We start from the raw sequence: 53,312 nt of genomic DNA on the forward strand, positions 1-53,312 counted from the left end.
CGGCGTGAGCTGGAACCGTTCTATTACTTTACCGGTTTTTTGATCCTTGCGTTCGTAGTTCACTTTATAGTAAACGTTCGGCATAGCAATGCTATCGCCCACATAAGTGATTGTATATCCTCCCATTTCTATCGGTTGATCGATATACAGAAAGAGATTCTCGCCCGGCTTCTCGCGCTCTTCAAATCCCGCAATTGGAATCGAGCCGCCCGCATTTAGAGAAACCACCTTGTTTGTTGCAGCAGCAACCAAGGCGCCGATAATCAACAAAGCGAATCCTATATGAGCGACTGAAGAGCCGGCCAATTTCCATTTTCCTTTAAAAGCATCACCCAGAATTCTCGCATTCGCTACTAAGGCAAATACCGCCCCGAAAGACAATAGCACATACATGAAATTGGTATAAACTTTTGTGAAATACAGCAAAACACCGGTAACTACAATAGAAACCACAAAAGACACCAACAAGTTGAAATAAAACACCTTAGGGGTAGTTTTCTTGTATTTCAGAAATTGCGCAATAGCCGATAGAATAAGCACTAGGACGGCAAATGCGGCTTGCCATTTATTGTAATGAGCAATTGCATCAACAGGCGGAGCCACTTTGGTTCCAAATAAGGCATTAAACACCGGAATCGACGTCGTAGCAATGATCTGCACACAGGCCACCACAAGAATAAGGGCACCTATAAACAACCAGAATTCCCTCGAATAAGTTTCTTCGTCCTTTTTAGTAATAGGCAATTCTTTCCATCTGCTAACAAGAAAATAAACCATAATACCGAAAAAGGTTATATTAAAGGCCACGAGCTGCCAATACATACCTAAGTCGGTAAAAGAGTGGACCGATGTTTCACCCAACACCCCACTGCGGGTTAAGAAAGAGGCATAGATAACCAACACAAAACTTATCAACACTAAAAAGGTGGCAGTAAAATAAGAGTGACCGGAGTTTTTATACGCCACCATCACGTGCACGGCAGCAATTAACGTAAACCAAGGAATAATGGAGGCGTTCTCTACGGGGTCCCAAGCCCAAAAACCCCCAAAATTAAGCGCTTCATAAGCCCAGAAGGAACCCATAATAATACCTGCGCCCAATACCATCACAGCAAAAAGAGACCAAGGAAGAGCTGGCTGTAACCATTCCTTATATTTCCGCTGCCATAATCCTGCAATACCATAAGCAAAAGGAACCACCATTGAAGCAAAACCCAAAAACAGGGTCGGCGGATGGATTACCATCCAATAATTCTGCAACAATGGATTTAAGCCATTGCCATCAGTAATCATACTGAGGTAGTTAGGATTGGTGAAAATAGGCGCCTCTAAGGCCTGTCTTAGCAAAATAAAGGGGGAACTCCCAACACGCTCGCCAAAAACTTCAATGCCTGTCAGCATGGAAGCCAAAATGGTTTGGCAGAGCATAACGGAAGTCATAACCGGATTTTCCCAGCTTTTACCCCTGACAATTACAACAAGCGCCAAAATAGATTGCCAAAACATCCAGAGCCAAAAACTACCTTCTTGTCCCTCCCAAAAACTGGAAATTATATAATGTACCGGCAAGGTGCGGGAAGAGTGCGACCAAGCGTAATGATACTCAAACAAATGGTTATATATAATATAAAAAAGACAGCTACCAATACCGATTACCGATACCACGTTGATAAAGAAGGCAATACGAGCAATTTTGTGCCATGAAGCATCCTCTTTATATTTTGTGGCAAAGAAATAGCTAATACACGATAAGAGCGCCGCACCAAAAGAAAGAACGATAAAAAATTGACCAAGTTGGCCTGGAAGAAGGCTTTCACCTTGATAGTGGATATCCATTAATATTCAATAAATTTGTGATTAGGTTCGGAAATACAACGATTATATCCTAAACGTTAGTAGAAGCAGATTCCGTTACCTCTACTTGATCTTTGTTATACTTAGAAGGGCATTTCATCAAGATTTTTGAAGCATGGAATTCTCCCCCCACCATTTTGCCTGTCAAAACAATCTGTTCCGAGCGTTCAAAATCTTGCGGTTTTGAACCGTTGAAAACGACTTTACATTCTGTACCCTCATTGTCTAGCATATAAAATGCAAAATAATTGGCATCCTCAGTTGGTTTGTAGTATAATGCCTTCGTTTTATTTAACTCGCCCACCACATGGATCTCTGACTCCGTCTTTTGAGCATCAGTAAATGTCGCATATGTGCTAGAATCCGTGTAAATACTAATGATCATCGCGATCGCTACTGCGATGATTATAATGCCTAAAATAGCTCCCTTCTTCATATATGCTTTTGTTTCTTGTTAACTGCGCGCAAGGTTACCTAGTAACTTTTGAGCAATCATCCAACTCTCCTAAAATGTTTCCGTTTTGAGGTGGGTACATACAGGCTAGCAGGATAATTTGGCGCAAAAATACTAAATACTAAATATATAACCTGCAATATCACAAGGCTTACCCGTTATTAAGAATTGTTCTAATTAATCAAAATATTTACTTCTACTAATCTTTTGAAGCGCGCGGTACCGCTTATCTTCCAACCGCTTTTCGACAGATTCCTTGCTGCGTTTAGTAGGCTTACGCTGTTTGGGTACTGTAGAGGCCTGAGTAAGCATCTTCAAAAGCTTCTGTTGGGTCAGTTCCTTATTCTTGAATTGCGATCTGTGCTCTTGACTGATTATCTGCAGCTTTCCCTCTGAAGAAAGTCGCCCGCCCAACTTTTGTCTAATACGGTCCTTATCCGCTTTGTTCCAAATATTACAACTTTCAAAATCGAATAACAATTCGACTTTTGAAGCCACTTTATTCACATGTTGCCCACCACTTCCACCGCTGCGTGAAGCTTTATAGTGAATATATGGTTCTAGTTCATCTATATCGTACATAACAAATCATTAAGTCACAAATATAGAAACTCGCACTATTCAGATCATATTAAATCATGTCGATAATAAATCAAGCACTTCGCAAGGCAACAATTTATAACCAATTTTGTACTAAATTCGGGCAAACTCCAACCATTCGTCAGGTCTTTACCAGATTTTGGTCAGATAAACCTGATCAAAATCTGGTAAGACCTGAAAAAAACCTGACGAGCGCACAAATAAGATATACAGTTAGTACGAAAAAATTTCCGTATTTAAACTGATGATGGAGATAGTTTATGATCTGTTTAACCCCACTTTTCCATAAGTGTTCGCGAATGCCAAGCATTTTCTATAGTTTTGTGCACCCATGACGAAGAAAAATATCATTATAGCGATTGATGGCTATTCCTCCTGCGGAAAAAGTACAGTCGCAAAAGCTTTAGCAAACAAACTTCATTACGTCTATGTAGACAGCGGCGCCATGTACAGGGCTGTGACGCTCTATTTTTTGCGGAACAACATTGATTTCAACAGTGAAAAGCAGATACGACAAGCACTTGAAAATATTCATATCGATTTCCACAAGGAACAGGGAGCAACACGGGTCCTTTTAAATGATGAGGATGTCTCGGATGAAATCAGACAAATGCCCGTTTCGGAAAATGTAAGCGCAGTGAGCGCCATCAAAGAAGTTAGATCAGCCATGGTAAAGCAGCAGCAAAAAATGGGTGCGCGAAAAAATGTGGTAATGGACGGCCGGGATATTGGAACAGCTGTTTTTCCTCATGCCCAAATTAAGATTTTTATGACTGCCGACCCAAAGATAAGAGCAGAACGCCGCTATCTGGAGCTAAAGAATAAAGGTGAAAACATCACCTTAGAAGAGGTTTTCGAAAACATTGCACATCGCGATTACCAAGACACCACACGCAAGGAAAGCCCCTTAGTAAGAGCTGACGACGCTATTATTTTAGACAATACAGATATGACCGAGGAAGAACAACTGCGCTTCGTATTGGAAAAAGTAGAGGAAGCCAACAGTTAGTTATAAGCTATACGTTCTATGTTGCAAGCAGCTAAACACTTGAGTCCTTTAGGTTGTCATAGGTATTAGTTTTATCATATCCGCAACGCAATAACTGACAACCGCAGCTAGCTAAGCGACCTGAAAATCACGATGTTTTGCTAATAAAACTCACATTTATTGCTTTATTTAAAAATAATTTTTGCACCTTTGCAGTCCTGATGAATTTCAGGAAAAAGGAGATAAATTAATTAATGGCAAAAAAACAAGAAGCAGAAAAAGAATTAAAAGCTAAACAAGCTGAAATCCAAGACGCTGACTTAAAAGCAGTTAAGGAAAAAGAAAACATTGAATCAGAAGCTGATTCAACGTTTATCGACGAAATCAAATCCAATACTTGGATCACTCCAGAAGGTGACTTCGATTGGGATCAAGATGAGAAAGGTTTCGGAAATTACAGCGTAGACGAGCGTGCGAAACTGGAAGAGCAGTACGCTGGTACTTTTAACTCCGTTAACAAAGGAGAAATTGTTGAAGGAAGCGTGGTTTCCATTAACAACAAAGACGTGGTACTTAACATCGGTTTTAAATCAGATGGCTTGGTATCTCTTTCTGAATTCCGCGATTTACCTGACCTTAAAGTAGGCGATAAGGTAGACGTGTTTGTTGAATCACGTGAAGACGAGAACGGACAGTTGGTTCTTTCCCGTAAACGTGCTAAAACACAGAAATCTTGGGAAGCAATCAACGAAGCTTTAGAAAACGATACAATCATCAACGGTTACGTAAAGAGCCGTACTAAAGGTGGTTTGATCGTAGATATCAAAGGTGTCGAAGCTTTCTTGCCTGGATCTCAAATTGATATTAAACCTATCCGCGATTACGATATCTACGTGGGTAAAACAATGGAATTCAAAGTTGTTAAAATCAACCACGAATTCAAAAACGTTGTTGTTTCGCACAAAGTGCTGATTGAGGACGATTTAGAAAACCAAAAATCAGAAATCGTTGCAAAACTGGAAAAAGGACAGGTATTGGAAGGTACTGTTAAAAATATCACAGATTTCGGTGTATTCATCGACTTAGGTGGTGTTGACGGTTTATTACATATCACCGATATTTCTTGGGGCCGCATCGAACATCCGAAAGAAGTATTGTCATTAGATGAAAAGATCAACGTTGTTGTTCTTGACTTTGATGATGAGAAAAAACGTATCGCATTAGGCTTGAAACAACTTACACCTCATCCTTGGGAATCTTTGGATCCAGCGTTAGCTGTAGGATCTAAAGTAAAGGGTAAAATTGTAACTGTTGCCGATTACGGTGCTTTCTTAGAAATCACACCAGGCGTTGAAGGCTTAATTCACGTTTCTGAAATGTCTTGGTCTCAAAATTTACGTAGCCCACAGGAATTCCTTAAAGTAGGCGATGAAGTAGAAGCTGAAGTACTTACTTTGGATCGTGAAGAGCGTAAAATGAGCTTGGGTATCAAACAATTGACTCCAGATCCTTGGAAAAACATTGCTGAGCGCTATCCTATAGGAAGTAAGCACAAGGCAGTTGTTAAGAACATGACCAACTTTGGTGTGTTTGTCGAAATTGAAGAGGGCATTGACGGTTTAATTCACATCTCTGATTTATCATGGTCTAAGAAAATTAACCATCCAAATGAATTTACGAAAGTAGGTGAAGAATTGGATGTAGTTGTACTAGAACTTGACGAAGACAACCGCAAACTAAGTTTAGGACATAAACAACTGGAAGAGAACCCTTGGGATACTTTTGAAACTATCTTCACACTAGATTCAATTCATGAAGGTACCGTACTGAAAGTAACTGACAAGGGTGATATCGTAGCACTTCCTTACGGAGTTGAAGGCTTCTGCCCTAGCAAGCATAGCATCAAAGAAGATGGCAAAGCTTTAAAAGCAGAAGAGTCAGCTCAATTTAAGATCATTGAATTCAATAAAGAAGCTAAACGTATTGTGATTTCACATTCTCGCATTTGGGAAGATGAAAGAGCAGAAGCGCGTATTGAGGACTTCAATAATCGCAAGAAAGAGGCTAAAGCGGCTTCCAATGCTGTTAAGAAGGTGAAAGATTCAGTTGAAAAATCCACCTTAGGAGATTTAGATGTATTAGCTCAATTGAAAGAGCAAATGGAAGACGAAGAAGGTTCAAAAAAATCTAAATAAAGCTTCCGCATATAAATTTTCAATGCCGCTCCTTTAAGGGGCGGCATTTTTTTTATATTCTTTTACCGATTAGCCAAACACTTTTGATTCTTTTAGTAAATTAGATAAAAATTATCAGCGCATACTTTATGATAAAAAGACAGATCAATTTAATTTTAATAGCCTTCCTTCTTTATCCCTTATTCTCTTTTAAAGACCTTAACTCCCAGCCGATCTATAAAGACCCCAAACGGCCCATAAACGAGCGGGTAAAGGATTTGCTTGATCGAATGACCATAGAAGAAAAAGTAGGACAACTTTCTACCCTCCTTGGTTGGGAGATGTATTCAAAAAGTGATAAAAGCATTACGGTAAGCAACAAGTTCAAAGAAGCCATAAAAAAGGAGCATATTGGTATGCTTTGGGCTACTTTACGGGCGGATCCATGGACAAAAAAGACACTGGAAACGGGGTTATCGCCGGAAGAAGCAGCGATGGCCACGAATGCTTTGCAACGTTATATGGCAGACAGCACACGTTTAGGAATTCCGCTTTTACTCTCCGAAGAATGCCCCCATGGTCACATGGCTATCGGCACCACCGTATTTCCTACTGCAATTGGACAGGCCAGCACCTGGAACCCGGCCCTGATACAGGAAATGGCACAAGCAATAGCGGCTGAAACCCGTGCGGTTGGCGGGCACGCCGGTTACGGTCCTATACTCGATCTAGCGAGAGAACCTCGGTGGTCGCGTTTAGAAGAAACCTACGGGGAGGATCCTGTTTTAAATGGAAAAATGGGTGAAGCCATGGTAAGTGGCTTTCAGGGAACTGATCTAAAGAGCGGAAAAAATATAATCTCCACGCTAAAGCATTTTACTTCTTACGGAGTACCGGAAGGCGGCCATAACGGAGGCAGTGTAAGCTTGGGACAAAGGGAGCTTCATCAATTTTATCTTCCCCCTTTCGAAAAGGCGGTAAAAGCCGGTGCGCTGTCCGTCATGACCGCTTACAATTCAATAGACGGCATTCCCTGTTCGGCAAATCCTTGGTTATTAAAAGATCTGCTTCGAGCAGAATGGGGTTTTAAAGGTTTCGTCGTATCGGACTTAGGTAGTATATCGGGTCTTGTAGGCAGTCACCACGTAGCATCCAGCGCATCGGAAGCGGCGGGTCAGGCTTTGAATGCGGGGCTCGATGCCGACCTTAGCGGTTACGGTTATGGTCCGGCCTTATTGGATGCCATAAAAGAAGGAAAAGTAAAACCGGAAGCCTTAGACACGGCAGTTAGTCGGGTTTTATATCAAAAATTCGCTTTGGGTCTATTTGAAAATCCTTACGTAGACATAAAACAAGTAAGGAAGACCGTACATACAGCCGCTCATATCGATTTAGCACGTAAAGTAGCACAGCAGTCTATTATTCTCCTTAAAAACAGCAACAACATTTTACCTTTAAGCAAATCAACAAAAAAGATTGCGCTCATTGGTCCGAATGCCAACAATATTTACAATCAATTAGGCGATTATACCGCACCCCAAACAGAAGAAAATATAGTCACTGTATTAGACGGCATACGGTCTAAACTAGGCGCCGACGCTAAAATAGATTATGTGAAAGGATGCGATATCAGAGATACCTCCGAATTCGACATCGACGCCGCAGTTAAAGCCGCTCAAACGGCAGACGTTGCCATTGTCGTTCTAGGAGGATCGAGTGCACGCGACTTCAAGACATCCTATCAGGAGACTGGCGCTGCCCAAGTAACTGCTGCAGAAGGCAAGATAAGCGATATGGAAAGCGGCGAAGGTTTTGATCGTGCAACATTGGATTTGTTGGGAAAACAGCTAGCACTATTAAAAGCGGTTAAAGCAGTTGGCAAGCCGGTTGTATTGGTTACTATTAAAGGGCGCCCACTAAATTTAAACTGGCCGCAACAGCACATTGATGCCATCGTAGACGCTTGGTATCCAGGGCAAGAAGGAGGACATGCTATCGCGGATGTGCTATTTGGCGATTATAACCCCGCGGGTCGTTTAAGCGTGTCCGTCCCTAAATCTGTTGGCCAATTGCCTGTCTATTATAACTATAAAAAGCCTACCAAACATGATTATGTTGAATTAGACGCTAAGCCGCTTTATCCATTCGGCTATGGACTAAGCTATACCACTTTTGCTTATACAGATATTAAACAACAACTAACGGAAACTGCCGACGATTTTAATCTACAGGTTTCTTTCAAACTGAAAAACACCGGTAAATACGATGGGGATGAGGTTGTCCAGCTCTATATTCGGGATGAAGTCTCTAGTGTGGTAACGCCTGTTATTCAGTTAAAAGATTTTCAACGCGTGCACCTCAAAGCTGGAGAAGAAAAAACGATCGATTTCACCCTCCATGCGGATGATTTAAAGCTAATAGATGCACAAATGAGATGGGTTACAGAAAAAGGTCGGTTTAAATTGATGATCGGGTCTTCGTCCGAACAGATACAGTTGACAGCAGATGTTAACTTGGAAAGGGATTACAACCTATAGCCGAGCCCATTCTACATGCCATAAAAGAGAGGAAGGCGGTTTCAAAAAGATCCCGCCTTCTTTTTTTAATCGTTTGAATCGGAGGATGGAATAAAGCGAACAGAGAGATCCGGATCTTTCATGCTTTTATCAAACGGAAACATCGGCCGTTGAATTCTTTTATAGTTTAATCTATACAAGTCCTGATCAACACCGCCAGGCGTTAAAGCCATAATCCAATCAGCCTGCATAGCATACAACTCGGGTTCTAAATAACCTATTTTAACCACTACGATATCAGCTTTCCGAGGTTCTAGCCCCAATCTGGTGAAATCCACTTCTTTGTGATAAGGCTTTCTTTTCTGTGTAACGATAACGTAAGCAGTCCCTGTCTTGATCACCACTTCGACTTCGGCATTTCGATCTCCTTGAACGATACTTTCCACCGTACCCTTTATTTTCAGCGGAGGAGCATAGCGAGCATCTACTGCGGCGCCGACTTCACCTTCCACTGTTGCGCCCTTTCCGGCCTCAATTGCTTTCTTGATAAGTGCCGGCCCCGGAATGGATGCATAGATTAATGTCGGCCCGTCTTCCCGCTTAAACTCGGGCCTAGCTAACAATTCCGTCAATGTCCAGGTTACATCTCCTGCCCCACCGGCTGTTGGATTGTCGCCCGTATCGCTGATAAAAAACGGGCGTTTCTTACTAGCAAAAGCCTTCGTCAGACATTCGTCTAACGAGCCGGTGGGCGCTACGAAATCAAACTGCGACCGGACCGCCCAAAAACTTTGCGCAAGGTATTCCGCAGCCTTGGCTACTTTTTCTTTATCATCTCCCGTAACCATGACTACGGCATGGTTACGGGGCTCATCTGCCCAAGCGTAACCGATCCAAATAGCCGCATCAATAATTCCCGTCTCCTTGGTTACCGGATCTACTTTGCTGTAAAGACTCTTTCCCGGTTCAATTCGGGTACTCGTTTGTTCGCCAGGTAATAAAACGGGAATAGGAATCCAAGCCTTATAAGCAGGTTTGCCTTTTCCGCTTTTTATACGATCCAGCAGGTTACGTACCGCCCGTTCTTTTGATTGCATTGCATCTTCGTGCGGGGCCATGCGGTAGCAGGTAATGAGGTCGGTATGCTTCGCCAGACGCTGCGAAACGTTTCCATGTAAATCCATACTCGTGGAGACGATGGTTTCCGGACCGATCACTTTGCGAATACGCTGAATAAGATCACCTTCGGGATCGTCTAATCCGACTACGCTCATGGCCCCATGGATATCAAAAAATAGTCCGTCATAAGGCTTATTCTTTTCCAACGAATCCAATGTCTTTTTTACCAAGGATTCGTAGGCTTCGCGGCTCACCGCGCCGCCGGGCAGCGACTTTCCCACTAAAGTCGGCACCCATACTGCTTCCGCACGCATGGACTCGCCCTGGGATAAAAAAGGATATCCATTAAAAACGTCTCCACCTAAGCGGGCATGAAACGCCTCCTCTTCCGTAATTGCCGGAGAAAAGGTACTGGATTCAATCCCCAAACCAGCAATGGCGATACGTGGCAAGTTTTGCGCGGCGCTAAAGGTTGTCATGGTTGCTAACAAGATAAAAATCAAATAGCTTGTTAAATGCGTCTTCTTGTATTTCATACTTTTCGTTTTAACGTTTTTTCTTTACCTACTAATAATCATTTTAATGAGGCTTAGTTCGTCAGTTAATTGGACGGCGAAACTACCCAGTGGTTCGTATAGAAGCCCGCGTCAACTATGTCTTCCGCACCGTTTTTCAACATCCCCAGCTTAAAGAACATATAATCCGGAAAACCACTTGCACCGGCGAAGTACTGATTTGCGGTCGCGGCTTGCATGCCTTTAATGCCAGTACCTGTAATCACACCTACCGTATGTAGATCGCTCCCCGGCTTCTTCCAAATGAAATATCCGCCGAGATCATTGCCTTTATATTGCTTATCCCCAAGCTGAACGTAAGCAGGTTCTACTTGTATGGGACAATCCGCCAATAAGATTTTCCAAGCTGAGTTCGTCTTCGCATTACCGATCAGAATGATATTTCGGTCAGTATAATCGGCGGGATTAAAATCCTTATCCGCGACAATATCAAAGGCACCGTTTCCGCGGTAGTACCAAGTTTCCGCATCATAGCGCGCCTTTTCCATAGCCCACTGTTTTTCTTCAGCAGAGCCGCCCGTGCCATAAACGTAGACCATCCGATAGTTGAATGCCTCCTTGAAGGTACCATTACGGTGTGGGCCCTTTTCCGCTTGGGCTGGTTGGTCTGTCAACTGCCAAGCTTTAGCCGTTTTTTGTAAATATACGTGGCTCTTGCCTTCTTGTTTCGTATAATTAAGTTCGTTTAAACTATCCAACGATATTCGGATAGGGCTGCCCGATGAGAAGCTGCTCACGTCCAATTGTAAAAGAAAAACATTTATGGTTTTGCCCTCTATAGTTCCATTGTTGATATCACGTGACAGCTGCACATTGGAATAAGCCAGTGGCTGCTCTTGCTGATAAATGCTGGCCCAATAATAAGAATCTGAAATACCGGGGTTAGCCGTCGTGAAATCGATTCGGTTTACGGCGGTATCGACCAGTCTTCTATGCCACTGAAAATAGTCGAAAAGCGGTTTCCAATCTACACTTTCGTTACTATACCAATGCGAACCGTTAGGGTACTCATAATAACTAAAATCAGGATGGAAGGTACTTAATACTCCTCTCATTTGCCTTGCATATTCTACCGGAACCGTCCGGTCTGCATCTCCATGTAAAATATAGATTCCTAAGGGCTTATAGTTAGTTGCGTAAGCAATCACATCACTTTGATTACTGGCTCGCAGCAAGGTACTTTCGTAGGCATTACGTCCCTTTTCAGGAATAAGCCCGTCCGCTGAGCCGTAGCCTTTCAGTGTTGGATATCCGGCACATGGTGCGATAGCCGCCCACTTATCGGGATAGGTAGCGCCCAAAAACCAAGTCCCGTGTCCGCCCATGGAATGTCCCGTCAGATAAACACGTTGTGAATCTGGCTGCAGAGACCGTTTAGCTATAGACAACACTTCCAGCGCATCGAGGCGTCCCCAATCTTCCCAATTAAATCCTCTCGGACGACGATTAGTAGGTGCAACCAATGTCCCCCAGTCTTTCGCTTGGTAGGCCTGCGCCTGGCCGATCGCTTCCACACCCGCGCCATGTACCGAGAAAAACAATGCATCCCCTGCTTTTTCGCCTCCCTTTGCCGGATTAACCGCAAAATATTGCACGCTACCGTCTATTTCGCTGACAAAAGTAACACGGTACGGACTGTTTGCACTGACACATTGCAGCCCGATCTGCTGTTGGTCAATCGTCTTTTGTCCAGCTTTTAAAATAATTTGACTTGACACTTCACCGATTTCCTTCACGCTCGAAGCATCGACCGGTACGGCCACTTTGCGCGTGCTGTAAGGTCGTATGGCCGGCACAGAGACAAATCGCTCCAAGCCCTTTGTCACGCTGCCTATGTTTAGGTCACGAACCGTTTTTGATGAGTGATTGGTGACGACCAAGCCCAACCATAAACTACTATTATCTTTTCCCTGTACAATATCAGGCACGGTAAGATCTGCGGTATGTAAATAAATCGGCTTAGTAGGGAAACGCAACTCGGCAGCCACGAACAAACCCCTAACATAGAATTCATTCAGACCTTTCTCCAATTTTACCGGGATATCCATCCAGCCCATCCGATAGGGGTCGCCGGTATGTAGGGAGCCATTTACCAATACGGCGCTATTTCCGCGAACATGCAATATCGCATCCTTCACTTCGTTTGCTTCGTATTGAAAATAAAGGTAACTAGGACCCCGTGGACGGCGTGGCTGAGAGTTTGGACTGCTCGTTTGCCGATCAATTCGGCCCGGTCCGGGAGGATGGTTCGGACTTCCCAAATTTCCACCAACGGCACGTTGTGGACGAAAGAACCCAGAGGTGTCGGCGGTGACAGGCAACCAAGTATGCTGGTTATCATTCACCGTCTTTCCGTCCAACGTGTGTCCTGCTTTAGGTTTCGTTAAAGAACCTTGATAGTAATTCCAAAGTAATTCGTCCGTATAGATTGCTTCGCGACCGTAGTTAGCCGGTACTTGGATGTAAAGTCCTTCTGTGAAAGGAATTGTTGTTTGAGCGTTAGCTTTTATAAAAGCAATAACGCATAATACAAAGCTTAAGAAATAAGGGTTATTTAATAGCCATTTTGTATGTCGCGGCGGTTGTAATACGTCCATTATAGTATAAAGTTATTGTTTTTTCGGGCAAATGCGATTTAAAGATTACAATTCGACATTTGATAAGTTTGATTTCGTGCAGCACATAAAATCCTCAACGTTGAAGAGATCTTGTAAAAAGAAGAAAAAGAAAATAAATAAAAAGGGGTGGTCAACGAAGCCCACCCCTCAAACATTTATTGACCAATCTTTTCTATGCTTATTTATCGCTAGTTTACGTCCCAGAATATTTTGGTGTTGACGTTATCTTGGGCTTGTACAGCTTGATAATTATTGGCATTATAAGTAGGTTCTGATGGAGGCAGATTCCATTTGACAGGAACTGTTTTTTGCATATCGGAATTCTGTATGCGGAATTCGAATTGGGGAAAATCTAACCTTCTTACTTCAGCCCAATTCTCCACCGGCTGCATCATATTAAAATGCAGCCATTTTTGATATGCTATCAACTCTATTTTATTTGTACTTCCGTCCCAATCAATGTTATCAATGTAGGTAGTTATTTGCGTAGCGGTCGGCGCTGTAGCCGCAGGAACAAGAACGTCATTACTTACAGCTCTGATCGCTTGAAAAAGGGAAATCGACTCCTTAATTCCGTTTTCGAAATACATTTTTGCAGAAGCGCTGTTTCCTGCTTTAAAGAAATACTCTGCTAGAAGGAAGTTCACTTCCGATGCTGAAATCAGTATACCTGGGAAGTAATCATTCCTTGAAAATGTAGACCTGTTATAAATGGCAATCGTTCCTCCGCCACTGTTTGCGGGACCTGAAATTAAGTTCGATTGAACAGATCCTGTTAACGACTGGTCGAGCCCTATATAGTTTCCATCCGCCTGTGCTCCAGGCTCGAAAATAAAAGGTAGCCGCGGATCGGCATTATTAAGCATATGATCAATCATTACCTTTCCTGCGATATTGCCATTCCAACTTTCTAAAGCGTCCTGAAAGCCAGTTGCATTGATTCCAGTTGATGCGTCAAAAACATCAAGCTGTGCATTCTCCGAATTCGTTAAAATTAGCGATGAAGGATCATTTGCAATCTCAGCTAATTCCGTCTGCGATCTCGCACTAAACTCCGAAGAACCTGACACTCGCGTCAACATCCGCAAACGCAAAGAATTACAGTATTTTTTCCATAACTCTAAATTTCCGTTGTTAATAATATCTTGGGATGAAAAGTTTGATGTGCTGGGAACGGAAAGACCCTCCAGTTCTTCCTTAATGGTTGCCAAGTCGTCTAGCATGACTGTATAAATATCGGCAGCTTTATCATATGTCGCATAAGAGACTGTGTAATCGCCTCCATTGGAACTGAGCTTGCCGGCTTGACTCCAAGGAATGTCACCGTGTAAATCGACGGCTTGTTGCGTTTGATCATAGAACAAAATCTTTGCTGCTAAGTAGAAGATCCTCGTCTCTTGCTGTATTAAAGGGTCCGAATTGTTATAGGTCGTCTCCAACTCTCTAAATTGCGCGAGACCTTCATAATACCTTGACCAACGATCGTCAATAGCTGCCGCCCCAGGAGTTAGTTGATTCGCCTCATTTGCCCAGCCATTAATCTGGATATAACGGGCTATAGTGGGCAGAACAGTCACAAAATAATTACGATAATCTGGAACGATTAGCTGTCTATATCCATAGATCATTCCAGAGAACTGTTTATCTACGGTAGTTTCTGTCACCTTCGATGGGTCTCGATAAAATTCATCAAATGAACTCTTCTTACAAGAGGTAGTATATATTAATGAAGCAACACATAGCCCCATCCCTAAAAAATATTTTTTCATAACTTTTTATTTTTAAAAGCTCGCACGTAACATTAAACCATAAGTTCTGGTAGCTGGGCTCGTTCCAGCATTACTCACTTGATCCATCCAAAAAGAGCCTCCTGTCATTTGTTCAGGATCTAGGTCTTTAATAGACCGATAGATGAAAAACAAATTCCTTCCGAATACAGAAAGTTGCAGATTCTTAGCTTTTAATTTGGAAGCAATGGAAGCTGGGAGTCTGTAACCAAGAGACAATTCACGCATTTTGATGTAATTGTTTTTCTTCACATATAATTCATATCGAGAATACGAATACTGTGGTCCACCCCAATTATAAGTATTCGCGTAGTAAGTCACTTGTGAGATTACATTATCATTTGGTGTGCCATCAGCAAGAACTCCTTCCATCAGCATCCCGTCATGATAAATTTTCTGTCCGTTAGGACCTACCGATCCATCATACGCAACACCTCTTTCTCCATCTATATAATAACTCAAACCGCCGTGTTCAGCGTCCATATAATTTAAACTTTCTTCAAGCAGCCCTCTACTGATCATCCAGTTAATACCTGTAGGCATAACATTCCCTCCCCATCTAAAGTCAATTAGTGCATCTAAAGTGAAGTTTTTATATGTAAACGTGTTAGTCAAGCCACCCACTACTTTTGGCATCGCATTACCAGCTTTGATCCAAGAATTTCCATCTACTTGGTAAAGCCCGTTATCCAGAACGATTTTATTTCCGTTATCGTCAGTCGCTATTGGATGAACCATAATGTCGCCTATAGGTTGTCCAACTCTTGCTACCAGCTGAGCCGCTTGTCCGTCATAATCTCGAAGTAACAATTCGTCGGCACCGCCAGGTAATGCTTCTACACGATTTTTGTTCATCGAGAAGTTCAATACTGTATTCCAACGGAAATTAGTTGCTTGTACTGGTGTACCGGTTATAGCAAATTCCCAGCCCGAATTACGTAGCGTACCTACATTAGCCAGAATGGAAGAAGCCCCCGAACTTATAGGTAGGGTATAGTTTAAGATCTGATCGCGAACTTGGCCATTGTAGTACGTAATATCAAATCCTAGCCTGCTGTTAAGTAAACGGGCTTCCAATCCAAATTCAAATTCATATTTGGTTTCTGGTTTTATCCCTTCATTACCGAATGCTGAGGTTGGAATCAATGTGTATGTGACAGGACGTGCACCTTCAGCTTGAAGCCCTAAACTTGTTTGTGTTAAGCTGAGAGCACTCTGATAGATATCAGGATAATTACCTACGATACCCCATGATCCCCTCAGTTTGGCGTAGTCAACAACTTCCGGCAAGTTAAATGCTTCATTCAGAATTAGACTTGAATTCACCGAAGGGTAGTACAACACGTTATTGTCTGGGTGCATGGTAGAAATACGTTCCCTGCGCAATGTCCCTTCTACGAACCAGTAGTCCTTCAGATTGAAGTTTAAGGTTCCAAATAAGGCATCGCGTAACATATTTCTTCTGTAATTATAGCGATCGTCCCATCGAGCCAAATTTACCGAAGCATTCAAATCAAACCAGTCTCTTACACTTAAGCCCCCATCTGTTCTTCTTTGCACATAGGTATCTTCCGTTTTAGATGCTGTATATCCCACCATACCGCCTAACTTAACATTCGTCGTTATCTGTTTACTATAATTGGCTAAAAGATCCGTATAATATACATTTGCATTTTGATTGCCTAATGAATACGCACCAGTATTAGGATCTATCGAAATTGGTCTTTCAGTAGGATTTTTATCTTCTCGTTTCATCGCTGTCATATCTGCAGAAATCCGCGCTCTGAAGGACAAATCAGGCGTTACTTGCCATGTGTTTGTAAAAGACCCTATCAACCTATTGGAATACTCGTCCGATTGATTAGCCAAGGTGTTCCACATATAATCTAATACATCGGTTTTATAGCCATTGTAAGTAAGATTTTCTTCAGGTGTTAGACTTTGGTTAGTGCCCGTGACATATTTATAACCCTGACTAGTTTTATATCTGTTGATATACCATTCTGGATTATCAAAAGTGGAAATCATACCAGTGAAATTGTTAATCAAACGATCCGTCAAAAAGGGACGATTATGTGTGTGCTGATTCACATAATTAACAACAACATCGGTTGTAAGCTTATCCCAAAGCTTGAATGAAGTGTTAAGACTGGCTACGTTCTTTTTGTTATAGGATTCCAATGAAGTCATCTGGTTATCCTGCCGAGTTAACGAAAATCGAGTGTTAGAATTTTTCCCCGTATGCCCTAAAGCAAGGTTTAAGATCGTATTGTTCGGATTATTAAAAAATTTACCGTAGGCGTTTTGGTCACTATAGGGTCTTATTTCCCCATCCCAAGAACGGATAGGCTGGCCGTCAAACTTAGGCCCAAAGTTCAAACCTGTATTGGCAACGCCCCGCACACCGTCATCATAGTAAAAAAACATGTCTTCCGCTTGACCTATATCTGCATAAGACACATCATACCCAGGCCCCCTGACGTGTTGGAATCTTGGTAAATAGGCGATTCTGTCTGCGGTGTATGTCGCGTTAAAATCTGCTGTAAAACCCTCGACACCTTTTCCTGATTTTGTAGTGACAAGCACCACACCATTCATCGCCTCTGATCCATATAATGCGGCAGCGGAAGCACCTTTTAAGATTGTTATCGATTCGATATCCTCTGGGTTTAGATCTTCTAAGCCATTTCCTCTCGCACGCTGATCACCCCAATAGTCGGAGTTATTGAAAGCGGTTTGGCGCATAGGAACTCCATTAATGATTACTAAGGGCTGTGAACTTTTTGTAATGGAGTTAATACCCCGGATATTAATATTAATACCCGACGTCGCCCCTCCCGGAGCCGCAGAAATCCGTACGCCCGGAGCCTTTCCATATAGTGCACCTGCAAAATTAGGGGATCCCGTTTTAGTTAATTCTTGGGCTCCCACAGTGCTCGTTGCGTACCCCAACGATTTGGCTTCCTTCTTGATACCTAAAGAAGTTACTACCACCTCGTCCAAGGCATTCTCATCATTCTGCATGGATACGGTTAAACTACTTTGATTGGTTATTGCCATCTCTTGCGTAATATAACCGATCATCGAAAAGGTAAGGGTTTCCCCGGTAGATGCCTGAATACTAAAATTTCCTCTTGTGTCTGTTGACGCGGCCCTGGTAGTTCCTTTTACGCGCACAGTGACCCCAGGTAAAGGCCCCTGGTTGTCTGAAACAGTTCCTGACACTGTTCCCTGTGCATAGCTGCTGATTGTTATCATACAAAACAGCAAAGCAGCTAATGCTCTTGAATAGATTTCTCTCATGATTTGTTGGTTTGTTAAAATTCGACTTAGTTGATTGATTTTTAATAAATTCGTGATTTAGATTTGGTTTCGACTTTATACCATAGGCAGCAATTTAAATTAACACTTCATTAAAAAATTTATCTGTTCGTTCCATTACCAAAGTGGCGGCTCCTAACAACTCGGCCTCTTTATTCAACGGTGATGGCAAAATGGTGCATTGCTCTGCTAACATGGGAATGCTGAACTCGTTTACCGCCTGTTGTATAGGGGCCATCAGAATTCTTGAGGCAATTGCCCCCCTCCCACTCACGACTACTCCTTGCGGATTCATAATATGAATCAAGGTTGCAATCCCTTTCCCAATTAAAAAACCGGCTTTGGAAAGAAGATTAACAGCCAACTGGTCGCCTGCGTTGGCGGCATTTAACACGATATCTAAATTGGAAGCACCGTTACTGGAAAACATCCCCTCCATTTTCGACGCATATCCATTTTTCATTTCCTTCTGCGCCCTTTTGGTCAGCACCAAAAGTGATGCATCCACTTCCAAACAACCTCTTTTTCCACAAACACAAAGATTATTACTATCTGCCAGCGGAATATGACTAAACTCACCTGCAAAACCGCTATGTCCGCGGAAAAGCTTTCCATTTACGATCATCCCTAATCCGATCCCCCAACCCACATTCACTACCATAACGTCTTGCATGCCGCGCGCAGCACCGAAGTTCAGCTCGGCCAGCGCGATAGCACTGGAATCGTTATCTATAAAGACTTCACAGCCCACTTCTTTCGCTATGTAATCTGCTAAACTCCTTTCTCCCAAACCGAAATGTGTATTGTTGATACCCTTTTCAGCGTTTACAAAACCGGGCATCGCTATGCCAATGCCCAACATGTCGGATATCGACAATGGAAGTTCTTTTATATAACCTTTGATAAAATTCACTAAATCACTTAGCGATTCTTCAGCCTTTTCTAAGTTGATCGCTTTTTCTTTGGGTTCATCAACTTGCTCGTTATGCAGATTAAATGCAGCTATTCTGGTGACAAGCTGATCTACCGATACTGCTATGATATACCTGCCCGATTCCTTATTAAGCTGATATTCATGGGCCCTTCTCCCACCCGTAGACTGTGCATACTGATTATTGATGATCAATCCCTGTTCTTTAAGCGAATGAATATGTGTGGTAATGAGCGGCAAGCTCTTACCGGTGAGCTTACTGAGTTCGTTGATAGCCATCGGTCCTCGGTAATAGAGATACCTTAAAATATCGAACTTTAACGCATGTTGCTTTTTAGGCCTTTCTTCCACGACAATTTAGATTGATAAAGCAAACATAGGTAAGTAAATATCAAAAAGCAATAGACTTATTAATTTTTTTGTTAAAGTATTTTACACTTTTTTTACGTATCTATAAAAAACGGCCTTTATTGTAACAAAAGCGAAGATATTTTTAAAAGCTTTTTATTTCCTATCTTTGCGGCAACTATAACAAAAAAGAAAAAGCACTTATCAAATGGCACTTCAATGTGGTATTGTTGGTTTACCCAACGTAGGAAAATCTACTTTATTTAATTGTTTATCCAACGCCAAGGCACAGGCAGCTAACTTTCCGTTCTGCACCATCGAGCCAAACGTGGGCGTAATCTCTGTGCCGGATGAACGTTTAAATAAGTTGGCCGAGTTGGTTAAACCGCAACGTATAGTACCCAACACAATCGAAATCGTCGATATCGCGGGCTTAGTAAAGGGAGCGAGTAAAGGAGAAGGGTTAGGCAATCAATTTTTAGGTAATATCCGAACAACGAATGCAATTATCCATGTTCTTCGCTGTTTTGATAATGGCAACGTCATTCATGTGGACGGATCTGTTGATCCGATTCGCGACAAGGAGATCATCGATACGGAATTGCAGCTAAAGGATTTGGAAACCGTATTGAAACGGATCCAAAAGGTTGAAAAAATGGCCAAAACAGGCGGTGATAAAGAGGCGAAGAAAACCTTTGACATTTTGTCTATCGTAAAAACTCACCTCGAATCAGGCAAATCAGCCCGAACCGCCTCTATTTCAGAGGAAGACTTCGAGTATATCAGCGATCTAAGCCTTTTGACAGTAAAGCCAGTATTATATGTGTGTAATGTGGATGAAGCATCGGTAGTTAATGGCAATGCGTACGTAGATCGTGTAAAGGAAGCCGTGAAAGATGAAAAAGCAGAGGTTTTGGTGATATCCGCACAAATCGAATCTGAAATCAGCCAACTTGAAAGTTACGAAGAAAGACAACTATTTTTGGAAGATTTGGGACTGACTGAATCGGGTGTCCACAAACTTATCCGTGCTGCCTATAAATTACTCAATCTCGCTACTTATTTTACAGCCGGTGTTCAGGAGGTTCGCGCTTGGACAATCAATAAAGGCTTTACCGCCCCTCAAGCGGCTGGCGTCATCCATACTGATTTTGAAAAAGGCTTTATCCGTGCCGAGGTGATCAAGTACGATGATTTTGTCACGTACGGATCGGAAAATGCCTGTAAAGAAGCCGGAAAACTTAGTGTCGAGGGCAAAACATATATCGTTGAAGACGGAGATATCATGCACTTCAGGTTTAATGTATAGATTAAAGGATTTAGAATATTTCGCAAACAAAAAGCATAATATTAAAGGATTAACAGTCAATCGACTATTTTAATATTTACAATAGAAGTGGTTTTGTGATTGCATATCAGAACAATTTTATCTATGTTTGCGCAATATTTTTCACCCGTAGTTCAATGGATAGAATGTCAGATTCCGGTTCTGATGATGGGGGTTCGAATCCCTTCGGGTGAACAAAAAAAAAGTCTTTCGTTTGAAAGGCTTTTTTTATTTACGAAGGATTCCAACGAAGGATAGGCTGGGGTTTGAACACTTTCTTGGCAGCAGTGAGTGCGGGGAAGCTCGAAGGTCAACAATCCTTTCGAGCGTAAAAAATTGTCGTTTGAAAGCTATGTGACTAAAACAGCGTATTAGGTCTTATCACTTTCTTCCCGGACGTAAAAGATATAATCCGTATTAGGCAAAGTAAGTCCAATCGCTTTTAATTGTTGCCCGATCTGAGCCCGGTGATGCGTGCCGTGGTTAATTAAATGGGTAAGAACGTCTTCTAAACTATTAGTAAAAGATAGGCCTTTAGAATTTTGATACGTAACAGGCTTCATGAAATCCGACTCTTCCACAGAACTCAAAAACAACATCCAGGCTTCGTAATTCATTAAAACTGTATTGTGAAGGTCTGGCAATCGCCACCTTGGCCATAGAGAGCCGCCAACCGTAGGCTCTCCTTTACACCTTTTCAACCAGATCTGCTGGGCTACGAGTAGGTGCGACATTAAACCAATCGACTCATCAAATCTTTCTTCTGGTTTTAAAAGTTCAATGAGCTTTAAATTGCTGAATTTATCGTAGCCTAAAAGGCCGACAAAATGCTTCGTCATCTCAGTCATATACTGCTGTTCTAATATAAACTAAATTAACAACTTCAAGTCAGTCTGCCAATTATCTTGATAAGTTCGGTTATTGCAAGTTTATATTGCTGTTATACAAAATGATTTCCGCCTTTCTTTGTTTCTATCGCAAAGAAGGGCTAACTTTATGGGATAAAGCACATTTCAGGACATGATCGTAAGCACCGGTACATCTTGTTTTAAACCGATTCAACCGGATAGGTTATTTAAAGGAAAGGAAATTTCGTATCAAGAGCATACGCCATCTACGAATTTGAGAGCACATATACATTGTTATTGGGAATTGAAAAGTCTCCAAAGGCTCTTGGAACCGTTTGTCTATTATGTCGTGTCGGATGGCTGCATCGACATTTTTTTTGATGTAAACAACCCTTGCGCTATTGATATTATGGGGCTTTCCAACTCTTATCATACCTTTACCCTTCCTCACCATTTTCACTATATGGGCATTCGCTTTTTACCCGGGACCTTTGCTTCTCTATTCAAACTCGATGTGAGCGAACTGACGGGCGCCTGTTTACCATTAAACGAAGTAAACCGGAAACTGTATCAACAGCTAAACGAAACAATCTTGCGGAGCTCATATGTTTCCGGTACAAGATTTAACCGACTTATACATCCGTTTGTTATGGCACTTGATGCCCTTTTTACGCGAATCATAACAGACCATCCGCCTCAAACCGACTTCCGATTTAGCCTCGCCCTCGACCAAATGTTGTCTGACAAAGGTTCCACCGCTATTGAGCAATTACAGGTGCCCGTCAGTCCCCGGCATTTACGTCGATTATTCAAGTTTTACGTGGGTGAATCGCCTAAAGCTTTCAGTAAAATAGTGCGTTTCCAAAATTTATTAAACCTCCAACCGACCAAGGAAACGCTAAAACGAGAGAAGTTTTTTTATGACCTCGGCTATTACGATCAGGCTCATTTTATCAAAGAATTCAAAACCATATACGGACTCACCCCAAATATAGCATTCAAATAATCTGTCCGTTTTTTACAATTGCGAAACGCGCCTGAATCCGACCTTTGCTATATGAAATCCATTATGTTACTCATCCTGATAAGCCTAAATGGTTTATGTAGTGTGAATAGTCAAACAATACAAACTAAAGAAAAAGCAATGAAACTAAACGCAGGTATTATTACGGACAAACTCGAGGAAAGTAAAGAGTTCTACATGCAAACACTGCATTTTGGAGTCACTTTTGAAAATGACTTTTATCTTTTGCTGCATACACCAAATCGTTCTGCAGAACTTAGTTTTTTGAAGCCTCATCATAGTAGTCAACAGCCACTATTTCAGGATCCTTTTAATGGCAAGGGTGTTTATCTCACAATAGAGGTAGACGACGTTGAGGAGATGTATCAACAATTAAAAAGTGAGGGCGTCGATATTAAAATTGAATTACGCGAAGAACCTTGGGGAGATAAGCATTTCGCTATCCAAGACCCGAATGGTATAGGAATCGATGTGGTCCAATATACTAAACCGGATAATTAGTCTGCACACAAACGCTTTGTTCTTCGGATCATTACCGTATATCGCTTTTTTTGCATCCGTTCCAGAGTAAGTTTAGATTGACACATTAATTTTATATTTTAGATGCGCATAAACAAACTCAACGCTTACAAAGAGAATTATTGCTTTTTGCGAGTGCCATTTGTTTTATTGTATATCAACGTTTTAAATGAGCTTTTTTGGTTCGGCCTGTATCACGGAAAACATACAATAGGTCAACAGGTATGGGGCGTCCGTTCAATAATACGCGCATGGATAACAAGTCACTTATACTAAATAATATAGGCAAATGGATTAACCTGACTGAGGCGGAAGCCGATCATTTCACTTCGCTTTTAAAACCCGTTACTGCTAAACGTAAAGAGTTGATATTGGAAGCAGGCGAAATTTGTCGATATTCTTATTTTGTTACGAGCGGCTGTTTAAGAGGTTACACGATAGACGCTAATGGTTTCGAGCATGTACTAAATTTTGCTGCCCCAAACTGGTGGATAGCTGATATGTACAGTTTGCTTAGTCAGAGACCAGGGAACACTTATATTCAAGCCCTTGAACCAACCAGCACATTGGCGCTTTCCAAGGATGCTCAAGAAAGACTATATCGAGAAATTCCAGCGTTTGAACGCTTTTTTAGAATTATAACAGAAAATTCACTTGTATCATTTCAGCAACGCTTATTAGATAATTTAAGTCTTACGGCCGAAGAACGTTACCAGAACTTTTGCAAAAGATATGCTGGGTTGACCGACAGCATTCCGGCCAAGCAAGTAGCCTCTTATATTGGCGTAACACCCGAGTTCTTAAGCAAAATGAAGCACAAGCTTCTGTATAAAAAGTAGCGCGCCGGATCTTCCTATTCGATTTCTTAATCTACATTAAGCTCGGAAAACTCTTTCGTGATTACCTTTGTTATCAATAAATTACAAAAACGATGAACACAGAAAGGCAAAAAAGTCCGACTTACATACTTTATAAAAACGACAGCCGCGGCACGGCTAATCATGGCTGGCTTAAGAGCTTTCACACGTTCAGTTTCGGGAGCTATTATAATCCCGAGCGCATCCGATTTGGTGCATTGAGGGTTTTTAATGACGACTTTGTTGAAGGGGGAATGGGATTTGGAGAACATCCGCACGACAATATGGAAATCATATCGGTGCCCCTAGAGGGCCTGTTGGAGCACAAAGACAGCTTAGGAAACACCACACTTATCAAACCCGGCGAAATACAAGTAATGAGCGCGGGAACGGGCGTTTATCATACCGAGTATAACAAAAACCGCAGAGAACCCGTAAAATTCTTACAGATTTGGATTTTTCCGAAAACACGTAACGTTCATCCACGGTACGATCAGCTCGATTTCTCCTCCAAGCTTCAACAAAATAAGCTATTGCAAATTCTATCCCACAATAAAGATGATGAAGGCGTTTGGATTCATCAGGATGCTTGGATGAATATAGGCGCATTCGACCGTGATCATCTAATAGAATATACCTTAAAAAAAGAACAAAACGGCTTATTTATTTTTGTTATTGAAGGAGCTATTCAGATTGAGAATTATACGCTTAGCACGCGTGACGCAATTGGTGTTTTTGGACTGTCACAGGTTAAAGCGACCGCTATTGACAATTGCAAAGTGCTATTAATTGAGGTGCCTCCTTTTTTGAATTGACATAAGTGATATGAAAGAGAAAGAAATTATGGTTGTTTGTACGCATCCCGATGTGTTGTCGACCATCTTACGCTTAGTTAATAGTCGTTTACAATGGAATGCTACCGGTGCGAGTGATTTTAAGGAAGCATACGAATTAGGCAGAAAGCAGTTATTCGATCTGGTTCTTATCGGTGCTGGGCTGAGCGACGAGGAAGAAGCAGCACTGATAAGCGAACTGGGTGAAGCCAAATGCATTAGACACTATGGGGGTGGCAGCGGCCTGCTATATGCCGAAATAGAAGGGGCATTATCGCACGCTTAATGGTCGATCAAAAAGTCCCTGTCATTTGCCAGTACAGCGCTATTATACGATAAAGGGAAAATGTGCGTTCAAAAAAGATAATATTTCACAGAATGTACTAACTTTGGCGTACCATGTATATTATAAAGGTAAAAGGCGTAGCAAAAATTCCAGATTATGTACAGTTGCGTGATGAAAACTTTACGTTATTAGCATACTTCCGTGTCGACAGACCCGATAAGTCGTTAGAAAAAATCGGCTTAGCAGATAAAGCATCGTATATAATGAAAATAGTAGACGAATTGCCTTTTGGAAAAATAAAAGAAATACAACTATAACATGATCCCAAGTACCGTTATCAAGCTTAAAAATATAGACATCTATCAACAAAAGCATCTGGTGCTTTCAAATGTCAATTTACAGATAGATTCAGGGGAGTTCGTTTTTATGATTGGACAAACCGGCTCTGGAAAAAGTAGCTTACTGAAAGTTATCTATGGCGATCTTCCTATATCAACAGGAGACGGGCTGGTTGCGGGCTTTGACCTTGGCAGACTGCACGATAGAGATATCCCATTTTTACGAAGAAAACTCGGAATTGTTTTCCAGGATTTCCATTTGCTTACCGACCGAACAGTGGAGAAGAACCTGGAATTTGTAATGCGTGCGACCGGTTGGAAAGACAAAGGCTTAATAAGAGAACGTATGTTCGACGTATTAGACAAAGTGGGGCTGCGATCGAAATTGAAAAAAATGCCCCATGAATTATCAGGAGGCGAACAACAGCGGGTTGTAATTGCCCGTGCCTTATTGAACGACCCCGAGGTAATTTTAGCAGATGAACCGACCGGCAATCTGGACCCGAATACTTCGGAAGAAATTGTTTTGCTATTAAAAGAAATCAGTCGTGCCGGCACGGCGGTTTTAATGGCTACGCACGACTACCAAATTATCCGAAACATGCCTTCCCGTATTGTTAGAACAGAGTCCGGCGTATTACACGACAACGTGACAATCTCCTAATTGTACATTTGGCTATCAAGAATCAAAAGCTGACATCTCTTGACAGGATGCGTCATTTTGTTGCAAGCAAAAGAGAAAGACTGACAGAGTGTCCGCCCCCTAGGCCTTGGCAAAAAATTTGTGCAAACAAAGATATTTTGAACTGCTTTTTAGAATTATGGAAGAACAACGTAAAAAGGAACATATTGAGGAAAATCAAAACCTCGAAAACAAAGATATCGCAGAAGAATTGGAATCTGTAAACGAAGCACGCCAACATAACAAAGTGGGCCTCGATGACCAGGCCGAGGAAGCGGAAACGCCTATAGAGGCTGGACAAGACGACAAACTTCAGCAGGAATTGACAGAAGCCAATAACAAGTATCTTCGTTTATATGCAGAGTTCGATAATTATAAGCGCCGTACTTCCAAAGAACGTGTAGAACTGTTGCAGACTGCCGGAAAAGAAGTGATTGGAGATCTATTAACGGTTCTCGATGATTTTGAACGTGCGCGGAAGGCCATGGAAAATGCGGAAGATGTAAGCGCTGTAAAAGAAGGTATCGAACTTGTTTACCATAAGCTTAAGTCTATCCTTAATAAAAAAGGTCTAAAAGAAATGGAATCGGTAGGACAAGAGTTTAACGCTGATCTTCATGAAGCAATAACACGGATTCCTGCCCCAACACCTGACTTGGTTGGAAAGATAATCGACGAGGTAGAGAAAGGTTATTTCCTTAACGATAAAGTTTTGCGCTACGCCAAAGTAGTGGTTGGTAGCGAATCAGTATAAAGATGGCAAAGAGAGATTATTACGACGTATTAGGTGTATCGAAAAATGCGGAACAAGCTGAGATTAAATCGGCTTATAGAAAACTTGCAATAAAATATCACCCGGATAAAAATCCCAACAATAAAGAAGCAGAAGAAAAGTTCAAGGAAGCTGCCGAAGCTTATGAAGTACTAAGCAATCCGGAAAAACGCCAACGCTATGATCGCTTCGGCCATGCGGGAAACAGCGCAAGCGGCGGCTACGGAGGAGGAGGCATGAACATGGAGGATATCTTCAGTAATTTCGGAGATATCTTTGGTGGAGGCAATCCTTTTGAGAGCTTCTTTGGTGGAGGACAATCGCGAGGTGGAAGGCGAGTTGTAAAAGGCACAAACCTTCGTATTAAGGTTAAACTTACCTTAGAGGAAATCGCTAAAGGCGTTGAGAAGAAAATCAAGGTAAATAAACAGGTGGTTTGTAAAACCTGTGATGGCAGCGGAGCTAAAGACAGATCCTCGACATCGACGTGCCGAACTTGCGGTGGTACCGGTAGTGTTAGAAGGGTTACCAATACCATTTTAGGGCAAATGCAAACCACAAGTACTTGTCCTACATGTAATGGTGAAGGAGTCGAGATCACGGCGAAGTGTACGACTTGCCATGGCGAAGGCTTAGTACGTGGAGAAGAGACTATCAGTATAAACATCCCCGCAGGTGTGAGCGAAGGGATGCAGCTATCCATGAGTGGAAAGGGAAATGCTGCTCCTCGCGGAGGCGTTCCCGGAGATCTTATTATATTAATTGAAGAAATCCCACATGAAATTCTGAAGCGTGACGGAAACAACGTTATCTACGATTTATATATAAGCTTTGTTGATGCTGCACTAGGTGCCAGTATAGAAATCCCAACCATTGACGGTAAAGCAAAAATAAAGATAGACCCCGGCACACAAGGGGGAAAAATCCTTCGTTTAAAAGGGAAAGGTGTTCCTGAAGTGAATTCTTATCACAAAGGGGATCAACTAATCTATGTAAATGTATGGACACCAAAAGCGCTTTCACAAATAGAAAGAGAACAGTTGGAAAAATTGAGGGAGTCTCCCAATTTCAAGCCCCAACCTGGGAAAAATGAAAAAAGCTTTTTCGAACGCGTAAAAGAATTTTTCGAATAATCCCCTATAAAACAATAAAAAAGCGCCGATCGTTCCGTTTGGCGCTTTTTTATTTTCCTCCTATTTTATTCAAAATAAGCCATTCGAATCTGTACATTTCCGTGTCAACTGACAGCAGCCCGCTGACCATTTGTCAATAATTGACAAAAATAGACAAGTAGTCAGTTTTTAACAAAGTGCCAATTTTGTCATTTTAAAAACATACCATCTATAGATTAATAAGTTATATAATTGTTTAAAAAATCAAATTAATTTTCATTTTTCAACTATTGTCATAGAAGTTTAAGATTGGCGCATAAACAACTTCATAGGCACAAAAAGCTCCTACTTGGCATATATATTGACTAATACGTGCCAAAGGTCAGTAATAATACCGACCAACACGTTAACAAATTTATATTAAACATGAAAAAATTATTTTTAACTCTAACTGCCGCTGTAGCATTAACTTTTGCAGCAAAAGCACAAACAGAACAAGGAAAGCTTTTCTTAGGTGGATCTGTGGGCTACAATTACAATAAAGTCAACGGCACGGATCATTCAAATCAAGATTTTAATATTGTTCCTAATATTGGCTATTTCATCAACGATAATTTTGCAATTGGTACAGGTATCGGTTATAGCTATGGGCAGTATTATAATGGCCAAGATTTAAAAGTTAAGCAAGGAGCTTTTGTAGTAGCGCCATTCGCACGCGCCTATAAAGGAAATGAAATGTTCAAATTCTTTGGTCAACTTTCCGTTCCGATGGCATGGGGAAACACTAAAGTTGATGGAACCAAAGTGTCAACTACCGCCAGTTACGGTGTACAGGTTTCACCTGGTTTAGCATTCTTTCCTCATAAAAATGTCGGTATTGAATTAAGTGTGCGTGGTCTTTACTATGGTAATGACAGAATTAAAAATGAAGGAACCGGCGCCAAAACAATCACTAACTCTTTTGGCTTAGCAAGTGATTTCTTTGCCCCTCAGTTAGGAGTACAGTTTTATTTCTAAACTTTTTACCTGATTGAATCAAAAGGGATGTGCTTTGGCATATCCCTTTTTTTATGCTTAAGTCTTGGCTCGTCCGCATCACAAGCCTATTATGTTTAATATGTTGTAACAAATAAGCGCTTACTCTATCTAATCTTCACAAAGAAGAATGTTCATGCTATCCATCAACAACATCGTAAAGCAATACGCAGCGCATCGAGCTCTAGACGACGTCTCCATGCATATTGAAAGAGGCACTATCTTCGGTTTGCTCGGGCCTAACGGCGCAGGAAAGACTTCCCTTATTCGGATTGTTACACAAATCACAGCTCCAGATAGTGGACATATATTATTCAACGGCGTAGCACTTCAGCCAGAACACATCACTAAAATAGGCTATCTGCCCGAAGAACGGGGTCTATATAAAAAAATGCAGATTGGTGAGCAGCTGCTCTATTTGGCACAACTGAAAGGCCTGTCAAAAGAGGAAGCAAAAAAGAGAATCAAACATTGGTTCGAAAAGATGGAAATGCAGTCGTGGTGGAATAAAAAAGTGGAAGACCTAAGTAAAGGAATGCAACAAAAGGTACAATTTGTAGCAACAGTACTCCATCAACCTGAACTGCTGATTTTAGACGAACCCTTTTCTGGCTTTGATCCGGTTAATGCCGAAATAATAAAAAAGGAAATCCTCGAGTTACACAGTAACGGTACAACTATTATTTTTTCCACCCATCGGATGGAATCTGTAGAAGAACTGTGTGATAACATTGTGCTGATTAATAAATCAAGGAAAATATTAGATGGTGCGGTTGCCGATATAAAAAACAGTTATCGGGAGAACAAGTATAAAATCACCTATGCCGGTTCTACGCTGATCGATCAAAACGAAGCCCTATTCTCCGTAGAAAAACGGCATAACGGAGCCTATAACACAACACTTCACATAAAAGTGATGGAAGGAAAAACCATCAATCATGTACTCTCCTATCTACTTCCACGGGTGGAGATCCAACATGTAGAAGAAGTCGTTCCCACCATTCATGAAATTTTCATAAAAGAAGTCACTTCTATCAACGCCAACTAATAGCCTCATGAATAAAATATTACTTATTATACAACGTGAATACCTGAGCCGCGTAAAAAAGAAGTCTTTTTTGGTTACCACCTTCCTTGTTCCCTTCTTATTTATAGCGATGTATGCGCTCATTTTCTATGTTGCATTAAACAATCAAGAACCCATTACCACGGTATACGTGGTTGACCAGTCGGGATTTATTTCCGATGAGCTCAAGGACACGGAGCATTTACTGTTTCTACAAACGAATGAATCAGTCGAGGCGCTGAAAACCAAGATGGAACGCGGCGAAACCAGCTCCCTGCTGCTCGTTATCCCGAAGAATGTCGCCACTTCTCAAACGGTTGAGCTATATGATACGGAAAAAAAGGGGATTGGCACAATTAATACGCTAAAGACAAAACTGAACGATATTCTCAAAGCCAAAGCCTTAACCGATGCAGGAATCGATGTAACTCTTTTAAATGGGATTAAAGCCGATGTATCGATTAAGTCGAAAGAGCTCACGGTAGACGGTGAGAAGGACAGCAATGTAGGTACCGCCATTGGCATCAGTTTTGGTCTTTCAATTCTCATTTATATATCGCTATTTCTATATGGAAATCAGGTAATGCGTGGCATCATAGAAGAGAAGAGCAACCGCATCATTGAAGTGATCATTTCCTCCGTGAAGCCTTTTCAGCTTATGATGGGGAAAATTATTGGCGTCGGTTTGGTGGGCGTCACGCAATTTGTTTTATGGATTATTCTTTCCGTAAGTTTAATGGCAGCAACTTCTGCCGTTATAGCCGGATCAAATCCTCAAATGCAATCCATAGCCGCTTATCAAGAACAATCTACGGCTGATGCCGTCGGAGAAAATACGGAGGAAAGACAATCAAAAATTGATAGCATTGTAGAACAAATAAAAGCAATCGATTATCCTTATGTACTAAGTTGCTTTTTAATTTACTTTATTGGTGGATATCTTCTATATAGCGCCTTGTTTGCCATGGTAGGCTCGGCAGTCGACAGTGAAACAGAAACGCAGCAGTTTATGCTGCCTATTATAATGCCTCTGTTATTTACCTATATGCTGTCTTTCTCGGTACTGATCAATAACCCACACGGCTCCTTGGCTTTCTGGCTGAGTATGGTGCCTTTCACATCGCCCATCGGCATGCTGGTGAGAATCCCTTTCGGCGTACCCCTTTGGCAGCTTTTACTCTCTATTTTTTTATTGGTTGTTGGTTTCTTATTAACAACTTATGTAGCGGCAAGAGTGTATCGGGTAGGTATTCTGATGTACGGTAAAAAGGCAAGTTACAAAGAGCTGTTCAAGTGGTTCAAATATAAAGGTTAGTTGAGTGGAACCAGTTTTTTATAATTTTTGCAATTCTATTAGGAAAGGAAACAAATAAAGGGCAATTTTGTGCTATTTATTTCGAATACTTATTATAGATGAATCAAGAAACGCGCGACAAACTGAACATCCTCAATGAAAAGACAAAGGGAAAGTACAAAGCCCTTCTTTACGACTGCGACGGCACATTAGCCGATAATATGCTAGCCCACAAATTATCCTATAAAGAAGCAGCGGCCAAATACGGCATCGATCTCGATACCGCTATCATCGACGAGCTTGCCGGTTGGCCCACACGACTTGTTGCTGATGAAATCAGCAGACGATATAATGTGATGTTGCCCGACACGTTTTCAAAAGAAAAAACCGCCGTATTTTTTGAAAAGTACATTGACACAACTGAGCCTATTGCCTATGTAACGGAGCACCTGAAAGCCAATGCAGGCGACGTACATATCGGCGTAGTATCTGGTGGCACACGTACCACCGTGCAAAGAACCTTGTCGGTATTAGGTCTGACAGACTATATAGAAGTACTCGTCTGCGCCGGTGAAACGCCTAATGGCAAACCCTTTCCTGACCCTTTTCTCGCTGCCGCCGAAAAACTGGGCGTAGCGCCGAAAGACTGTATCGTCTTTGAAGACGGCGATCCAGGGGTGGCTGCTGCAGAAGCGGCAGGAATGGATTGGATACGGATTGATCAAATTTAGCGCAATTAAGGATCGCGTCAGATCAACGACGATCGCTTTACTAAAAAAACAAATTCACCTCACTAAAATCTGGTTTTTTTTATGGAGATTTGCTGTGCTTGATAGAGCTATGTAAAGACGTTGGCAGACTAACCAGCAAGCTATTTAACACTTTTTTACATTTATATTAGCCATTCATTTTAGATATTTACCGCATGTTTAGAAGAATTAAGAGTAAGCTTCTTCGTTACTTTCTGATTTTCATTTATTTCGTCATAATCTTCTTATGTGCGATCGAACTAAATTTTCTAGGTCTCTTCGGCTATTCCCCAACATCAAAAGACATCAAAGCACCTACCCTCAATATCGCATCTGAACTGTATACGGCTGATGGTAAACTAATTGGTCGCTATTTCAGGGAAAATCGCTCGCCTGTGGTTTATGATAGTATATCAAAAAGCATAACACAGGCCCTTATTGCCACGGAAGACATACGTTTTTTTAAACACCGTGGTGTTGATTTTATCGCAGTAATATCAAGCGCGCTGTCTACCGCACAAGGCGAGAAGCGAGGCGGCAGTACGATCACGCAGCAACTTGCAAAAAACCTTTTCCGAACCCGGTACAGCCAGTCTGCGGGATTACTGGGACACATCCCCGGGGTCCGGATGTTAATTATTAAAATAAAAGAGTGGTTCACTGCAATCAAATTAGAACGCCGATATAGTAAAGAAGACATCTTAACGATGTATTTAAATACGGTCTCGTTCGGTAACAACACCTATGGCATCAAAACGGCCGCAAAGCGCTATTTTGACCGAAACACCAACGACGTCACGGTTCCTCAAGCAGCGCTGTTAATAGGGATGTTGAAGGCGACTACCCTCTATAATCCGGTGCGAAATCCGGAACGCTCCCTAGAACGACGCAACGTCGTTCTTTCACAAATGCACAAGGCGGGCTTTATTTCTTCGCCACAACTCAAACAGTACAAACAATCGCCTATCGATCTCAGCTTAGGCACCGTGGGTGAAGCAGGGAAAGAAGATTCTTATTTGAGAGGCGCCGCAGAACGATTTATTGAAAAATGGTGTACCGAAAACGGTTATGATCTCTACGAAGACGGCCTTAAAATCTATACAACCATTGATTCCAAATTACAGGGCTATGCGGAGGAAGCCGCTTACGACCAGATGGCGGTCTTACAAAAAAGACTCGAAAATGTATGGGGAAACGAGTTGCCTTGGCGAGATTCGAAGGGAGAGGTCATTGAGAACTTCCTGGAAAATCTGGCAAAAAAACTTCCGGTTTACTCGTTCTTAGATAAAAAGTTCAATCAAAATGCGGACAGTATCCATTTTTATTTAAACAAACCGAAACAGATGAAGGTCTTCACGTGGGACGGCATGAAAGAAGTCGAATATTCAACGATGGACTCACTGGCACATTATGCTAAAATGCTTAACACGGGAATGATGGTGATGGACCCCTATAATGCGGAAATAAAAGTGTGGGTTGGCGGTATCAACCACCAGTTTTATAAGTACGACCATGTTAATCAAGCAAAAAGACAGGCAGGATCAACGTTTAAACCTTTTGCTTACCTGACAGCGCTGGAGCAAGGCATGTCGCCTTGCGATAAATTCGAGGACAAAGCAGTAAGAATCGATTATGTAGAAAACGGCGAGTCGAAAACTTGGGAACCAAAAAACGCCGACTGGACTTTTTCTGGAATAAACATGTCCTTAAGATGGGCGATGGGTCGATCCATTAATTCAGTGACTGCTCAAATAACAGAAAAGGTTGGCTGGGACAATGTAGTTAAGACGGCGCATAAATGTGGGATAACCAGCCATCTAGAGTCGGTTCCATCGGTAAGTTTAGGGTCGAACGATGTAACAGTTTACGAAATGGTGGGTGCCTATGCAACCTTTTTAAACAAGGGAAACCATGCAGACCCGATTCTGGTGAAGCGGATTATGGATCGGGACGGGAAGCTGCTGGTAGAATTTAAGCCGGCAATCAAAAAGGTTCTCAGTGAGGAAATTGCCTGGTTGATGACTTATATGCTGCGGGGAACAATGGAAGAACCGGGCGGTACTTCACAAGCCTTGTGGGAGTGGGACCTTTGGAAAAATAGAAATCAAATCGGCGGAAAAACAGGTACATCTTCCGACTATGTTGATGGTTGGTATATGGGAATCACAAAAGATTTGGTAGCAGGCGTATGGGTTGGTAATGACGAGCGGAGTATACATTTCCGGAATTCAGCTACCGGTGAAGGTTCACATACGGCCCTACCCATCTTTGCGAAATTCATGGAAAAATTATACCACGATCCAAAAAGCGGCTATACCTACGGCCCTTTACCGGAGCCAACGGTACCCATTACGCGGGAATATAACTGCCCAAGCCCGCGAATAAGAATAGCAGATAGTACACGGGTAGACACGCTGCCCCGTATTTTAAGCCCAGTCATTGGTACCCATAACGACGAAGAGCTTGAAAGGATTAACCAACAACTGAAACCGCAGCAGAACGAGTAATTGATTTGCTGCTTACTATTGTGTAAATAAATACTAAACGCTAAATTAGTCTCCCAAACTGTACCTAAGCACTCATATGAAACACCTCATTTCGGTAAAAAAGAGATTTCGTAAAGTCATTTGTTTGATCACGTTATTATTTTGTTTCATACCTACGGTTTTTGGTCAATATTTTGGCCAAAACAAAATGCGATATAAAGCCTTGGATTTCAAGGTAAAGCAATCTCCGCACTTTGATTTTTACACCTACCTCCGGAACGACAGTCTATTGACCCGCTTCATGCAGGAGAGTGAGCTTTGGTACGAGCTGCATCAACAGGTCTTTAGGGACACCTTCTTTCGTAAAAACCCACTTATTCTTTATAATAACCATCCGGATTTCCAACAGACTACGGCCATTGGTGGCGAAATAAGTATAGGTACTGGCGGTGTTACAGAAGGCCTAAAAAATCGGGTGGTCATGCCGATTATGCAGATCAATAACCAAACGCGCCATGTTCTGGGACACGAATTAGTCCATGCCTTTCAATACCACACCTTAATTGAAGGCGATTCAACGAGATTAGAGAATATTGGAAATCTTCCCTTGTGGATGGTTGAGGGAATGGCAGAATATTTATCAGTCGGCAAAAAAGACGCTTTCACCGCCATGTGGATGAGAGATGCCTATTTAAACAAGGATATTCCCAGCCTCAGGGATTTGACGGAGAGCAACAGGTATTTTCCTTATCGATACGGGCAAGCGTTTTGGTCTTACGTCGGCTCTACTTATGGAGACACAGTGATCGTTCCGTTCTTCAAAAATACGGCTAAATATGGATACCAAGCGGCTATTAAATACACCTTCGGCTACGACGAACCCACCCTGTCTAATTTATGGCGCACCAGCATTGAAAACGCTTATAAGCACTTGTTGGTTGACACCGCCCAGGTGCCTAAGGGGCAAATGATCATTAACAACAAAAATGGTGGCAACATGAATGTATCGCCCACCATTTCTCCGGACGGCAAATATGTGGCCTTCCTATCAGAAAAAGACCTCTTTAGCATCGACCTTTTTTTGGCAGATGCGCGAACAGGGAAGATTATTCGAAAGCTTAGTAGCCGACAAAACAATTCGCATATTGACGAGTTCAGCTATATAGAAAGTGCTGGTTCTTTTTCTAATGATAGTAAGCGCTTCGCTTTCAGCATTTTTAGTGAGGGACGGACCAAGCTGTTAATAGTAGATGTTGAAACGGGAAAAACCCTTTCAATTGAAAGCATGGGAGATGTAAGTGAATTCGCCAATATCACTTGGTCGCCGGATGGAATTCATGTTGCTTTTTCAGGATTAAAAAATGGGCATAGCGACATTTATTTGTATAATTTGTCCAATAAACAGCTGACACAACTCACGGACGACTGGTACTCAGATTACCATCCCAGCTTTTCACGGGATGGCAAGAAAATTGTATTCAGCACCGATCGTTTAAGTTTGGAGAGCGGCTACGAAGGCGTTGACATCCCCTTGGGATTAGCGATTATAGACCTAGCTACAAAAGAGATTCAGCAGATTGATATTTTTGCGGGCGCCAACAATTTGAACCCGCAGTTCTCTGCAGACGACCAGCAGCTTTATTTTTTGTCAAACCGAGATGGCTTTAGGAATCTATACCGTCATACGCTCTCCTCCGGAAAGACGGAACAACTTACCGATTATTTTACCGGAATCAGCGGAATTACCGAGTATTCACCCGCATTGAGCGTGTCTGCCAATGATGATATTCTCTACTCCTATTATCGCACGCAAAAGTATACCATTTACAATGCCAAGCCGAGCGACTTTACGGCAAAGGAAGTATCCAACAACGACGTGAACTTTGACGCAGCTTTATTGCCTCCGCCCCAGTCACTCGGCGTAGACGTCGTTAACAGTAATCTTAGAAACTACAATATTTTTGGACGTATAGATACCGCTGCAATAAAACCGGTGCCTTACAAACCACAATTCCAGCTAGATTATTTACAGGGAAGCGGCGTCGGGGTAGCGGTAGGTAGCAGGTATGGCGCCGGATTATCTAGTGGTATACAAGGAATTTTCTCCGATATCCTAGGACGAAATCAATTGTTTGCTGGTGTTGCTATTAATGGAGAAATCTATGATTTCGGGGGTCAATTCGCCTATATTAATCAGAAAGGAAGGATTAGTTGGGGCGGTTCCATTTCGCATATCCCTTTTATGTCGGGATTAATGAGCTATGGAAATGAAGAAATAAACGGAAATACCTATTTAACCGAAAACACCGACATCATTCGTACCTTTCAAACACAGGTGGATGCTTTCGCAGCCTATCCCCTATCCAGAACAACGCGTTTTGAATTAGGCGGTGCATTAGCCCGCTATAGCTATCGGATTGACCGCTTCACCAATTACTATGATCCAAACGGCTTTTATTTTGTGGGCAGCGATAGAAGGAAGATATCAAAGGAAGAAGCGAGCAGAACCTATGGCGGCAATTTCAACTCATTTACCTTGCAACAGGTAAACGCCGCTTTTGTAGGTGATAACTCTTATTTTGGCGTAGCTGCTCCGCTGAGCGGTTACCGTTATAGGCTATCTGCCGAAAAGTATTTTGGTGATTTCAATTTTACGGCCTACACAGTGGATCTCCGAAAATACCACCGCATAAAACCCGTTTCTTTGGCTGCACGTGCCTACACTTACATGCGCGTTGGCAGCGGTGAAGACCAACTATATCCGCTCTATATAGGCTATCCCTTCCTGATACGGGGCTATGAATCAGCTTCCTTTTATAACAATAACAGCAACGCTTATGAAGGCTTCAACGTCAATCAACTGATGGGATCCAGAATAGCTGTCATGAACCTTGAAGCAAGGCTTCCTTTTACCGGACCGGAAAAACTGGCAGCATTTAAATCGGGGCTTCTTTTCTCTGATTTGAACGTGTTTTTTGACATGGGACTCGCTTGGAGTGCAGGGGATAAAGTTGCATTCAAAACGGATCCAGCGCGTATCGGAACAGAAATAAGGGAGGACGGTTCTAGAGTTGACATTTATGAACGCGTTCCGGCTATGAGCGCAGGCGTTTCTCTACGCGTTAATATCTTCGGCTACTTTGTTTTAGAACCCTATTACGCCGTACCGTTTAATCGCAAAGACCTCAAGTTTGGCACTTTTGGACTTAACTTTGCTCCTGGATGGTAGCTTGGTTTAGTTCATTATTGGTTATTGTAATTCGTTGCTGGTTTGTTCATAGAAAAAAGCCTAAAGCTCCTTTTTTCTTACACCTTACTTCCTATTGCCTATTCCCAGACTACTGGTTCGATTGTAAAGAGCCACTCATAAACGACGCCGCCACTCAATCATTAGCTATTTAAAGAAAATAGTTACGGATAGTATAAGAGCAGCAACATTTTGCTTTCGGAGCATTTCGTAATCAGGCCGAGGCAGCTGTAAAGAGCCGCTACTAAACGGCTTCAACTGTCTAACAAGTTCCTAAATTTAACACAGGGTTTCAATTGTAACGAATTATGATCAGACCCGTACGGCGGAAAGGCGAGCAGATGCTTGCGTGTTGACTAGAAAATTATCGATTCCCAAGCCCAAGCTCAGATCTCGCCAATCTTTATTTGACGATCTAATGAGACGTTCTTTTTGAGAGCGCGTGAAAGTCGACAAGACCTTAAAACGACTCATACTTCGCTCTTCTGTATCGACCTCCTCAAAATAAACCAATCTCGATACCCGCGCTGTAGCGTCAAAAAAAAGTTGCTTATGTTCCTTATAGAACGCCATGGTTTTGATTAAGTCGTCAGTCAATCCCACATGTAGGCACTGGCGATTACAGTCTGTTAATATATATACAAATCGTTTCATAACAAATCACTAATATTTTTCGCTAATCAAATTTTATTTACTAACTTTATTGGCACAATAATACTAACAATATTAGTAAATACAAAATTATTTTAAAAATGAGCAATATCGCTTCAAATCTTAAGTACCTCAGGAGAAAAAAGGGGCACACACAGCAGCAATTTGCTGATTTAATGGAAATTAAACGCTCACTTGTTGGTGCTTACGAAGAAGATCGTGCGGAACCCAAATACGAATTACTAAAAAAATTCGCATCCTACTATGAATTGACCATGGACGAACTTGTCAACGAAAAGATCGACGATAAATGGAAACCAAGGCCGAAAGGGGATTCTTCGAGCGTAAGGGTATTAAGTATTACGGTAAGTGAAGACGATCGCGAAAACATTGAGCTTGTACCGGTCAAAGCAAGTGCCGGTTATTTAAACGGCTATGCAGACCCGGACTACATCAGTGAATTGCCTAAATTTAGGTTACCATTCTTTAAGCAAGGCACATACCGCGCTTTTGAATTGAAAGGCGACTCTATGCTCCCTCTGCAACCAGGCACCATTGTGATATGCGAATATGTTGAAGACTGGTTTGATGTTAAGCCCAATCAAACTTACGTTATTATATCGAAGTCAGACGGAATTGTTTACAAGCGCATAGCACATAAGTTTAAGGAGGAAAAAGGACTAAAGTTACTGTCTGACAATAAGGTTTATGAGCCTTATTGGGTAGAAACACCAGATATTTTAGAAATTTGGAAAGCGAAGGCCTTTATTAGCACGGAATTTCCTGAACCAATGGCAGAGCCTAGTTTGGAAACGCTTACCGCAATGATGGCCCAAATGCAAAAGACAATAAGCGGCATGAAAGCTGAATAAGCAACCTTCCGAACAGTACATTTGGCCGTGCTGCCATAGCAAATAAGTAATGGAGGCTTAATCCATATAAATTCCCACTTGGAAGCATCCCAAGTGGGCCAAGCTGTGCCCCCCACATTTCTTACAATTCATTCCCACTCTCTTTACAAAAAAAGCCTCCCAAGCAGGAGGCATAACCATTCAAGCCGTTTCAGTGTTAGGGAATTCGCTCATCCTTACAGTTTGCTTTAGGAGTCAAACCGTTCCAGCTGCTTCAATAAAGTTGCGAAGTCTTTAGGGTAACGGGCCTCAAAACTATAGTCCTTCCCGTTTATCGTGAAAGTCAAGGACCTAGCGTGCAGAGCAAAACGCCTCATTATAGGAAGCTCCTCTTGCCCTTTGCTTAACGTATACCCGCGCTTTATTTGAGAGAGATAAACCGGCTTGCCCTTATATAAACTATCACCTACGATGGAAGCATGTTGTGTTGCGAGGTGTATCCTAATCTGATGCATGCGTCCGGTGACCGGCCGGCACTCAACCAATGTATAATGCTTAAAATACATGAGCGACTTAAACCATGTCTCGGCAAGCTTTCCGTTAGCCTTGTCGATCGTCACGTTTTTATTGCCCAAGTTCAAAATAGGAAGATCCACCTTTAAATCTTCAAACACATGTGTCCCACCAATAATAGCGTGATACACCTTCTTTACTCGCCTTTTTTCAAACTCTATGGAAACAGCACGATAGGTTTCAGGATTTTTTGCGATTAAGAGCAGGCCCGAAGTTTCTTTATCGATACGATGACATACCTGTGCATCCTTATGGTACTGCTTAGCCATCCGAAGTATGTTAATCTCTCCTCCTTCCCTTTCATCCAACGAAGCAATGAAAGGTGGTTTATTAACCACAATCAAATCATCGTCTTCGAACACGATCATTTCCTTGAATTTGGGAAATTTAAAATTAAGCACTTTTTCTTCCATAGAAGTGCAAAGGTATAAAAAGACGATGAAATGTTCGTCAAACCTTAATCATTTACTTGTTACCTATGCCTGCACTAAAGGTAAAGCAATAAAAAATGAAGAGCCTTTTCCTTTTCCCGGGCTTTCGGCCCAAATTTTTCCATTATGCAATTCGACGAGGGTCTTTACAATAGACAAGCCCAAACCATTACTTCCTTCTTTGCCCGTTGGCACAGAACTGAGCCGAGCAAATTTCTTGAACAGTTTTTCCATATCTTGTTCAGAAAGGCCCTGTCCTTCATCTCTTATCTCGATCAACGCCTTATTCTCCACCTCCTTCGCGATGACCCAGATCGTTGTATCCGGATATGCATATTTGGAGGCATTGCTCAACAAATTCTCAAAAATCTCCCGCAATCTCATCTTGTCGCCGGCGATCGGCATGCGCACTGTACTTTCAAAAACGACCTGCTGCTTCTTTTGACTGGCTATGATTTCAAAATCCGCCAAAAGGTTACTGAGTAGCAAATCAAGCACACAAGGCTCCATTTTGAGCTTCATTTCTCCATCCTCAATCTGCGACAAGTTCAACAAATCGTTTAAGCTGGAAAGTATAAAGTCAGACGAATTAATAATTCTTTGTGTCATTGCCTGTGTGCCTTTATGTTCCTTGGCCTCGCGCTGAATAAGCTGCGCGTAAAGCTTAATAGACGTCAGCGGATTTTTAAGATCATGCACAGCAGCATTCATCAAATCGGTCTGTACACGTACCGCATTGCGTGTCGCCAACCGAAATTTCAACTCATCCATCACGATAGAAGCCAAGCTTTTCAACATCTCGATCTGTTTAGTAGACGGATATTTAGGCGTTGGGTGACTTACGCAAAGCGCACCGATCTTATATCCGTCCGGCGTCTGGAGAGGTGCTGCTGCATAGAAGCCGACACCTAGCTTCTGTAATAGGCTAGGATCTTCCAAAACATCAAGTGAGTCTTCGATATTATTGAAAACACTAACCGAATCCTGTAAAATTGCCCAAGAGCAAAGACTCTCGTCGCGGTTGGTGTACCGATCAAAACGTCCGGTTGTGTCTGATTTCAAAAATACGGTCTTTTCATCAACAAAAGATATCGAGGCACCCGAAACCTCAACCAATTCCATGGCCAGTTTCGCGATTTTGTCAAAAGCTTCTTCCGGAGGGGTATTAAGGATGTCGTACTTATACAGCTTTCTCAGCCGATCTTGTTCATTAGGCGGAATAATATTAAGCCATTTATGATAGATTCCCATAGGTAGCAATTGTCCTGTAAAGCTATAACTATAATTTCAACTATCTCTTTTAAGACCGTGTAAGCCCCGTAAGATGATTTTTTATTGACACAATTGCAAGATACGAAAAATGGATGAATGCAAAGAAGCCGAAGCTTTATGAGAACAGGTCGTTCTGCCGGCTGGGCGCTAATAAATATAACCGGATTAAAAAAAGGGGCCTGGAGCCCCTTTCAAAAAACAATGGATTTATGCGTCGAACTTATAACCGACTCCCTTTACGGTTGACACATAATCGTCTCCTATTTTCTCCCTCAGTTTTCGAATATGTACGTCAATGGTTCGATTGGTAACCACCACCGAATCTTCCCAAATGCTTTTCAATATCGTTTCTCTAGTATAAACTTTTCCAGGCTTAGAAGCTAATAAATACAACAGTTCAAACTCTTTTTTTGCCAGAACAATTTTTTCATTGTTCTTATAGACCAAAAAGGTCTCTCTATCAATTACAAGGTCGGCAATTTCGACTTTATTTTCTAAGGTCTCTTCGCCCTTACTGTTTCTTCTCAGGATTGCATTAATCCTACTGATCAGTGCCCTGGGCTTAATAGGCTTGGCGATATAGTCGTCTGCTCCTACGTTAAAGCCGGCTATTTCAGAATATTCTTCACTTCTAGCGGTTAAAAACACCATAAAGGTATTCTTGAATTCCGGCATGCTTCTCATGATTCGACAAGCCTCAATACCGTCCATTTTCGGCATCATGATATCGAGTATGATGAGGTCAGGATTTATTTTTCGTGCCATCGACACTGCTTCCTGTCCATTGGAGGCCGTAAAAACCGAATACCCTTCCCGCTTTAAGTTATATTCAATCAATTCGACTATATCTGGCTCATCATCAACCACTAATATCTTGTATTTAGCACTGCTCATGTTCAATAATTTTAGGCCTAAATTATGTACTTAATTACAAATAAAAGTTAAGGCAGTATTAACAAATTGTTAACGATAAGCTGTCGCGTTGACATCTAGTTAAAACTATAGCGTTTTTTCGAGAAAATCGGCCAATTTTTGACCCCTCAGATTTTTAGCGATGATAACTCCTTCGGGATTTAACAGAAACGAAGCCGGAATACTCGACACCTTATACAATTCAGCAGCCTTGCTGTTCCAGGCCTGTAAATCCGACACATGTGTCCAAGTCAAATGGTCATCTTTTATGGCCTTCAACCACGCCGCCTGATTATTATCTAAAGACACTCCTAATATCGTAAAATTCTGATCTTTATACGCATTGTATTGTGCTACAATGTTAGGATTTTCCTCTCTGCAAGGAACACACCAGGACGCCCAGAAGTCGACCAGCGTATATTTACCCCTGAAATCAGACAATTTCACCGTTTTGCCGGTTTGATCCATCAACTCAAAGTCGGGGGCCTTCTGGCCTACGGTCAATGGCTTCAGTTCAGCCATGTGTGTAACAAAGTCTCTCACGGCCGTGTTTTTGGGAAATTTATCCTTTATAGCGTTTGCATAGGCGATCATTTCAGTTTCATACTCCGAAGGATCCAGCGAATTGATGGCATAGAATCCCGCCAAATTATCTGTGTTTCGTTTTGAAAAGGCTAGCACCTCCTGCGAGAATTCGTCCAGATTCTTCTTATATTTCACAAACAGCTCATCCCTAATCTCTTTCTCTTTCGACGGCTCCTTCTTTAACCGCATTTGGAATTCGCCCTCAATTTCTCTGGAAATCGCCGAATAGCGTGCGTTGATCTCGCTGAACTCTTTGATTTTGTTGGAAATCTCTGATCCTGCTACCTCATAATTTCCGCTCGGATCTTTAATATTCGCTTTAAAGTTGACCTCCTCTCCGTTAGACAGCACAAAAAAGTAATTGTTATCACCCACTTTCAAATTGTAAAACTGCGCTACAGGCGCTGTTCTTCGAAACCTGAATTTATTGTCGTCATTTAAGAAAGCGGAATCTACAATTTCTCCTCCTTCGTATAAAAACACCTTTTTGACTTCATCGTTGTTGATTAGCTCCCCATTCAACACAAACTGGTCTTTGTTACTACATGCAGCCATCGCCAAAAGGCTTAAGGCCCATAATATCTTTTTCATCCGCAAATACTTAGTTCAAATTCAATTATTAAACAACAAAGGATTTCGCCTTTTCAATAGCCGCAGCTAAACCGGACGAGTCCTTCCCGCCTGCCGTAGCATAAAATGGCTGACCGCCGCCGCCGCCTTTTATTTCCTTTGCCAACTCTCTAACAATCTTACCCGCGTCCATACCTTGGCTTACTAAATCATCAGACAACATAACCGTTAAACCTGGCTTGCCCTCTAGGTCGACCGCCAGCACGAGGAACAGCTTATCACCCACCGCCTTCTTAATAGAGAAGGCCAAGGTTTTAACAGCTTCCGCACTTGGTAACTCCACCAGTTCTCCGATAAAGCGAATTCCATTGATCTCCACGGCCTTTTCAACGAATACCTGTTTTAGGTTTTGAGCTTTCTCCGATAACGATTTTTCTACTTCCTTTTTTAATTTGCCGTTTTCTTGTATCAGGTTGGAAATAGCTGCACCCAAATCTTTTGGATTTTTCAGTAATTCTTTTAATTCGTTGACCAGCTTTCCTTGCTGCTCGACGAATTCTTCTGCGCGCTTACCGGTTATGGCTTCGATACGTCGCACGCCGGCGGCCACAGCACTTTCGCTGCGTATTTTAAAAAAACCGATGTTTCCGGTGCGCTGTGCGTGGGTTCCTCCGCATAATTCTTTTGAAAAACTTTCGTCAAACACGATCACTCTCACAAAATCACCATATTTCTCACCGAACAAAGCAGTAACGCCCATAGCAAGGGCATCGTTATAAGGCACGTCTCTTCGCTCGTCTAAAGCGATATTCTCCCTAATCTTTGCATTGACAATTTGCTCAATCTGTAGCAACTCCTCATCGGATACTTTTGCAAAATGAGAAAAATCGAAACGGAGTATTTCGTCATTCACCAAAGATCCCTTTTGATTCACGTGTTCGCCCAACACCTGTTTGAGCGCAGCGTGCAACAAATGAGTTGCAGAATGATTAGCTTGAATCTCCTGACGTCGTCTACTATCCACTTTTGCGTGAAAAGCGCCGTCCAACTGAGCAGGAAGTTCGTTGGCAAAATGGATAATCAATCCATTTTCCTTTTTCGTATCGACAATTTGAATCACCTCATTGGATGTTTCGTTTGTTAAGGTACCTATGTCACCTACCTGTCCACCTCCTTCCGCATAAAACGGTGTTTGCGATAAAACTAACTGGTATTGAGTCTTGCCTTTACTAGAAACTTTACGGTATTTAAGTATTTTCGCTTCTATTTCCAACGTATCGTAGCCCACGAAAGCAGTTTCACCGTCGTTATTTAAAGAAATCCAATCGCCCGCATCGATCGTTGTAGCAGCTCTTGAGCGTTCTTTCTGTTTATTCAAGGCGCTTTCAAAGCCCTCCATGTCCACTCGCCACCCTTTCTCACGCGCCATCAAGCTAGTTAAATCAATGGGAAAGCCATAGGTATCGTACAGCTCAAAGGCAAAATCTCCATTAACCAAATGCTGATCTGTCTGATAACCTTCGAAGCGTTGAATTCCGGCAACCAGCGTTCGTAAAAACGACACTTCTTCTTCAAGGACAACCTTTTGCACAAAATCCTGCTGTTTGTAAAGTTCGTCAAAAACGCCTTTAAATTGCTGAGCTAACGACGGCACCAAGGTGTTTAAAAACGGTTCTTTGAAATTCAGGAAGGTATAGGCATAACGAACCGCTCTGCGAAGAATCCTTCTGATAACATAACCTGCCTTGTTATTCGATGGCAATTGCCCATCCGCAATAGCGAAAGAGATCGCACGGATATGGTCCGCCATTACGCGCATCGCGATGTCCTGCTGTTCATTTTCGCCGTATTGTACCTTTGCAGCTGCAGCTATTTTTTGTATGAGCGGTTGAAAAACATCGGTATCGTAATTGGAGGTCTTGCCCTGTAATACGCGCACCAAGCGTTCGAATCCCATTCCCGTATCGACATGCTTTGCAGGGAGAGGCTGCAGGGAACCGTCTTTCAAACGGTTGAATTGCATAAATACATTGTTCCAAATTTCAATAACCTGAGGATGGTCGGCATTCACCAAACTGCTCCCGTCAACAGCTTTCCGTTCTTCGTCGCTTCTGCAATCGATATGTATTTCAGAGCAGGGGCCACAAGGTCCGGTTTCACCCATCTCCCAGAAATTATCTTTTTTATTTCCTTTCAGGATTCGTGCAGGATCAATATGCTCCTTCCAGTAATTATAAGCCTCCGCGTCTTCGGGTAGGCCTTCGCTATTGTCACCTTCAAATACGGTAACATATAATCTATCCGCATCGATCCTATAGACATCAGTCAGGAGTTCCCAACTCCAGGCTATTGCTTCTTTCTTGAAATAATCGCCAAAACTCCAATTCCCCAACATTTCAAACATGGTGTGGTGATAGGTATCGATACCTACCTCTTCCAAATCATTATGTTTACCTGAAACACGTAGGCACCGTTGCGTGTCTACCACTCTTGTGTGTTTAATAGGCGCTTCGCCCAAGAAAAGTTCTTTAAACTGATTCATCCCTGCGTTGGTAAACATGAGGGTTGGATCATTCTTTACTATTATCGGTGCAGAAGGTACGATTTCATGGCCCTTACTTTTAAAAAAGTCTAAAAATGCTTGTCTTATTTCTCTACTAGTCATTCACTAGAATAATTAAATATGTTCCAACGGCTATATTAAAGATGCACAAAGTTACGCTATTTTAGCGTTGTTAGCTAACACAATTGATCTTATTAAAAAAGCTGTCCAAAAACAAATTACCTGTGTTTGGACAGCTTTATCTGTAAAAAGTCTATATATGGACTATTTACTTAAGCTTGCAAAATGTTTATGAAAAAGGGGGATTGTTTCGATGCCTTTGAAATAATTAGCGATATCGAACTTTTCGTTCGGCGAATGCAAATTATCGCTATCTAAGCCAAAACCCATCAACACCGTTTTTAAACCCAATTCTTTTTCGAATAAAGCCACAATAGGGATACTTCCCCCGCCTCTACATGGGATCGGCGCCTTTCCGAAAGACTCTTCAATCGCTTTCTCCGCCGCCTGATAGGCTACACTATCTGTAGGTGTTACCGCCGGTTCGCCGCCATGATGGGGGGTCACTTTTACTTTTACATATTTTGGCGCTATGTTTTCGAAATGTTGCTGAAATAATTTCGTAATGACGGCCGATTGCTGGTTGGGTACCAACCGCATTGAAATCTTTGCTGAAGCCTTTGCCGGAAGAACCGTTTTGGCACCTTCTCCTATATAGCCGCCCCAAATCCCGTTCACTTCTAAGGTAGGACGAATTCCGGTGCGTTCAATCGTTGTATAGCCTTTTTCTCCCCACAACTCATCAACACCAAGGTCAGCTTTGTAGTCGTTTTCATCGAAGGGTGCCTGATTCAACGCCTTCCTTTCTTCCTCACTTAATTCCAGTACATCATCGTAAAAACCTGGAATGGTAACATGGTTATTCTCATCGTGAAGCGAGGCGATCATTTTTGCCAGTATGGTAGCAGGGTTTGCTACCGCTCCTCCGTACACCCCAGAATGAAGGTCTCTGTTGGGACCTACCACTTCTACTTCTAAATACGAAAGCCCTCTTAAACCGGTTTCAAGCGACGGATTTTCCAAACTGATCATGGCCGTATCGGAAATCAACACCACATCAGCTGCCAGTTTCTCTTTATTTGCTCTGACGAAGAGGTCTAAGTTCTCAGAACCCACTTCCTCTTCACCTTCAATCATGAATTTAATATTACATGGCAGGCTTTCGGTTTGTTGCATCACTTCAAAGGCTTTTACATGCATATACATTTGCCCTTTGTCATCACAGGCTCCACGGGCAAAGATCTTCCCATCGCGCACAGTAGGTTCGAATGGAGGTGTATTCCATAATTCGAGTGGTTCTGGAGGTTGTACATCATAGTGGCCATATACCAGTACCGTAGGTTTAGTGGCGTCAATAATCTTTTCCCCATATACAATCGGATTGCCTGCAGTAGGACAAACTTCCACATTATCTGCACCTGCGGCCTTTAATTTTTCAGCAATATAATCTGCCGCGTTCAATACATCATTTTTATATTTCGAATCGGCACTAACGGAAGGAAAACGAAGCAATTCAAACAATTCATCCAAAAATCTTTGCTTATTTGCTTCAATATAGTCTTTAATGTGTGACATAACTTATCGTGTTTGTTGCAAACCTACATAAAATCGATTAAAATCCAATCTTATTTAGGGATCCGATATCTTGCCTTACGTGCATCCATACTGTGTCCACACTGTAAAAGTACATGAAAACAGAAAGGGACAGCGAACGCATACTAAACGACAGGCGCACTTGAGGTGGAGATAACGTGGACTTGACCCGGAGTTCACATGGGCTTAAGTCAGAACCAGAAGCTATTGAGATTTGATGCTTATGAAAGGTAATACAAATCTAGACATAATGTATCGTATACGTAAAATTACGGAAAGGATTTACAGTAAAAATATTTTATAATCTCTAGGGGCTTTTAACTAAGTTTGCCTCAGCGCTTCTCTATCTAAGGGTTTTATCAAATTCTTAAACGCTCTTTTTCAGAACATATTTTATTAACAGAACATGAATCGCTTTTTGCAAATTTATTTAGATTCTTATCGGGGCTTATCTCGCCCTGCTTGGATGTTAGCGCTTGTTATGTTCATTAATAGAAGTGGGGCCATGGTGCTCCCCTTCTTAGGCGTTTATATAACCAACAAACTTAACTATTCCATTGAACATGCAGGAATTATTTTAAGTTGCTTTGGCATCGGAGCAGTTAGCGGTTCGTGGCTTGGCGGATGGTTGACAGATCGTTTCGGACATTTTAAAATACAAGCGGGAAGCCTATTCCTAACAGCTCCCCTCTTTTTTATTTTGCCACTATTGCAATCCATGGAGTCACTTGCTTTTGGTATATTTTCCCTAAGCCTTATCTCGGAGACCTTCCGACCGGCCAACTCAGTTTCTATCGCTCATTATGCAAAACCTGAAAATATAACGAAAGCCTTCTCTTTAAACCGAATGGCTATTAATTTAGGTTTTTCAATAGGTCCCGCATTAGGCGGTTTCTTAGCCTCAGTTTCTTATGATCTTTTGTTTTATGGGAATGGTATCACCTGTTTATTAGCCGGTATCCTTTTTTTCTTTTATTTTAAGAATCAGAAAGGGCATCAGAAGGAAAAAGGAGATCGTAGTGCGGATGTCCTTTCCAAACGTTCGCCTTATAAAGACCTCCCTTTTCTATTATTTAGTTTTTTATGTGCAGTGTATGCAATCTGCTTCTTTCAACTATTAAACACCCTGCCTTTATTCTATCGGTCTGTTTATCAATTGAGCGAGTCGCAAATCGGACGAATTCTCGCTTTTAGTGGTATCGTAGTTTTTTCCTTGGAGATGCTTGTAGTTCATCTCGCTGAAAAAAAACTCTCGAACGCAATAGCGATCATATTGGGTACACTTTTATGTGGTTTGTCCTATGCGCTTCTAAATCATCATGCCAGTCAATGGATATTGTATTTTTCCATCTTCATTCTCTGCTTATCTGAAATTTTAGCCATTCCTTTTATGGCCACTGTTACTATTAACCGGAGTGGCAAATATAGCCAAGGGGCTTACATGGGCTTAAACGCTCTTGCATTTTCAATTGCACATATCGCATCTCCCTACATCGGAACACATGTTGCTGCCACATATGGTTTTACCATTTTATGGTGGGGAACTGGGATCATTACCACCATGACAACCCTAGGCTTTATGGCTGTATTCAGATTCATGAAGCGGAGAAAAGACGCTCCATGAACGAAATAATATTATACGGCCACACTTCCCTTTATACGTTCGACAAAGGAAGGAATTTGTTCCAAATAATCTTCCTGATCAAGCAGGCGAACAAAAGCACTGCCTACAATAGCCGCATCGGCATATGTTAATGCATGATCAAAACTAGCTTGATCGGCAATGCCGAAGCCAACCACTAGTGGGTTATGCAAGTTCAACGCTTTGATCCTTTCAAAATAGGCTGTCGTCTGCTCAGAAACAGTTAAGTTCTTACCTGTCGTAGCAAAGGAAGAAACCATATAAATAAAGCCCGTACTCAATTCGTCTATTTTCCGGATACGCGCTTCTGAAGTCTGCGGTGTAATCAAAAATATGTTACTGATGTTGTATTTTCTAAAAACGTCCTGATAAAGCTCTTCATACTCGTACATCGGTAAGTCGGGAACGATCACCCCATCGACTCCCACCTCGGCACAAGATTTACAAAACCGTTCTACGCCATACTGCAGCATTGGATTCACGTAGCCCATTAACAAAACAGGTATCTGCACATGCTGCCGCAATTCCTTTAGCTGTTGGAACAAAAGATCAAGTGACATGCCGTTTTTTAACGCTTCCTCGGAGCTATGTTGAATGACCGGCCCATCCGCCACAGGATCTGAATAAGGAAATCCTATTTCTAAAAAATCGACGCCTGCCGTTTCCAGTGTTTTAGCTAGTTCGATGGTACTGTCTATACGAGGATACCCAGCGGTAAAATATATAGAAAGCATTTTTTTACCAGCCTTATTATTAAACAGTTGCTTAATTCTATTCATTGTGGTATTTCTGAGCTCACGCTGTATTAAAAATTGAAATATTTCATATAATTATCCAAGTCCTTGTCGCCTCGCCCCGACAGGCACACGACTACATTATCAGAAGGCTTGAAGGACATCTTTTCTAATTGGGCCAAGGCGTGGGCACTTTCTACGGCAGGAATAATTCCTTCCATGCGTGTTAATAAGAGTCCGGCCTGCATGGCTTCGTCGTCTGTTATGCTGACGTATTTCGCCCTCCCTATTTTATGTAAAAAGGCGTGCTGAGGCCCAATACCAGGATAATCTAAGCCGGCAGAAATAGAATATGGCTCTATTACCTGTCCATCCGTTGTTTGCATCAAAATGGTGCGACTGCCGTGTAAAACCCCTTCCTGGCCAAGCACGGAAGTCGCCGCTGAATGACCGCTATCGACGCCTTTGCCGGCAGCTTCAGCAGCAATCAACTGAACCGCTTCATCGTCTAAAAAGTGATAGAACATCCCGATTGCATTGCTTCCGCCACCAACACATGCAATGGCATAATCAGGGGTTTCGCGTCCGGTTTTCTCCAAAAGCTGCTTACGCGTTTCAGCAGAGATAACCGATTGGAACCTGGCCACCATATCAGGATAAGGATGAGGACCTACGACGGAGCCGATGATATAATGAGTGTCCACCGGGTTATTAATCCAATCACGCATGGCCTCGTTGGTAGCATCCTTCAAAGTTTTACTTCCAGAGCTAGCGGGGCGCACTTCAGCACCCATCATTTTCATTCGGGCAACGTTTGGCGCCTGTCTTTGTATATCGATTTCACCCATATAAACCACACATTTTATTCCCATTAAAGCGCACACAGTGGCGGTTGCGACTCCATGTTGGCCGGCGCCGGTTTCCGCTATGATGCGTTTCTTTCCCAGGCGTTTAGCCAACAAAATCTGACCAATGGTATTATTTACTTTATGGGCACCTGTATGGTTCAAGTCTTCCCGCTTTAAAAAGATGTTAGCTCCGTATTTCTCGGAAAAGCGTTTGGCCAAATAGAGCGGCGATGGTCTGCCGACATAATCTCTCAATAGCTGTTCGAATTCCTTCTTAAAGCTATCTTCATTGATGATTTCCATATAACGCAGCCTTAGCTCCTCTATATTCGGGAACATCATCTCCGGAATATAGGCGCCTCCGAAATCCCCATAATATCCTTTCTCATTAACCTGATAATTACTCATTGTATCTCCAATTTATATCACTTTTATAATGTTTATTAGGCTTGCTCCGTGATGGCTATCGACAAAAAACCGACTGCAATAACGAAAGATCTTTAAGTCCGGGACTTTTTTCAAATCTTGAATTCACGTCAATTGCATACAAGCGGTGATCGGCCAGAGATAAGGCCTCTTCTACATTGTCTGGGCTTAGGCCACCACTTAAAAAAAAGGGTTTATCTAATGTATAATTTTCGAGTAGCGACCAATCAAAACCTTTGCCTGTGCCTCCATAATTCTCACTTTTTGTATCGAAAAGGAAATAATCAACCAAGGCATCGTAGGCGTCCAGCCGACTCCAGTCAAAGCATTTTGAAACTCCGAAAGCTTTAATCAAAGAAACCTCTAATTCCTTTAAGGACTCTATGAAGGCCGGACTTTCGTCACCATGCAACTGTATCGCTTGCAAACCATAGCTATCTACCGCCGATTTTATGCGGTCGATCGAATCGTTAACAAAAACCCCGACTTTGTTAACCCCTTGTAATGATGTTAAGAACTGTGGCGACAGATCCGCTATATATCGTTTTGACTGTTCATAGAATATGAATCCAAGATAATCCGGTTTTAGCAGAACGACTTCTTCGATATTAGCAGGAAACCGCATCCCGCATATTTTCAGTTTCGGCCGCATATTAATAAAATGCTTTTTCCTTTTTCACTAATCGGTTAAAACTATGCAACGCTTTTTTCGACAATAGAGACGCTTCGGCTTCATAATAGCAATCGGCAAATGATTTATGTGGACAGATCGTCTGAATCGCTATAGCTGCGTTGCACAGGACAACGTTATTCTGCGTGGCAGTGCCCGCTCCATTTAACACCGAGGTAAAAATACGCGCAGCTTCTTCGATCGTTTCTCCACCGTTTATCTCATTGGCTTGCACCTTTTCAAACCCGATGGTAGCCAACGACACGTACCGCTCGCCCTGGTTGCTAATTACCTTGAAATTGCCCGTTAAAGAGATCTCATCGTAACCGTCAAAAGCGTGTAGTATGGAATATTGCTTACCTGTTTTTTGGTATAGGTATCCATAGAGCCTCGCCAACTCTAGGCTAAAGACACCCACCGATTGATAAATCGGTTCGGCGGGATTAACTAACGGACCCAACATATTAAAAAATGTCTTTACGCCTAGCTCCCTGCGTATAGGCGCCACGGTTTTCATGGCTGGATGAAACATAGGGGCATGCAAAAAGCAAATACCGCTCTCATCCAGACTTCGATAGATTTCTCCCGGTTCATTGGTAAAACGATATCCTAAGAACTCCATTACATTGGAAGAACCGCAGCCTGAAGACACACCGTAGTTTCCATGTTTTGCGACATGATAGCCGGCTCCTGCGACCACGAAAGAAGCAAGTGTAGATATATTGAAGGTGTTTTTTCCGTCACCTCCAGTTCCACAGAGGTCAATCAGCTTATAATCTTTAAAATCTATTTTCAAGCACAAATCCAACATAGCGTCCCGGAAACCGGCAAGTTCTTCCACGGTAATGTTCCGCATACAATAAGCTGTCATAAACGCCGCCATTTGAGAAGAATTGTATTTTCCAGAAGTTATGTTAGTTAATATTTCATAAGCTTCCTCCTTCGTAAAAGTTTTGCTTTCGAACAAATGGGCCAATATTTTTTTCATCCGCATATAATTATTTATGAGTATGTTTTCAATGGCGTAAACGACGCACTCTTATACTCGTTTTGTTTTCATATGGTATTCACCTTTCGTTGCATTCCCTTTTTTAACCCAGAATACGCATTAGCTCATGAACTGCAATGAAATGCTCCTTTACATCCATTTCAATAGCTCATTCACCATACC

At 42.0% G+C, this 53,312-nt stretch carries 41 protein-coding genes and 1 tRNA gene (1 of these 42 cut by a window edge); 22 read left to right on the plus strand and 20 right to left on the minus strand.

What is annotated here, in order from left to right; translation table 11 throughout:
- The 3 genes from EPX21_RS14260 to arfB form a co-directional block, all read right to left on the minus strand.
- A protein-coding gene (locus EPX21_RS14260) for a heme lyase CcmF/NrfE family subunit (RefSeq protein WP_134090358.1) crosses the window boundary here: on the minus strand, nt 1-1,836 show its 5' portion. Its footprint begins 615 nt before the window's first position; only the first 1,836 of its 2,451 coding nucleotides appear in the window; the start codon lies at nt 1,834-1,836; its stop codon lies off the left edge, out of view.
- A gap of 49 nt (nt 1,837-1,885) precedes the next feature.
- Complete coding sequence (locus EPX21_RS14265; protein WP_134090359.1) at nt 1,886-2,290, minus strand: cytochrome c maturation protein CcmE; 405 nt, start codon at nt 2,288-2,290, stop codon at nt 1,886-1,888.
- A 195-nt stretch (nt 2,291-2,485) separates the two neighbouring features.
- Nucleotides 2,486-2,890 (minus strand): alternative ribosome rescue aminoacyl-tRNA hydrolase ArfB, encoded by a 405-nt coding sequence (arfB, locus tag EPX21_RS14270; RefSeq protein WP_134090360.1) that lies wholly within the window; start codon nt 2,888-2,890, stop codon nt 2,486-2,488.
- A gap of 349 nt (nt 2,891-3,239) precedes the next feature.
- Here arfB and cmk point away from each other — a divergent pair, with 349 nt between their 5' ends.
- The 3 genes from cmk (at nt 3,240) to EPX21_RS14285 (ending at nt 8,607) form a co-directional block, all read left to right on the plus strand.
- Nucleotides 3,240-3,917 (plus strand): (d)CMP kinase, encoded by a 678-nt coding sequence (gene cmk / locus EPX21_RS14275; RefSeq protein WP_134090361.1) that lies wholly within the window; start codon nt 3,240-3,242, stop codon nt 3,915-3,917.
- 233 nt (nt 3,918-4,150) lie between these two features.
- Nucleotides 4,151-6,091 (plus strand): 30S ribosomal protein S1, encoded by a 1,941-nt coding sequence (gene rpsA, locus EPX21_RS14280; protein ID WP_134090362.1) that lies wholly within the window; start codon nt 4,151-4,153, stop codon nt 6,089-6,091.
- A 128-nt stretch (nt 6,092-6,219) separates the two neighbouring features.
- Nucleotides 6,220-8,607 carry a glycoside hydrolase family 3 N-terminal domain-containing protein gene (locus EPX21_RS14285; RefSeq protein ID WP_206106079.1) on the plus strand — a complete coding sequence of 796 codons (2,388 nt, stop codon included), beginning with the start codon at nt 6,220-6,222 and terminating at the stop codon, nt 8,605-8,607.
- 65 nt (nt 8,608-8,672) lie between these two features.
- Here the strand turns inward: EPX21_RS14285 and EPX21_RS14290 are convergent, their stop codons facing one another.
- The 5 genes from EPX21_RS14290 to EPX21_RS14310 all read right to left on the minus strand — a co-directional run bounded on the left by EPX21_RS14290 (nt 8,673) and on the right by EPX21_RS14310 (nt 19,288).
- Nucleotides 8,673-10,241, minus strand: a complete 1,569-nt coding sequence (locus tag EPX21_RS14290) for a M81 family metallopeptidase (RefSeq protein ID WP_134090363.1) — start codon at nt 10,239-10,241, stop codon at nt 8,673-8,675.
- Between the two features lie 65 nt (nt 10,242-10,306).
- On the minus strand, nt 10,307-12,877 hold the full coding sequence (locus tag EPX21_RS14295; protein ID WP_134090364.1) for a prolyl oligopeptidase family serine peptidase: 2,571 nt from the start codon (nt 12,875-12,877) through the stop codon (nt 10,307-10,309).
- A gap of 209 nt (nt 12,878-13,086) precedes the next feature.
- Complete coding sequence (locus EPX21_RS14300; RefSeq protein ID WP_134090365.1) at nt 13,087-14,667, minus strand: SusD/RagB family nutrient-binding outer membrane lipoprotein; 1,581 nt, start codon at nt 14,665-14,667, stop codon at nt 13,087-13,089.
- Nucleotides 14,668-14,679: 12 nt separating this feature from the next.
- Complete coding sequence (locus tag EPX21_RS14305) at nt 14,680-17,988, minus strand: SusC/RagA family TonB-linked outer membrane protein (protein WP_134090366.1); 3,309 nt, start codon at nt 17,986-17,988, stop codon at nt 14,680-14,682.
- A 94-nt stretch (nt 17,989-18,082) separates the two neighbouring features.
- The gene (locus EPX21_RS14310; RefSeq protein ID WP_134090367.1) at nt 18,083-19,288 is read right to left on the minus strand and encodes an ROK family transcriptional regulator; all 1,206 of its coding nucleotides are present in this window, start codon (nt 19,286-19,288) and stop codon (nt 18,083-18,085) included.
- A gap of 205 nt (nt 19,289-19,493) precedes the next feature.
- On the opposite strand from EPX21_RS14310, the gene ychF reads away from it, so the two are divergent.
- Complete coding sequence (ychF, locus tag EPX21_RS14315) at nt 19,494-20,594, plus strand: redox-regulated ATPase YchF (RefSeq protein WP_134090368.1); 1,101 nt, start codon at nt 19,494-19,496, stop codon at nt 20,592-20,594.
- 141 nt (nt 20,595-20,735) lie between these two features.
- Nucleotides 20,736-20,807: transfer RNA gene (locus tag EPX21_RS14320), tRNA-Arg, on the plus strand.
- A gap of 176 nt (nt 20,808-20,983) precedes the next feature.
- Here EPX21_RS14320 and EPX21_RS14325 read toward each other — a convergent pair.
- On the minus strand, nt 20,984-21,460 hold the full coding sequence (locus tag EPX21_RS14325; RefSeq protein ID WP_134090369.1) for a DinB family protein: 477 nt from the start codon (nt 21,458-21,460) through the stop codon (nt 20,984-20,986).
- Nucleotides 21,461-21,632: 172 nt separating this feature from the next.
- Between EPX21_RS14325 and EPX21_RS14330 the strand changes: the two genes are divergently transcribed.
- The 15 genes from EPX21_RS14330 to EPX21_RS14400 all read left to right on the plus strand — a co-directional run bounded on the left by EPX21_RS14330 (nt 21,633) and on the right by EPX21_RS14400 (nt 37,742).
- A complete protein-coding gene (locus EPX21_RS14330; protein WP_134090370.1) occupies nt 21,633-22,466 on the plus strand; it encodes a helix-turn-helix domain-containing protein in 834 nt (277 codons plus the stop codon).
- A gap of 138 nt (nt 22,467-22,604) precedes the next feature.
- Nucleotides 22,605-22,985 (plus strand): VOC family protein, encoded by a 381-nt coding sequence (locus tag EPX21_RS14335; protein ID WP_134090371.1) that lies wholly within the window; start codon nt 22,605-22,607, stop codon nt 22,983-22,985.
- Between the two features lie 269 nt (nt 22,986-23,254).
- On the plus strand, nt 23,255-23,842 hold the full coding sequence (locus EPX21_RS14340; RefSeq protein WP_134090372.1) for a Crp/Fnr family transcriptional regulator: 588 nt from the start codon (nt 23,255-23,257) through the stop codon (nt 23,840-23,842).
- A gap of 92 nt (nt 23,843-23,934) precedes the next feature.
- Complete coding sequence (locus EPX21_RS14345; RefSeq protein WP_134090373.1) at nt 23,935-24,675, plus strand: pirin family protein; 741 nt, start codon at nt 23,935-23,937, stop codon at nt 24,673-24,675.
- 10 nt (nt 24,676-24,685) lie between these two features.
- Nucleotides 24,686-24,979, plus strand: a complete 294-nt coding sequence (locus tag EPX21_RS14350; protein WP_134090374.1) for a response regulator receiver protein — start codon at nt 24,686-24,688, stop codon at nt 24,977-24,979.
- Between the two features lie 113 nt (nt 24,980-25,092).
- On the plus strand, nt 25,093-25,296 hold the full coding sequence (locus EPX21_RS14355) for a fructose-6-phosphate aldolase (RefSeq protein ID WP_134090375.1): 204 nt from the start codon (nt 25,093-25,095) through the stop codon (nt 25,294-25,296).
- Nucleotide 25,297: 1 nt separating this feature from the next.
- Nucleotides 25,298-25,981: a cell division ATP-binding protein FtsE gene (locus tag EPX21_RS14360; RefSeq protein ID WP_134090376.1), complete on the plus strand. Its 684-nt coding sequence runs from the start codon at nt 25,298-25,300 to the stop codon at nt 25,979-25,981.
- Between the two features lie 157 nt (nt 25,982-26,138).
- The gene (locus EPX21_RS14365) at nt 26,139-26,753 is read left to right on the plus strand and encodes a nucleotide exchange factor GrpE (RefSeq protein WP_134090377.1); all 615 of its coding nucleotides are present in this window, start codon (nt 26,139-26,141) and stop codon (nt 26,751-26,753) included.
- Nucleotides 26,754-26,755: 2 nt separating this feature from the next.
- Nucleotides 26,756-27,904, plus strand: a complete 1,149-nt coding sequence (dnaJ, locus tag EPX21_RS14370) for a molecular chaperone DnaJ (protein ID WP_134090378.1) — start codon at nt 26,756-26,758, stop codon at nt 27,902-27,904.
- 405 nt (nt 27,905-28,309) lie between these two features.
- Entirely contained in the window at nt 28,310-28,900 is a 591-nt protein-coding gene (locus EPX21_RS14375; RefSeq protein ID WP_134090379.1) for an outer membrane beta-barrel protein, read from the plus strand.
- Between the two features lie 154 nt (nt 28,901-29,054).
- Nucleotides 29,055-29,966 carry an ABC transporter ATP-binding protein gene (locus tag EPX21_RS14380; protein ID WP_134090380.1) on the plus strand — a complete coding sequence of 304 codons (912 nt, stop codon included), beginning with the start codon at nt 29,055-29,057 and terminating at the stop codon, nt 29,964-29,966.
- Between the two features lie 7 nt (nt 29,967-29,973).
- A complete protein-coding gene (locus EPX21_RS14385; protein WP_134090381.1) occupies nt 29,974-31,299 on the plus strand; it encodes an ABC transporter permease in 1,326 nt (441 codons plus the stop codon).
- 98 nt (nt 31,300-31,397) lie between these two features.
- Nucleotides 31,398-32,009 (plus strand): HAD family phosphatase, encoded by a 612-nt coding sequence (locus EPX21_RS14390; RefSeq protein WP_134090382.1) that lies wholly within the window; start codon nt 31,398-31,400, stop codon nt 32,007-32,009.
- Between the two features lie 194 nt (nt 32,010-32,203).
- Nucleotides 32,204-34,534, plus strand: a complete 2,331-nt coding sequence (locus EPX21_RS14395; RefSeq protein WP_134090383.1) for a transglycosylase domain-containing protein — start codon at nt 32,204-32,206, stop codon at nt 34,532-34,534.
- A 76-nt stretch (nt 34,535-34,610) separates the two neighbouring features.
- Entirely contained in the window at nt 34,611-37,742 is a 3,132-nt protein-coding gene (locus EPX21_RS14400) for a basic secretory protein-like protein (protein WP_134090384.1), read from the plus strand.
- 330 nt (nt 37,743-38,072) lie between these two features.
- Here EPX21_RS14400 and EPX21_RS14405 read toward each other — a convergent pair whose 3' ends face one another.
- Nucleotides 38,073-38,414, minus strand: coding sequence for a GIY-YIG nuclease family protein (locus EPX21_RS14405; RefSeq protein WP_134090385.1), 342 nt, complete (start codon nt 38,412-38,414; stop codon nt 38,073-38,075).
- A gap of 98 nt (nt 38,415-38,512) precedes the next feature.
- Between EPX21_RS14405 and EPX21_RS14410 the strand changes: the two genes are divergently transcribed.
- A complete protein-coding gene (locus EPX21_RS14410; protein WP_134090386.1) occupies nt 38,513-39,283 on the plus strand; it encodes a helix-turn-helix domain-containing protein in 771 nt (256 codons plus the stop codon).
- 227 nt (nt 39,284-39,510) lie between these two features.
- On the opposite strand, the gene EPX21_RS14415 is transcribed toward EPX21_RS14410, so the two are convergent.
- From EPX21_RS14415 to EPX21_RS14440, 6 genes are all read right to left on the minus strand, one after another.
- Complete coding sequence (locus EPX21_RS14415; protein WP_134090387.1) at nt 39,511-40,248, minus strand: RluA family pseudouridine synthase; 738 nt, start codon at nt 40,246-40,248, stop codon at nt 39,511-39,513.
- A 63-nt stretch (nt 40,249-40,311) separates the two neighbouring features.
- Nucleotides 40,312-41,517: a GAF domain-containing sensor histidine kinase gene (locus tag EPX21_RS14420; RefSeq protein WP_134090388.1), complete on the minus strand. Its 1,206-nt coding sequence runs from the start codon at nt 41,515-41,517 to the stop codon at nt 40,312-40,314.
- 228 nt (nt 41,518-41,745) lie between these two features.
- The gene (locus EPX21_RS14425) at nt 41,746-42,432 is read right to left on the minus strand and encodes a response regulator transcription factor (protein ID WP_134090389.1); all 687 of its coding nucleotides are present in this window, start codon (nt 42,430-42,432) and stop codon (nt 41,746-41,748) included.
- A 105-nt stretch (nt 42,433-42,537) separates the two neighbouring features.
- Nucleotides 42,538-43,626: a peroxiredoxin gene (locus EPX21_RS14430; RefSeq protein ID WP_134090390.1), complete on the minus strand. Its 1,089-nt coding sequence runs from the start codon at nt 43,624-43,626 to the stop codon at nt 42,538-42,540.
- A gap of 28 nt (nt 43,627-43,654) precedes the next feature.
- Nucleotides 43,655-46,270 (minus strand): alanine--tRNA ligase, encoded by a 2,616-nt coding sequence (gene alaS / locus EPX21_RS14435; RefSeq protein ID WP_134090391.1) that lies wholly within the window; start codon nt 46,268-46,270, stop codon nt 43,655-43,657.
- A gap of 162 nt (nt 46,271-46,432) precedes the next feature.
- Entirely contained in the window at nt 46,433-47,803 is a 1,371-nt protein-coding gene (locus EPX21_RS14440; protein ID WP_134090392.1) for a dipeptidase, read from the minus strand.
- Between the two features lie 424 nt (nt 47,804-48,227).
- Here EPX21_RS14440 and EPX21_RS14445 point away from each other — a divergent pair, with 424 nt between their 5' ends.
- The gene (locus EPX21_RS14445; protein ID WP_134090393.1) at nt 48,228-49,445 is read left to right on the plus strand and encodes an MFS transporter; all 1,218 of its coding nucleotides are present in this window, start codon (nt 48,228-48,230) and stop codon (nt 49,443-49,445) included.
- Nucleotides 49,446-49,456: 11 nt separating this feature from the next.
- On the opposite strand, the gene trpA is transcribed toward EPX21_RS14445, so the two are convergent.
- Genes trpA through trpD form a run of 4 tightly spaced genes read right to left on the minus strand, consistent with a single transcriptional unit; the run spans nt 49,457 to nt 53,129 of the window.
- On the minus strand, nt 49,457-50,242 hold the full coding sequence (gene trpA, locus EPX21_RS14450; RefSeq protein ID WP_134090394.1) for a tryptophan synthase subunit alpha: 786 nt from the start codon (nt 50,240-50,242) through the stop codon (nt 49,457-49,459).
- A gap of 26 nt (nt 50,243-50,268) precedes the next feature.
- Nucleotides 50,269-51,453: a tryptophan synthase subunit beta gene (gene trpB, locus EPX21_RS14455; protein WP_134090395.1), complete on the minus strand. Its 1,185-nt coding sequence runs from the start codon at nt 51,451-51,453 to the stop codon at nt 50,269-50,271.
- Between the two features lie 55 nt (nt 51,454-51,508).
- Nucleotides 51,509-52,123: a phosphoribosylanthranilate isomerase gene (locus EPX21_RS14460; protein ID WP_134090396.1), complete on the minus strand. Its 615-nt coding sequence runs from the start codon at nt 52,121-52,123 to the stop codon at nt 51,509-51,511.
- 1 nt (nt 52,124) lies between these two features.
- The gene (gene trpD / locus EPX21_RS14465) at nt 52,125-53,129 is read right to left on the minus strand and encodes an anthranilate phosphoribosyltransferase (RefSeq protein ID WP_134090397.1); all 1,005 of its coding nucleotides are present in this window, start codon (nt 53,127-53,129) and stop codon (nt 52,125-52,127) included.
- Nucleotides 53,130-53,312: the final 183 nt, after the last annotated feature.

The organism is Olivibacter sp. XZL3 (assembly GCF_004368405.1).
GTDB lineage: Bacteria > Bacteroidota > Bacteroidia > Sphingobacteriales > Sphingobacteriaceae > Olivibacter.

What these genes read in the sequence shown, in the direction of transcription:
- EPX21_RS14440 (WP_134090392.1), bottom strand. Translation starts at nt 47,803, where the DNA reads ATGTCACACATTAAAGACTATATTGAAGCAAATAAGCAAAGATTTTTG.
- EPX21_RS14375 (WP_134090379.1), top strand. Translation starts at nt 28,310, where the DNA reads ATGAAAAAATTATTTTTAACTCTAACTGCCGCTGTAGCATTAACTTTT.
- EPX21_RS14330 (WP_134090370.1), top strand. Translation starts at nt 21,633, where the DNA reads ATGATCGTAAGCACCGGTACATCTTGTTTTAAACCGATTCAACCGGAT.
- EPX21_RS14420 (WP_134090388.1), bottom strand. Translation starts at nt 41,517, where the DNA reads ATGGGAATCTATCATAAATGGCTTAATATTATTCCGCCTAATGAACAA.
- arfB (WP_134090360.1), bottom strand. Translation starts at nt 2,890, where the DNA reads ATGTACGATATAGATGAACTAGAACCATATATTCACTATAAAGCTTCA.
- EPX21_RS14460 (WP_134090396.1), bottom strand. Translation starts at nt 52,123, where the DNA reads ATGCGGCCGAAACTGAAAATATGCGGGATGCGGTTTCCTGCTAATATC.
- EPX21_RS14340 (WP_134090372.1), top strand. Translation starts at nt 23,255, where the DNA reads ATGGATAACAAGTCACTTATACTAAATAATATAGGCAAATGGATTAAC.
- EPX21_RS14355 (WP_134090375.1), top strand. Translation starts at nt 25,093, where the DNA reads ATGTATATTATAAAGGTAAAAGGCGTAGCAAAAATTCCAGATTATGTA.
- dnaJ (WP_134090378.1), top strand. Translation starts at nt 26,756, where the DNA reads ATGGCAAAGAGAGATTATTACGACGTATTAGGTGTATCGAAAAATGCG.
- EPX21_RS14395 (WP_134090383.1), top strand. Translation starts at nt 32,204, where the DNA reads ATGTTTAGAAGAATTAAGAGTAAGCTTCTTCGTTACTTTCTGATTTTC.
- EPX21_RS14365 (WP_134090377.1), top strand. Translation starts at nt 26,139, where the DNA reads ATGGAAGAACAACGTAAAAAGGAACATATTGAGGAAAATCAAAACCTC.
- EPX21_RS14265 (WP_134090359.1), bottom strand. Translation starts at nt 2,290, where the DNA reads ATGAAGAAGGGAGCTATTTTAGGCATTATAATCATCGCAGTAGCGATC.
- EPX21_RS14380 (WP_134090380.1), top strand. Translation starts at nt 29,055, where the DNA reads ATGCTATCCATCAACAACATCGTAAAGCAATACGCAGCGCATCGAGCT.
- EPX21_RS14350 (WP_134090374.1), top strand. Translation starts at nt 24,686, where the DNA reads ATGAAAGAGAAAGAAATTATGGTTGTTTGTACGCATCCCGATGTGTTG.
- EPX21_RS14410 (WP_134090386.1), top strand. Translation starts at nt 38,513, where the DNA reads ATGAGCAATATCGCTTCAAATCTTAAGTACCTCAGGAGAAAAAAGGGG.
- EPX21_RS14290 (WP_134090363.1), bottom strand. Translation starts at nt 10,241, where the DNA reads ATGAAATACAAGAAGACGCATTTAACAAGCTATTTGATTTTTATCTTG.
- ychF (WP_134090368.1), top strand. Translation starts at nt 19,494, where the DNA reads ATGGCACTTCAATGTGGTATTGTTGGTTTACCCAACGTAGGAAAATCT.
- EPX21_RS14385 (WP_134090381.1), top strand. Translation starts at nt 29,974, where the DNA reads ATGAATAAAATATTACTTATTATACAACGTGAATACCTGAGCCGCGTA.
- trpB (WP_134090395.1), bottom strand. Translation starts at nt 51,453, where the DNA reads ATGAGTAATTATCAGGTTAATGAGAAAGGATATTATGGGGATTTCGGA.
- EPX21_RS14335 (WP_134090371.1), top strand. Translation starts at nt 22,605, where the DNA reads ATGAAACTAAACGCAGGTATTATTACGGACAAACTCGAGGAAAGTAAA.
- alaS (WP_134090391.1), bottom strand. Translation starts at nt 46,270, where the DNA reads ATGACTAGTAGAGAAATAAGACAAGCATTTTTAGACTTTTTTAAAAGT.
- EPX21_RS14325 (WP_134090369.1), bottom strand. Translation starts at nt 21,460, where the DNA reads ATGACTGAGATGACGAAGCATTTTGTCGGCCTTTTAGGCTACGATAAA.
- trpA (WP_134090394.1), bottom strand. Translation starts at nt 50,242, where the DNA reads ATGAATAGAATTAAGCAACTGTTTAATAATAAGGCTGGTAAAAAAATG.
- EPX21_RS14300 (WP_134090365.1), bottom strand. Translation starts at nt 14,667, where the DNA reads ATGAAAAAATATTTTTTAGGGATGGGGCTATGTGTTGCTTCATTAATA.
- EPX21_RS14400 (WP_134090384.1), top strand. Translation starts at nt 34,611, where the DNA reads ATGAAACACCTCATTTCGGTAAAAAAGAGATTTCGTAAAGTCATTTGT.
- EPX21_RS14445 (WP_134090393.1), top strand. Translation starts at nt 48,228, where the DNA reads ATGAATCGCTTTTTGCAAATTTATTTAGATTCTTATCGGGGCTTATCT.
- EPX21_RS14415 (WP_134090387.1), bottom strand. Translation starts at nt 40,248, where the DNA reads ATGGAAGAAAAAGTGCTTAATTTTAAATTTCCCAAATTCAAGGAAATG.
- EPX21_RS14345 (WP_134090373.1), top strand. Translation starts at nt 23,935, where the DNA reads ATGAACACAGAAAGGCAAAAAAGTCCGACTTACATACTTTATAAAAAC.
- trpD (WP_134090397.1), bottom strand. Translation starts at nt 53,129, where the DNA reads ATGAAAAAAATATTGGCCCATTTGTTCGAAAGCAAAACTTTTACGAAG.
- EPX21_RS14390 (WP_134090382.1), top strand. Translation starts at nt 31,398, where the DNA reads ATGAATCAAGAAACGCGCGACAAACTGAACATCCTCAATGAAAAGACA.
- EPX21_RS14360 (WP_134090376.1), top strand. Translation starts at nt 25,298, where the DNA reads ATGATCCCAAGTACCGTTATCAAGCTTAAAAATATAGACATCTATCAA.
- EPX21_RS14295 (WP_134090364.1), bottom strand. Translation starts at nt 12,877, where the DNA reads ATGGACGTATTACAACCGCCGCGACATACAAAATGGCTATTAAATAAC.
- EPX21_RS14305 (WP_134090366.1), bottom strand. Translation starts at nt 17,988, where the DNA reads ATGAGAGAAATCTATTCAAGAGCATTAGCTGCTTTGCTGTTTTGTATG.
- cmk (WP_134090361.1), top strand. Translation starts at nt 3,240, where the DNA reads ATGACGAAGAAAAATATCATTATAGCGATTGATGGCTATTCCTCCTGC.
- EPX21_RS14430 (WP_134090390.1), bottom strand. Translation starts at nt 43,626, where the DNA reads ATGAAAAAGATATTATGGGCCTTAAGCCTTTTGGCGATGGCTGCATGT.
- EPX21_RS14425 (WP_134090389.1), bottom strand. Translation starts at nt 42,432, where the DNA reads ATGAGCAGTGCTAAATACAAGATATTAGTGGTTGATGATGAGCCAGAT.
- rpsA (WP_134090362.1), top strand. Translation starts at nt 4,151, where the DNA reads ATGGCAAAAAAACAAGAAGCAGAAAAAGAATTAAAAGCTAAACAAGCT.
- EPX21_RS14285 (WP_206106079.1), top strand. Translation starts at nt 6,220, where the DNA reads ATGATAAAAAGACAGATCAATTTAATTTTAATAGCCTTCCTTCTTTAT.
- EPX21_RS14405 (WP_134090385.1), bottom strand. Translation starts at nt 38,414, where the DNA reads ATGAAACGATTTGTATATATATTAACAGACTGTAATCGCCAGTGCCTA.